The sequence below is a fragment of the Glaciimonas sp. Gout2 genome (genome assembly GCF_035018905.1).
GTDB lineage: Bacteria > Pseudomonadota > Gammaproteobacteria > Burkholderiales > Burkholderiaceae_D > Glaciimonas.
In genome coordinates this window covers 1-57,671 of sequence record NZ_JASJXA010000002.1, presented here as the reverse complement: position 1 = coordinate 57,671, position 57,671 = coordinate 1, and the positions used below count along the sequence as shown (strand labels likewise).

General features: G+C 51.0%; 57 protein-coding genes and 1 tRNA gene (1 of these 58 running past the window's edge). 18 read left to right on the top strand and 40 right to left on the bottom strand.

Annotated features, from left to right (window positions below; all coding sequences use genetic code 11):
* The 16 genes from QN379_RS02760 to QN379_RS02685 form a co-directional block, all read left to right on the top strand.
* A protein-coding gene (locus QN379_RS02760) for an MATE family efflux transporter (RefSeq protein ID WP_416348518.1) crosses the window boundary here: on the top strand, positions 1-1,158 show its 3' portion. Its footprint begins 240 nt before the window's first position; the window shows 1,158 of its 1,398 coding nt (coding positions 241-1,398); the start codon falls outside the window, past its left edge; its stop codon occupies positions 1,156-1,158.
* Positions 1,159-1,276: 118 nt separating this feature from the next.
* Positions 1,277-1,361, top strand: a tRNA-Leu gene (locus QN379_RS02755).
* A gap of 163 nt (positions 1,362-1,524) precedes the next feature.
* A complete protein-coding gene (locus QN379_RS02750) occupies positions 1,525-2,757 on the top strand; it encodes a tyrosine-type recombinase/integrase (RefSeq protein ID WP_323505938.1) in 1,233 nt (410 codons plus the stop codon).
* 106 nt (positions 2,758-2,863) lie between these two features.
* The gene (locus QN379_RS02745) at positions 2,864-3,814 is read left to right on the top strand and encodes a hypothetical protein (protein ID WP_323505937.1); all 951 of its coding nucleotides are present in this window, start codon (positions 2,864-2,866) and stop codon (positions 3,812-3,814) included.
* A gap of 133 nt (positions 3,815-3,947) precedes the next feature.
* Entirely contained in the window at positions 3,948-4,211 is a 264-nt protein-coding gene (locus QN379_RS02740; RefSeq protein ID WP_323505936.1) for a hypothetical protein, read from the top strand.
* Complete coding sequence (locus QN379_RS02735; RefSeq protein WP_323505935.1) at positions 4,208-4,897, top strand: Rha family transcriptional regulator; 690 nt, start codon at positions 4,208-4,210, stop codon at positions 4,895-4,897. Before QN379_RS02740 ends, QN379_RS02735 begins: the two co-directional genes overlap by 4 nt.
* Positions 4,894-5,187, top strand: coding sequence for a helix-turn-helix domain-containing protein (locus QN379_RS02730; RefSeq protein ID WP_323505934.1), 294 nt, complete (start codon positions 4,894-4,896; stop codon positions 5,185-5,187). The genes QN379_RS02735 and QN379_RS02730 overlap by 4 nt, the downstream gene beginning before the upstream one ends.
* A complete protein-coding gene (locus QN379_RS02725) occupies positions 5,184-5,636 on the top strand; it encodes a hypothetical protein (RefSeq protein WP_323505933.1) in 453 nt (150 codons plus the stop codon). Before QN379_RS02730 ends, QN379_RS02725 begins: the two co-directional genes overlap by 4 nt.
* Positions 5,633-5,839, top strand: a complete 207-nt coding sequence (locus QN379_RS02720) for a hypothetical protein (RefSeq protein ID WP_323505932.1) — start codon at positions 5,633-5,635, stop codon at positions 5,837-5,839. Before QN379_RS02725 ends, QN379_RS02720 begins: the two co-directional genes overlap by 4 nt.
* Positions 5,839-6,240, top strand: a complete 402-nt coding sequence (locus QN379_RS02715; protein ID WP_323505931.1) for a hypothetical protein — start codon at positions 5,839-5,841, stop codon at positions 6,238-6,240. The genes QN379_RS02720 and QN379_RS02715 overlap by 1 nt, the downstream gene beginning before the upstream one ends.
* The gene (locus QN379_RS02710; protein ID WP_323505930.1) at positions 6,237-6,455 is read left to right on the top strand and encodes a hypothetical protein; all 219 of its coding nucleotides are present in this window, start codon (positions 6,237-6,239) and stop codon (positions 6,453-6,455) included. The genes QN379_RS02715 and QN379_RS02710 overlap by 4 nt, the downstream gene beginning before the upstream one ends.
* A complete protein-coding gene (locus QN379_RS02705) occupies positions 6,452-6,646 on the top strand; it encodes a hypothetical protein (RefSeq protein WP_323505929.1) in 195 nt (64 codons plus the stop codon). The genes QN379_RS02710 and QN379_RS02705 overlap by 4 nt, the downstream gene beginning before the upstream one ends.
* Positions 6,643-9,306: a DUF927 domain-containing protein gene (locus QN379_RS02700; RefSeq protein ID WP_323505928.1), complete on the top strand. Its 2,664-nt coding sequence runs from the start codon at positions 6,643-6,645 to the stop codon at positions 9,304-9,306. Before QN379_RS02705 ends, QN379_RS02700 begins: the two co-directional genes overlap by 4 nt.
* 38 nt (positions 9,307-9,344) lie before the next feature.
* Positions 9,345-9,869 (top strand): hypothetical protein, encoded by a 525-nt coding sequence (locus tag QN379_RS02695; protein ID WP_323505927.1) that lies wholly within the window; start codon positions 9,345-9,347, stop codon positions 9,867-9,869.
* Complete coding sequence (locus tag QN379_RS02690; RefSeq protein ID WP_323505926.1) at positions 9,866-10,204, top strand: hypothetical protein; 339 nt, start codon at positions 9,866-9,868, stop codon at positions 10,202-10,204. The genes QN379_RS02695 and QN379_RS02690 overlap by 4 nt, the downstream gene beginning before the upstream one ends.
* Before the next feature lie 152 nt (positions 10,205-10,356).
* A complete protein-coding gene (locus QN379_RS02685; RefSeq protein ID WP_323505925.1) occupies positions 10,357-10,731 on the top strand; it encodes a hypothetical protein in 375 nt (124 codons plus the stop codon).
* 780 nt (positions 10,732-11,511) lie between these two features.
* Here QN379_RS02685 and QN379_RS02680 read toward each other — a convergent pair.
* Positions 11,512-12,081, bottom strand: coding sequence for a recombinase family protein (locus QN379_RS02680; protein ID WP_323505924.1), 570 nt, complete (start codon positions 12,079-12,081; stop codon positions 11,512-11,514).
* 270 nt (positions 12,082-12,351) lie between these two features.
* Between QN379_RS02680 and QN379_RS02675 the strand changes: the two genes are divergently transcribed.
* A complete protein-coding gene (locus QN379_RS02675; protein WP_323505923.1) occupies positions 12,352-13,737 on the top strand; it encodes an eCIS core domain-containing protein in 1,386 nt (461 codons plus the stop codon).
* Between the two features lie 717 nt (positions 13,738-14,454).
* Here QN379_RS02675 and QN379_RS02670 read toward each other — a convergent pair.
* The 37 genes from QN379_RS02670 to QN379_RS02490 all read right to left on the bottom strand — a co-directional run bounded on the left by QN379_RS02670 (position 14,455) and on the right by QN379_RS02490 (position 55,330).
* Positions 14,455-14,775: a hypothetical protein gene (locus tag QN379_RS02670; RefSeq protein WP_322232893.1), complete on the bottom strand. Its 321-nt coding sequence runs from the start codon at positions 14,773-14,775 to the stop codon at positions 14,455-14,457.
* Between the two features lie 74 nt (positions 14,776-14,849).
* Positions 14,850-15,230, bottom strand: coding sequence for an Hsp20/alpha crystallin family protein (locus QN379_RS02665; RefSeq protein WP_322232895.1), 381 nt, complete (start codon positions 15,228-15,230; stop codon positions 14,850-14,852).
* Positions 15,231-15,258: 28 nt separating this feature from the next.
* The gene (locus QN379_RS02660) at positions 15,259-15,723 is read right to left on the bottom strand and encodes an Hsp20/alpha crystallin family protein (protein WP_323505922.1); all 465 of its coding nucleotides are present in this window, start codon (positions 15,721-15,723) and stop codon (positions 15,259-15,261) included.
* A 989-nt stretch (positions 15,724-16,712) separates the two neighbouring features.
* Entirely contained in the window at positions 16,713-16,964 is a 252-nt protein-coding gene (locus QN379_RS02655; RefSeq protein WP_323505921.1) for a hypothetical protein, read from the bottom strand.
* Positions 16,965-17,100: 136 nt separating this feature from the next.
* Positions 17,101-17,457: a hypothetical protein gene (locus QN379_RS02650; protein ID WP_322232901.1), complete on the bottom strand. Its 357-nt coding sequence runs from the start codon at positions 17,455-17,457 to the stop codon at positions 17,101-17,103.
* A gap of 797 nt (positions 17,458-18,254) precedes the next feature.
* Positions 18,255-19,469 carry a CoA transferase gene (locus tag QN379_RS02645; protein WP_323505920.1) on the bottom strand — a complete coding sequence of 405 codons (1,215 nt, stop codon included), beginning with the start codon at positions 19,467-19,469 and terminating at the stop codon, positions 18,255-18,257.
* A 3-nt stretch (positions 19,470-19,472) separates the two neighbouring features.
* A complete protein-coding gene (locus QN379_RS02640; RefSeq protein ID WP_322232905.1) occupies positions 19,473-20,348 on the bottom strand; it encodes a cyclase family protein in 876 nt (291 codons plus the stop codon).
* A 53-nt stretch (positions 20,349-20,401) separates the two neighbouring features.
* Positions 20,402-21,502: a flavin reductase gene (locus tag QN379_RS02635; RefSeq protein ID WP_323505919.1), complete on the bottom strand. Its 1,101-nt coding sequence runs from the start codon at positions 21,500-21,502 to the stop codon at positions 20,402-20,404.
* The gene (locus QN379_RS02630) at positions 21,495-22,574 is read right to left on the bottom strand and encodes a branched-chain amino acid ABC transporter permease (RefSeq protein WP_416348517.1); all 1,080 of its coding nucleotides are present in this window, start codon (positions 22,572-22,574) and stop codon (positions 21,495-21,497) included. Before QN379_RS02630 ends, QN379_RS02635 begins: the two co-directional genes overlap by 8 nt.
* The gene (locus QN379_RS02625; RefSeq protein ID WP_323505918.1) at positions 22,574-23,461 is read right to left on the bottom strand and encodes a branched-chain amino acid ABC transporter permease; all 888 of its coding nucleotides are present in this window, start codon (positions 23,459-23,461) and stop codon (positions 22,574-22,576) included. Before QN379_RS02625 ends, QN379_RS02630 begins: the two co-directional genes overlap by 1 nt.
* 3 nt (positions 23,462-23,464) lie before the next feature.
* Positions 23,465-24,190 carry an ABC transporter ATP-binding protein gene (locus tag QN379_RS02620; protein ID WP_322232911.1) on the bottom strand — a complete coding sequence of 242 codons (726 nt, stop codon included), beginning with the start codon at positions 24,188-24,190 and terminating at the stop codon, positions 23,465-23,467.
* On the bottom strand, positions 24,183-24,935 hold the full coding sequence (locus QN379_RS02615) for an ABC transporter ATP-binding protein (protein WP_323505917.1): 753 nt from the start codon (positions 24,933-24,935) through the stop codon (positions 24,183-24,185). The genes QN379_RS02620 and QN379_RS02615 overlap by 8 nt, the downstream gene beginning before the upstream one ends.
* A gap of 13 nt (positions 24,936-24,948) precedes the next feature.
* Positions 24,949-26,256 carry an NtaA/DmoA family FMN-dependent monooxygenase gene (locus QN379_RS02610; protein WP_322232916.1) on the bottom strand — a complete coding sequence of 436 codons (1,308 nt, stop codon included), beginning with the start codon at positions 26,254-26,256 and terminating at the stop codon, positions 24,949-24,951.
* Positions 26,257-26,324: 68 nt separating this feature from the next.
* Positions 26,325-26,837 (bottom strand): 2,4'-dihydroxyacetophenone dioxygenase family protein, encoded by a 513-nt coding sequence (locus tag QN379_RS02605; protein WP_322232918.1) that lies wholly within the window; start codon positions 26,835-26,837, stop codon positions 26,325-26,327.
* On the bottom strand, positions 26,837-28,075 hold the full coding sequence (locus QN379_RS02600) for an ABC transporter substrate-binding protein (protein WP_323505916.1): 1,239 nt from the start codon (positions 28,073-28,075) through the stop codon (positions 26,837-26,839). Before QN379_RS02600 ends, QN379_RS02605 begins: the two co-directional genes overlap by 1 nt.
* A gap of 568 nt (positions 28,076-28,643) precedes the next feature.
* Entirely contained in the window at positions 28,644-29,831 is a 1,188-nt protein-coding gene (locus QN379_RS02595; RefSeq protein ID WP_322232921.1) for a porin, read from the bottom strand.
* A gap of 511 nt (positions 29,832-30,342) precedes the next feature.
* Entirely contained in the window at positions 30,343-31,062 is a 720-nt protein-coding gene (locus QN379_RS02590; RefSeq protein WP_322232924.1) for an ABC transporter ATP-binding protein, read from the bottom strand.
* The gene (locus tag QN379_RS02585; RefSeq protein ID WP_322232927.1) at positions 31,059-31,805 is read right to left on the bottom strand and encodes an ABC transporter ATP-binding protein; all 747 of its coding nucleotides are present in this window, start codon (positions 31,803-31,805) and stop codon (positions 31,059-31,061) included. The genes QN379_RS02590 and QN379_RS02585 overlap by 4 nt, the downstream gene beginning before the upstream one ends.
* A gap of 8 nt (positions 31,806-31,813) precedes the next feature.
* Positions 31,814-32,929, bottom strand: coding sequence for a branched-chain amino acid ABC transporter permease (locus tag QN379_RS02580; protein ID WP_322232929.1), 1,116 nt, complete (start codon positions 32,927-32,929; stop codon positions 31,814-31,816).
* Positions 32,916-33,806, bottom strand: coding sequence for a branched-chain amino acid ABC transporter permease (locus QN379_RS02575; protein ID WP_322232931.1), 891 nt, complete (start codon positions 33,804-33,806; stop codon positions 32,916-32,918). Before QN379_RS02575 ends, QN379_RS02580 begins: the two co-directional genes overlap by 14 nt.
* A 71-nt stretch (positions 33,807-33,877) precedes the next feature.
* Positions 33,878-35,113 carry an ABC transporter substrate-binding protein gene (locus tag QN379_RS02570; RefSeq protein ID WP_322232933.1) on the bottom strand — a complete coding sequence of 412 codons (1,236 nt, stop codon included), beginning with the start codon at positions 35,111-35,113 and terminating at the stop codon, positions 33,878-33,880.
* A gap of 91 nt (positions 35,114-35,204) precedes the next feature.
* Positions 35,205-36,158, bottom strand: coding sequence for a glutathione S-transferase family protein (locus tag QN379_RS02565; protein WP_323505915.1), 954 nt, complete (start codon positions 36,156-36,158; stop codon positions 35,205-35,207).
* 75 nt (positions 36,159-36,233) lie between these two features.
* On the bottom strand, positions 36,234-36,956 hold the full coding sequence (locus tag QN379_RS02560; protein WP_323505914.1) for an ABC transporter ATP-binding protein: 723 nt from the start codon (positions 36,954-36,956) through the stop codon (positions 36,234-36,236).
* On the bottom strand, positions 36,950-38,857 hold the full coding sequence (locus QN379_RS02555) for a branched-chain amino acid ABC transporter ATP-binding protein/permease (RefSeq protein ID WP_323505913.1): 1,908 nt from the start codon (positions 38,855-38,857) through the stop codon (positions 36,950-36,952). Before QN379_RS02555 ends, QN379_RS02560 begins: the two co-directional genes overlap by 7 nt.
* Positions 38,809-39,729: a branched-chain amino acid ABC transporter permease gene (locus QN379_RS02550; RefSeq protein ID WP_322232942.1), complete on the bottom strand. Its 921-nt coding sequence runs from the start codon at positions 39,727-39,729 to the stop codon at positions 38,809-38,811. Before QN379_RS02550 ends, QN379_RS02555 begins: the two co-directional genes overlap by 49 nt.
* Positions 39,730-39,771: 42 nt before the next feature.
* Positions 39,772-40,968 (bottom strand): ABC transporter substrate-binding protein, encoded by a 1,197-nt coding sequence (locus QN379_RS02545; RefSeq protein ID WP_323505912.1) that lies wholly within the window; start codon positions 40,966-40,968, stop codon positions 39,772-39,774.
* A gap of 121 nt (positions 40,969-41,089) precedes the next feature.
* A complete protein-coding gene (locus tag QN379_RS02540) occupies positions 41,090-42,757 on the bottom strand; it encodes an NAD(P)/FAD-dependent oxidoreductase (protein WP_323505911.1) in 1,668 nt (555 codons plus the stop codon).
* 161 nt (positions 42,758-42,918) lie between these two features.
* A complete protein-coding gene (locus QN379_RS02535) occupies positions 42,919-43,950 on the bottom strand; it encodes an amidohydrolase family protein (protein ID WP_322232948.1) in 1,032 nt (343 codons plus the stop codon).
* A gap of 107 nt (positions 43,951-44,057) precedes the next feature.
* Complete coding sequence (locus QN379_RS02530) at positions 44,058-44,954, bottom strand: TauD/TfdA family dioxygenase (RefSeq protein ID WP_322232950.1); 897 nt, start codon at positions 44,952-44,954, stop codon at positions 44,058-44,060.
* 117 nt (positions 44,955-45,071) lie between these two features.
* Positions 45,072-46,019, bottom strand: a complete 948-nt coding sequence (locus QN379_RS02525; protein ID WP_323505910.1) for a cupin domain-containing protein — start codon at positions 46,017-46,019, stop codon at positions 45,072-45,074.
* A gap of 192 nt (positions 46,020-46,211) precedes the next feature.
* Entirely contained in the window at positions 46,212-47,105 is an 894-nt protein-coding gene (locus QN379_RS02520; protein ID WP_323505909.1) for a LysR family transcriptional regulator, read from the bottom strand.
* 88 nt (positions 47,106-47,193) lie between these two features.
* Positions 47,194-48,831: a class I adenylate-forming enzyme family protein gene (locus tag QN379_RS02515; protein WP_323505908.1), complete on the bottom strand. Its 1,638-nt coding sequence runs from the start codon at positions 48,829-48,831 to the stop codon at positions 47,194-47,196.
* 619 nt (positions 48,832-49,450) lie between these two features.
* Positions 49,451-50,290: an AraC family transcriptional regulator gene (locus QN379_RS02510; protein ID WP_322232958.1), complete on the bottom strand. Its 840-nt coding sequence runs from the start codon at positions 50,288-50,290 to the stop codon at positions 49,451-49,453.
* Between the two features lie 275 nt (positions 50,291-50,565).
* Entirely contained in the window at positions 50,566-52,119 is a 1,554-nt protein-coding gene (locus QN379_RS02505; RefSeq protein WP_323505907.1) for a tripartite tricarboxylate transporter permease, read from the bottom strand.
* A gap of 3 nt (positions 52,120-52,122) precedes the next feature.
* On the bottom strand, positions 52,123-52,593 hold the full coding sequence (locus QN379_RS02500; protein ID WP_323505906.1) for a tripartite tricarboxylate transporter TctB family protein: 471 nt from the start codon (positions 52,591-52,593) through the stop codon (positions 52,123-52,125).
* 683 nt (positions 52,594-53,276) lie between these two features.
* Positions 53,277-54,443, bottom strand: a complete 1,167-nt coding sequence (locus QN379_RS02495; protein ID WP_323505905.1) for an acyl-CoA dehydrogenase family protein — start codon at positions 54,441-54,443, stop codon at positions 53,277-53,279.
* A 122-nt stretch (positions 54,444-54,565) separates the two neighbouring features.
* Positions 54,566-55,330, bottom strand: coding sequence for a crotonase/enoyl-CoA hydratase family protein (locus tag QN379_RS02490; protein ID WP_322232966.1), 765 nt, complete (start codon positions 55,328-55,330; stop codon positions 54,566-54,568).
* A gap of 280 nt (positions 55,331-55,610) precedes the next feature.
* Here QN379_RS02490 and QN379_RS02485 point away from each other — a divergent pair, with 280 nt between their 5' ends.
* Entirely contained in the window at positions 55,611-56,717 is a 1,107-nt protein-coding gene (locus QN379_RS02485; RefSeq protein ID WP_322232968.1) for a CoA transferase, read from the top strand.
* A gap of 160 nt (positions 56,718-56,877) precedes the next feature.
* Here the strand turns inward: QN379_RS02485 and QN379_RS02480 are convergent, their stop codons facing one another.
* Together QN379_RS02480 and QN379_RS02475 are read right to left on the bottom strand one after the other, a co-directional pair.
* Positions 56,878-57,240 (bottom strand): DUF86 domain-containing protein, encoded by a 363-nt coding sequence (locus QN379_RS02480; protein WP_322232970.1) that lies wholly within the window; start codon positions 57,238-57,240, stop codon positions 56,878-56,880.
* The gene (locus tag QN379_RS02475) at positions 57,237-57,527 is read right to left on the bottom strand and encodes a nucleotidyltransferase family protein (protein ID WP_322232972.1); all 291 of its coding nucleotides are present in this window, start codon (positions 57,525-57,527) and stop codon (positions 57,237-57,239) included. Before QN379_RS02475 ends, QN379_RS02480 begins: the two co-directional genes overlap by 4 nt.
* Positions 57,528-57,671 lie beyond the last annotated feature (144 nt).

Genomic DNA, 57,671 nt, shown 5'->3' with positions numbered 1-57,671 from the left:
ATTATCGGTCAGTTATATGGTGGACAACGGATGGCGGAAATCGGCTATCAAGTCAAACAAGGTACATGGCTCGCCCTCTTCTTGTCGTTGCTCGGCTGCGTCGTACTACTATTTCCACAGCCTTTTTTATCAATCGCCCATGCGTCACCTTTGCTCAGTGAAAAAGCCACGCTATATCTACAAATTCTTGCGTTAGCGCTACCTGCAACACTCGGCTTTAATGTCTATTCAGCGCTCAACACTGCCGTTGCCAGACCCAAGATGGTGATGGCAATCAAACTCATCGGGGTCCTACTAAAATTTCCTCTGAACGCGTTGTTCATATTCGGTGGTTTTGGCATTCCTGCACTCGGCGGCCCGGGCTGCGCCATTGCTACGACTCTCATTGCATGGCTGATGCTATTGATTGGCTGGATGATCCTGCGCCACAATAGTTTTTACACACCATTTGCTCTGTTCCACAGCGGTTTTGTCAAACCACACTGGCGTGCACAACGTGCCTTATTAAAACTAGGCATCCCGACCGGCTTGAGCTATTTCATTGAAGTGACAGCGTTTACCTTCATGGCGATTTTTATCGCAAGACTGGGAGAGACCGCGATCGCAGGACATCAAATCACTGCCAACTTCGCCACGGTGCTTTACATGCTGCCGTTATCCATTGCAATTGCTACAGGAATCCTGGTAGCACAAGCGATCGGCGCAAAGGAGCTCGATCACGCGCAACGGATAGGCTATTCCGGGATTCGTCTGGCAGCGCTCTGTTCGGCAAGTCTGGGCCTCATCATCTGGTTGCTACGCGAGACAATTATTCGCGCCTACACACCCAACGAAACCATCATCGCAGCCGCCATGCCGCTATTTATATTCATTGGCTTCTATCAATTATTCGATGCGATACAGTGCAGTACCGCTTTTGTTTTACGCGCCTATAAAGTCGCCATTATTCCGACGATTATTTACGCGTTTTCGCTGTGGGGAGTTGGCTTGGTATCCGGCTACATTTTGGGCCTGAATCCGTTCGGCATAAGTCCTCCCGCCTTGCATGGCGCATCGGGATTCTGGATGGGAAACAGCGCAAGCATTGCCTTGGTCGCCGTAAGCCTGCTGTTTTATTTACACACAGTGCAGCGCCGTGCCAAACAGCAACGGCTTTAATTTCACGCAGCAAAATGGCGAAAAATATCGCGTTAATCATTTATCCGATAAAAAACCTATTTGATTGCTCAAAGCTATTGATCTGACGCACCAAATAAGTCATAATGCTGCACGCGTTGCCGAGATGGCGGAATAGGTAGACGCACGGGACTCAAAATCCCGCGCTGTAAGGCGTGCCGGTTCGATTCCGGCTCTCGGCACCAGAAGCATTACAAACGTTGGCTAAGTTTGACAATAAACCCCTAAGAAATCAAACACTTAGGGGTTTTTTGTTGCCTGTTGCGCCCATCGTTGCCCATTGACACCCACCTTTTTTGCATCCATCCTTACATCCATGGGAAAACCCCAAAAACCGATGGATGCAAAATGCCAAAACTCGCCAGCCCACTCACCGACCTGCAGGTAAAAAGTGCAAAGCCCAGGGACAAGCCCTATACGCTGGCCGATGGTGGCGGCATGTATCTGGAAATTGCACCGACCGGTTCAAAGACATGGCGCATGGCTTACCGGCAGCCCAATGGCAAAAATACCCGCCTTACATTCGGCGCATATCCAGCAGTATCACTGACGAACGCCCGCAAAAAGCGCGAGGCAGCCAGAGAGCAGCGAGCCGCTGGCACCGACCCGGCACAGCTCAAACGTGACGACAAACAAGCAACAGCGGCAGCGGCGGCAAATACATTTGAACGAGTGGCATGGGCTTGGCTGGGAAAAACGGCGGCCACCCGAGCGGAAACGACGCAGGACAAAGTAACGAGTTGGTTAAAAAAGGACGTTTTCCCCTACATCGGAGAAATGCCGGTATCGACAATCAAGCCGATCGATGTTTTGAGCACCATCCAAAAGATGGAAGCGCGAGGCGCAATCGATTCCGCGCACAGCGTCAGGCGGCTATGTGGGCAAATATTGCGCCATGCCGTGGCAAGTGGCCTGACGGAACGTGACGTAACCGTAGACTTGAAAGGTGCATTGTCGGTTGCACCCCAGGTTCACTATGCGGCGATCACTGAACCGCAGCAAGCCGGTGAACTGATGCGCTCGATACATACTTACACCGGCCATCCTTACGCCGTCGCTGCCCTGAAACTATCCCCGCTTCTATTCGTGCGCCCTGGTGAACTGAGATCAGCCGAATGGATCGAGATCGACCTGGACGCAGCAGAATGGCGTATTCCTGCCAGCAAAATGAAAATGAAGGTAGATCATCTGGTGCCGTTATCCGTGCAGGCCGTGGAGATATTGCGCGGCGTTCATTTAATGACAGGCGGGAGTAAATTCGTTTTTCCAAGTATCCGCACCGGTGCCAGGTGCATGAGCGAAAACACGATCACCGCAGCACTGCGCAGCATGGGGTACAGCAAAGAAGTGATGACCGCCCACGGTTTCCGGGCAATGGCACGCACCATCATGGATGAAGTCATGGGTGAACGGGTTGACCTGATCGAACACCAGCTTGCGCACGCCGTAAAAGACCCGAATGGCCGCGCCTACAATCGCACAGCCCATCTGCCAGCACGTAGAAAGATGATGCAGCGATGGTCTGACTATTTAGGCGGCCTGAGAGACAGCGATAACGCAATCCCGTTCAAGGCCGCATAGATTCACCAGTTTAGCCATGCCTACCGCGACGGCGGGAAAACAGATAGTTACCCCTTATATTTGCTGGCATGGCTTCCGAGTTTGGAAAAGGGGGAAGGGAGCAGTAATGAGTTTTTTTGCTTATCTTGATCAGCAAAATAAAAATGGAGTATCCAAACCATTTAATAGTCTACGAGACATTAGGTGGCGAGCAGAAAGAATTCTAAAGTATAAAAACCGCACACCTGAGGAGTTGGAATCGGCAGCTCAAGCAATTCAAGACTGCATTTCCGAATTTAAAAACGAGAAAATAGCAGAAGAAATAGAGCGCCATATTACGCGTCTGCATAACGAAGGTGGGTGGGAGCTTGGCTACTTACCAGATTATGAAAATGATCGACAACCTGGCATGGATGAAATTAGGAAATTACTGGAAAATTGGCCATATTGGGCTAAAGACAGACCGGATGTTCCTGATGAAGAAAATATATACGACTTGTACGCTTTGGGAGATATTATGTCTTCAGGCTTTCACTTCGACGATATAGCGGGCTTCTCAGAAGCATCAGAAGCCGAGTGTTATGCAGTTCTGGCACTTATGAGACTTGATGATGCATTGAGCTTAGTATCTGTTCCAGAAAAGAAAAACGAAAATGGGACAGTAATTCATTCCGGCGTATTTCCTTGGAAGGGCCAAAGCGTAATTGACGCAGGAAATCTTATCGTTGAGGCGATGGAAATAGTCTGTTGTGCTGAAAACCAACTTTCCTATGACCATCTGACAAAGCTTCGTGAGGAGCAACGGCAAAAAATGGACGCTGAACGGGAAGCCATCAAGGCTGCGAAAATTAATTTTTCAGTGATTGGCAGGGATGGTGGAATTAAGCGCAATGCACCAATGGCGAAACTTCGGACATGGGCGGTTGACCTATACAGGCAAGGGGATTGGAGTTCAGCAAATAAAGCTGCGCATGAGCTTAAATCACGGGTGGTTGAGTATGGCCGAACCATCAATGCCAACCTTGCAGAACAAAATGCACAACGCACTATCGCTGAATGGTTTAGAAAATCCGTCTAGCCGCTACACAGACACGTTAAGCGGCTAAGGTGTGCCGTCTGGCCGCTTAACGTTCTAGCCACCTGGTCCCATAAAACCTAACCTTTGCATCAATCCGCTGAATCACGGCGGCAACATGCAAAGTTAGGCAATCATGGTCATCAAAACAGTTTCACCCGCACCACCAGCAGTAACCCTGGCAGATACCCTGCCCCTATCCCTCCCGCTCGATGGCATGAGCCGCTGGAATCAGATAGCCCAGTTCTCCCCCGTGTGTCGGGAAAAGTACCGGCAATTGATGAAAGCTGGCAAGGCACCGCAAGCAATCAAATTTTCCCTTCGTTGCACCGCCTACAGTAACCGCGAGCTACACCGCTTCTTTGCTGACCCGCTGAACTATAGCGTGGAGGTTAAATGACCGCCCGTATCGCCAGGCTTCCGGCAATGGTGAGTGCGTCAGCTCAGGCCACAATCGTGCATCTGTATCAAGGCAAGCCAGTTACTGACTCGCTGGTAATCGCCCGAGAGTTCGGACGTCGGCACGATAATGTCTTGCAACATCTGGATGACTTGAAAGGAGACGGCACGGTTAGCCACCTTGAATCTAAGGAGGCCTTTTACTCTGATGCGCAGGGAAAGAAGCGCCGAATGATCGAATTGACCGAACGCGGTGCACTGATCGCCATGCCGTTTATCGGAGGCAGAAACTCCCGCATCGGCCAGGTTCGACTTGTTGATGCATTCCTGGCGATGCGTGACGAGATGTCCAAACAGACCGGCGACTGGTCACAGTCACGGAAAAAGGTATCGACCGGTTACCAGATGATGAGTATGGCTTTACAGGAAACCAGAGAAGACGACGGAAAGTATACAAGTGCCTTCCATTATGCCAACGAGGCCAAGCTGGTGAACTGGGTAATGTTCGGGCGCTTTGAATCTGTTGACCGTGACCAGATGGAAAAAGTGGATCTCGGTTGCATGGAAAAGATCGAGGCACGTAATGCCATATGGATAGCCCGAGGCCGCACATATAACGAGCGTAAAGCAACGTTACCGGCCTACTTGGATTCATTACGCGCTAAGCGTTCGAGGATTACCCAATGACCGCCCGCATCAAGAAGCTGGCCGCCATCTTGCACCTACACCCTGGCACATCATGCGAACCGCAGCGCATCCGCTTACTGACCGCGTTGCAGCAGCTTGGTAGTGTGACGACCGATGAGGCACGGCGTTATCTGGATAGCTATTGTCCACCGGCCCGCATCATGGAATTGCGAGCCGCTGGTCATCGCATCACCACCGTGATGGAATCATTGGAAACCGAATGTGGAGCGCATCACATCGCCGGTCGTTATGTTTTGCACAGTAAGACTATGCAGGTAACTAAATCATGATGTACACTCAAAGTGTCCCCGAAAAAGAGGGGGCCGGGCTTGAGAACCCGAATTACCTACAGCGCACAAACGGCGCAATGCCGTTTTTTTACGTGCGTGTACCTTTGTTGCGCCTTCACTGGGCGGCATTGATGGGAGGCTTCGGCCTGCCGGTTGCTGTAGGTACCGGTTTCTCAACCTGTCTTTGTCGCCCACCCCGCTTGAGAACGGGGAGCGGCTTTATCGCTACCTATGGAAGTCACAACATGCTCAGCCGTACCACCACGCCCACCCAATCCCGTTCACAAATAATCCAAGGCCTGACTCGGCAATCGACGGCAATCGCATCGATGCTATTTGCGTTTGAGATGCTGAACGCGACCAACCAGAAAAACGCTTTGGCGCAATGCCATGAGCTTGCCACCGATGTTTCTATCGACCTGTCTGCACTGATTGGCGGTGCAGCATGAGCACCACCACTAAAGCACTGAAAGATAATTTTTCTACTGGTGGCTCTTTATTGATCCTCATAGGTGGAATGGAAGCAGTCAGCCGAATGATTGCTGAAGCGTCGGTAAACGGGGATTTAGATCATGCAGTCTGTTGTGATGCGGCGTATCTATTGGCAGAACTGGCCTCTGTTGCACGTAGCATCGTTGAGGACGCACAATAATGGCTAAGACCACCACCCCAATGCAAGCGCCGGTTATGCCTAAATCTAATCCGCATTTCCGCAATATTGGTCGTGCGCCGTATGAGCTGGGCTTTCTGCTTAAAAATATTGATGATGCCGTTTCATCTTACGCGCCAATAACCGCCGATGCGGCATTGCAAGCTGAAGCAATCGCTAACCATGCGGACAATGCAGCCGAAGCTATATCGCGTGGATTAGAGGCCATTGGTGAAGTCCTATCTATCGCAGCCTGTAATGAGAGTATGAGTATTGACGGCGGGACGATTTCGGCAATTGGTGAAATTATTAGACACCTGACAGTCGAGTCCCAACTGATGCGCGACATTGGTGAGTTGATGACCGACGCGGTAGCTGCGCATCAAAAAAGGAGCGCGCAATGACTAAGACACTCACCCCTTCGCTGTCAGTCGAAGCCATAGTTGAGCCGCTTGAGGCCCTCACACAGCAAAAAACTAATCTATTGCATTTGTTCAAAAAAATGAATATTGCTGACAGGGCATTTGTAGTTAAATTTGTTGCGGCCTCAGTTAAGGAAAAAGCACGCGTGCCGCGTCATCTGACCTTGGTTGTCAGCGCTAAAGTAGGGGTTAAATGATGCCTACTCTCATACAGACAACATGGGCCGTTCGCTTTGGCGGCGCTTCGATTCCCTTTGCTACGCAGGCCGAGGCACGGCGTTTCATCAAGACCAACCAGAAGGATATTGCAGACCGGCGCGGCGGAACGTTCAAAGCTGTCATCGTTCGTATTTCAACGCCGGACACCAAAAAGGAGGCCATCCATTGAACGCCACTATCGATAACGCGGTAGACCAATTCCGCAACGCGATTGAAGCAGATGGCCTGCAACCCGATGAAGTCATTGCAGACGGTTTGATGCATCGTTGCCCCGGCAGGGACGAGAAGCCAAGCGGCACCAGTGGATGGTATGTATTTAAGGGTGGCGATGCGGGAACTGGCTTTTTCGGTGGCGCATATGGCGATTGGAGATCCGGTGAGACGCAAACGTGGTGCAGTAAATCACGTGACTCACTAACCCCAATTGAACGCATTGAGCTATCCAATCAACTGTCAGAAGCCAGGGCTGCGGCAGAGATAGAACGCATCAAACGGACGGCTGACGCGGCGGCAAAATGCCAAGCCATTTGGGATAGCGCCCGACCTGCTACCGACGATAATCCATACTGCCAACGCAAGGGAATCAAGCCTTATGGTTTGAAAGAGTTCAAGGATAAGCGGACCTTGATTATTCCTGCCCGCGATGGCAACGGCGTTATCAGTACATTGCAATTTATTGATGCGGACGGCGGTAAGAAGTTTAAAAGCGGTGGCACTAAAGCCGGTCGTTATTACAGCTTTGGCGGTGTGCCTATTGATACGCTGTTGATCGCTGAAGGGTTTGCTACCGCAGCCAGTTTGCACGCAGTCACGGGCCATCCGGTAGCGGTAGCGTTCGATGCTGGCAATCTGGAAGCGGTAGCGAAAACCTTGCGCGGTAAATTACCGCTAATCCGGATCATCGTGTGTGCCGATAACGACCGTTTCAAGGATACGGAAAATATCGGTCTCACCAAGGCAACCAAAGCAGCGCAAGCCGTATCGGGCGCGCTGGCGGTACCGGTGTTTCAAGGCGACGACGTAACGCACACGGATTTTAACGACCTACACCAGGCCGAGGGCAACGCAGCGGTGCAAGCGATCATTGACCACGCCGTTGCAGTGGACGCCCCGGCTGATGCACCCAAGGCAGACGCAAGAAAGGAGATGAAAAGAAAAACCGGTTTACCGTATGGATTCACCATTTCTAATACCGGCGTTTATCACGCGAACGAGGACACAGGAAAATCGATCCGCGTATGTGCCCAAATGTACGTCAAGGCCATGATTCGGGACAGGTCGTCCGAGAACTGGGGCCGCGTCATTGAGTTCAAAGACGCAGACGGCGTGCAACATCAATGGGCCATTCCGATGGAGATGCTATCGGGTGATGGTGCAGACGTGCGCCGCGAGTTATCCCGTTTGGGGCTGGAAATCGGATCGGGCTTCGGTGCCAGAAACAAGTTGCTCGAATATCTGACCGAGAGCAATCCGAAGGACCGGGCGCGGTGCGTGCAGCAAACTGGGTGGTTCAACAATGTGTTTGTCATGCCTGACCGGACGATAGGCGACAGTAACGAGATCGTTCTGTATCAGTCGGACAATAAAACGCCTTGCCAGTACGTCCAAAGCGGCACGCTCGATGAGTGGCGCGATAACGTCGGGCGTCTGTGTATCGGCAATAGCCGGTTGCTCTTCGCGGTTTCCGCGGCGTTTGCCGGAATGATTTTGCGCCTTGCAGAACAAGATTCCGGTGGAGTTCATTTTGTCGGCAGTAGTTCAACCGGTAAAAGTACAGCGCAACTGGTTGCCGCTTCGGTCTATGGAAGTCCCTCATTTAAACAAAGCTGGCGCGCAACTGGCAACGCCTTGGAGGGTACTTGCGCCCTACATAACGATGCGGCGCTGATCTTGGACGAGATGGCCGAGGTTGAGCCTAAGGAAGTTGGGAGCATTGTTTATATGATCGGCAACGGTACCGGCAAGGGCCGCGCCGGTCGCACAGGGGAAGCCAGGCAGCGTAAAACGTGGCGCTTGATGATCCTTAGTTCTGGCGAGATTGGCCTGTCACAGCACATGCTGGATGGCGGCAAAGTGACGAAGGCGGGCCAAGAAGTCCGCATGATCGACATTGCCGCGGACGCTGGTATCGGGCATGGCCTATTTGAAGAGTTGCACGGCTATGAGGGCGGGGCCAAATTGTCCGATGCCATCAAGGGGATGACAAACGCTTATTACGGGACCCCTGCCATTGCTTTCTTGGAGCATCTGACACGCGACTTGGAGAGTTTCCCATTGGAGCTAAAAAAAGCCATGGCCAGCTTTGTTCGTGCCCACCTACCCGCTGATGCGGGCGGCCAGGCGGAACGCGTCTGTAGTCGGTTCGCCATTATTGCCATTGCTGGCGAATATGCGACCGGTGCAGGTATTACCGGCTGGCAGCAAGGCGATGGCGTCGCAGCGGCGGGACTATTGTTTAAGTCGTGGCTCGATGGACGCGGCGGTGGTGGCAATCTGGAAAAGAACACCATCCTATCCAGTGTGAAGGCTTTCTTTGAGTCCCACGGTGAATCACGTTTCTCCGATACCAGAGATACATCCGGGCGCGTCACCAGCAACCGGGCCGGGTTTCGCACCACGGTAGACGGAGGGCAAGAATACTGGGTGCTGACTGAAGCATACAAACGGGATGTATGTTCCGGCTTTGACATGAAAACCGTCAATAAGGTTTTAATTGAGGCTGGATGGCTCGAACCGGATGGGCCAACCCGGGCAGCACAAAGCAAGCGATTGCCGGACATGGGTAAAACCCGGTGCTACGTTTTCACCTCAAAAATGTGGGAGGCATAATCATGTGGAACGATGCTTTTCAAACGAATTGTTGGAACATGCAAAAAAGTGTGGTTCCAGCGGTTCCACTGGTTCCACCCTTCGGAGAGCCAAGCCCAGAGCCATTCTTAGTGGAACCAAAACGTAAAACGACCGAAAACCGTTTTGGTTCCACTGGTTCCAGCATGGGCAAAGTGGAACCAGTGGAACCAAACCATAAAACGTTACTTTTTAACTTTGGTTCCACCAAGAACCAAGCTGGTGGCTATTCCGCAGGGGGTGGAACCGCTGGAACCAGTGGAACCGCACAAAAACAGCATCAGCAACAAATACACAGGGAATTAACGGAAAGTGCTTTAACGCAATTCCAGTTCGATCGCGTGCAAGCCGAAATTGATGCAGGCTATCCGGCTGACGAATTGCACCGAGTCAACAATTTGGCGTGGCACTTTATGCAAACCGATGGAATGCGCTTTGACGAGGCGATCCATAAAGCGGCGGCAATAGTTGTATCCGGCCAGATCGCAGCATGTGAAGCGGCCTACATTGATGTGATGGACTTATTTAAAAGGTTGACCCAATGATGACAAAAAGCGCACCACCGATGTTCACCGACAATGGCAACGGGTTTGATATGACTCAGGCAGGCGTATTGCTGATCCTTGGCGATATGTTCTACGGTAATGACCCCGAGCTAACAGGAGCGGCCAGAACGCGCACCGGTGAATTTGTCGCGGACATTCTCCAAGCAGCGGCAACGGGCGGGTTCAAGCAGGCAGATATTTTCATCACCATGCTGACCCGCAAGCAGCGATCAGCCCGATTAGGTGAAATGGCACAGGCGGCAAGTGACGCAGCCGGAGAACAGGCATACAGTGAGGCTATGGAACGATTCAGGAGGAAAGACGTAGACGGCTGACTTCGACTCTATCCGCATAGGGTGCCTCAATCTAGGGCACCCTTTTTAGTTAGCCTGATGGCGGTTAGTGCCGATGCTATCGTAATTGATTACGGGACCATGCCGCACGCGAGGGCAAACATAATATTTCAGACCGTCAGATAGGGCAGAACATGGGGCGAACTTCATTACTTACAGATGCTCAGTGGCATGAAATAACCCGGCGTTTGCTTAATTTTGAGTCATGCCGGGCACTGGGCCGCGAGTTCGGCATATCGGAGGCAGCGATCAGAAAGCGATGCAGCGAGCGCAATAAAGAAATCAGGATCGTCGCCAATATGCTGTTGGAAGCCGATAAAGCGTTTAAAGCCCTGCCCATGGCGGCTCAGGTTGCTATTTATAAGCGGGTGGCAGAGTTGAAGCGAATCGCCCAGACGAGGCCCAACGATGGTCAGGCGCTGGTTGCCAAGCGGGAGGTTGCCACTCAGGTTGCGACAGGAAAGGCGGTTACTAAACAGCCGGGTACCATCTTGGTTACCACGGTATGAGGGAAAAATAACGCCGCACATAGCGCGCAGTAACTTCGCAGGTAAAGCCGCATAAATGCCGAACGTTGCGCAACGTTTAATTTCCCTTTCCTCATAGGAGCAATGGGGTAAATAGGTGGCTTAACTTCGAAACGATAAAGCCGAATCAAGCGGCACTTTTGCGCGAATAGGTGCGCACCCTGGCGCGCATTTGACGCACATACTGACGAATGACGAAGTGCATCAGAATCAATGGTTCGCGGCGAGCTTCGCGCTATAACGCGGAATCAAGCGTGCACGCAATTTTCGAGACCGTCAGTTTGGGAAATGTTCGGACCATCGCCTGATCTGTAACAGATCGCCTGTAACAGCCGGTGTAACAGCAAAACTGGGGTACGCAGCAGACAGGTGACACCGGAATAGCGGTATCCAAACGCGTGGTATCCACTCTGGTATCCACGGTATTGCCGGTTCTGCGAAACACTACCCCAAATGGGCAATATACGTCTGAGAACAGATAAATAACTGGGACTTTTAACGGTTTTCTTTGGTACCGGCTCGAAATAGTGATGCCCCCAAGTCTATGAACTGGGCTATTTCCTCCGGACTAACTTTGCCAGATACCGAGGATAAGTGTTTGGCGAAAGCTATGATTAAGGTAGCGCGAGATCGACTAGGGCGATCCCTACCCATTTGTGCAAGGAGGTTAAGAATCACCTGATCGATCTGAGTAATCGTATTTTCCATACCATGAGTGTACTGATTAACAATTTATTTCCCCATCAGGGTTTACCTCTTAATTCACAATCCACCAGTCACCCGCATGATGCTGGCCCGGGATATGCCGTAGGTTCGAGCCAGGGCACTGATCGATGATCCAGCCTTATGCAGACTGACAATCTCAGCCCGTTGCGCATCAGTCGTTTTAGATGGCCGCCCCAATACCTTGCCTTCAGCTTTGGCGCGTGCAAGACCGGATTGTGTGCGCTCAACCAACAGATCACGTTCCATCTCAGCAACGGCGGCCAACATGGTCAGCATGAGCTTACCCGCCGTTGAAGTCAGATCGAGTTTGCCGAGTTGCAGGACGATGACCATGATCTTACGTTTGGCGAGTGCCTTGATCGTTGCACCAACGTCCTGAGCATCACGGCCCAGGCGATCCAGTTTTGAGACCACCAGCGTTTCCCCATCGCGTATTTGACTGAGCAACGCTTTGAACTGGGGGCGCTGGCTGGCCGACACCTTGCCGCTGCCGCCTTCGTCCGCAAACCAGTAATCAACCTTATAGCCAGCCTTTTCAATATCCAGCGTCTGATTGGCAGTCGTCTGGTCTTTCGTGCTGACACGGCTATAAGCAAAGATTGACATGTTGCGTCCTTAAAGTGGGTTGTCCGTAGTCGTCTATGGTCATACGAGGGCGTCTAAAGGCGTTCATTAAGGGTGTGAATATATATGAACATGTTCAAAATGTAAAATACTATTATTTGAACACTCAAAAACGGGCTGTTTTACACCTGTTCATATACGGTCGTTTTTGAACAGGAAGCTCATGCATTCGCAAAGCCAACGATTAGTTGCATTTCATCAGCGACTCCGGCTAATATCAAAGTATCAATATCGCCACGAGAATGAGACCAGATGAAAGCTCCACTGCAAGCACCTGTGCAAGAAGATCAGATACGACAATCTGATACGGCCCAGCGTGCACCTACCATGCAGACAACGCGGGACGGTGGCTTTGTAGACAATCGACCGGTAGCAGTAGCGCAGCGCGAACTGCAAGAAATGATCAACAACAGCCCCCGCGTGTTGCAGCAGAAGGCATTTGCCGACATGATCAACAACAGTCCGTGCGTGGTGCAACAAAAAGCGCAAATGAACGCCATCCAGAATAGCCCTCGGATGGTGGCGCAGCGTCAGAAAATGGATGCGCTATTTGGTGGCACGGTCCAACGGGAGGAGGATCAAGCATCGCACGACAGCCCAGAACCCGCGCAAGCACTGGAATCGCCAGTACAGGCAAAATCATTTTCTGACGCGCCAGCCCAATTAACCCAAGCGCCAGCCGTAAAACCCAACAATACCGGTCTTCCCGATCAGCTTAAATCCGGCATCGAATCGATGTCCGGCATGTCGATGGATCACGTCAAGGTGCATTACAACTCATCACAACCGGCACAGTTGAATGCTCGTGCGTATGCGCAGGGTAGTGATATTCATCTTGGACCAGGACAGGAGCAGCATTTGCCGCATGAGGCGTGGCACGTGGTGCAGCAGGCGCAAGGCCGGGTCCGGCCAACGATACAAATGCGGCGCGACCTGCCAATTAACGACGATGTGGCGCTGGAACACGAAGCCGATGTGATGGGAGCGCGCGCATTAGGCGCTGCAGCGCCAGCGGACCATGATCAGGCTATGACCCAGACGGCGACTGAAAGGAAGCCCCACGGCGCGGGGCTAATCCAGCGCCGCCTGACTTTTTCCGGGCGAGCAGAGCTGATACGGAACGCGCTTAACCTTCTCAATGGAGCTTATCGAGTTGGCCTTCCTCCAAGTCAGGACGCGCAACTAAATTTGAATATCGTGGGCGAAGATGCGTATGGTCAACCGAAATTTTCTATCGTGGAAGCGGCACAGCCTGACCGCGATGGCATCGGCTCTTATTTGATAGGGAAGATCATTCAGGAAGGGGACGTCAATATTTTTTTTGGCGAGAAAACCAACGACGCGAGGCCAAGCAACGCGGAACAGGCTCACTTGGGCAACGCCAGCGCCGGTGAAATCCTTCTCAGGGAAGGCGCTACGGCCATTGAATTGGTCCACGAGCTGATCCACACCTATCACTTCCAGTTCGACCCGTGGAACGCGGTCCAGAAAGAGCAGCAAGTGGATAACGGCGCAGGTGCCGGGACCGTGTCCGCTGAGGAGGCCAGTACCGTCGGACTTGGCCAATGGGCAGACTTCGTGCTGACGGAGAATGCGTTTCGGGCCAAAATGAACCTACCGCTGCGCACGGAGTATTAGGCAAATTCTTCGTCAAAGGCGTTTGCCGGTAGCTTAATGCCGCCCGTAAGCAAAGGCGAGAGCCTCGAAAAGCAGCGGAAATTTTCTGATTAAAAGAGGCACAAAGGCTTTAGCAAATATTTTTGCATCCATATTTGCATCCATAATTGAAATAAATAATCAATAGAGCCATAGCCCATAAGGGTTTGTGTTGTTTTTGCGGTTCCGGCTCTCGCACCAAGAAACATAGTAATAGGTCAGCATAAAGCGTCGCAAACCAAGTAAACACTGGTTCTGCGACGTTTTTGCATTCCGGCCTAAAATCTTAAAATATTCCTAAAAATTGTTTTTTACTTTAATCTCTTACGAAAATATCATGTAAAGATTGCGGATGACTAGCGTCACCCTGGAGCAAACCATGCATGAAATTTATAACGTTCAGGCCTATAAATCGCCCATGTGCCTTCGCAATCTACATTCATTACCTGACGCCGTGGTGCAGCACTTTCAGCCGCAATTTCTAGGTATCCCAAGATCGTTGATCAGGCGCTTTCATGAATATTCTTGATCAAACTTTAAATAAGATTGATCGAGCGTGCTGCAAATGGCCATTAGTGGGAATGATCCAGATACCGCAAAGTCGAGATGCGTACTAGGTCGCAGATCAAGCCAGTGTCCAAAATGCATGTTTGTTTAGCCCTGCATCTCAATCGGAATTCTCTTACGCTTTCCGTCATGTTACTCACTCGGGAACTTTGGCTGCCTCATCAGCATCGCATCTTCCACTCCGCTCACTTCCTGGATTTTCTTCAATAGTCGCCGGCATGTGCGCATTTCCCTTGAGTTTGCTAGCTCTGTTGCAGTATTAAGGGAACGCTCAATTTCGATCATGCGTAGTAAGTTGCTATTGAGTTGATGCGTTAATTCGAATGACTCCAGCGCCAATTCTTCCAACTCAAGAAGCTGATCTGACTTACTTTCAAATAAGTGCCGATAATGAATATGGCGCAGTTTTCGTTTGATTGTTTTAACTATCTCTGGGAGTAATAAGGTGCGCATTTCGCTCCTCCCCGATGTACCCCCGACACGAAGGTCAGGGGCAAATAAGTTAATCACATACAACCATTAGATCGCTACAAAATGTTCACTTCGATTCTTCGCGGTTTGGCTTGTTCGAGCTTCGGCATGTGAAGCGTCAGGACTCCGTCATTAATGGATGCAGCAATTTGCGCCGCATCCAGTTCGCGGCTTAAAGTAAAAGTGCGCTTGTAATGTGCCGCCCGAATTTCGGCATAGACTGGCGCTACAGTTTCCCCCTCTCCTAAAGTTAAGGCGCCCTCAATGATTAGCAGGTCCGCATCTACTCGAATCGCTAGGTTTTCTTTGGTGACGCCTGGCAAGTCGGCTGTGAGCGTGATGCCATTTTCATCCTCGATTACATCAACGAGCGGAAATAAGGATTTTTCATCGTTGATATTGGACTTGTACTGCGCTAGTTCTTGTTTGGTATCCATGTCGAATCCTCCTCTCGATAACAATCGGTTAAATAACGTTATGCACTTCGATGCGGCGGGGTTTCGTAGATTCTCGCTTCGCAATGACGACACGCAGCACCCCATTTTTGTACGTAGCATTGACATTCTCGGCGTCTACATCTTCTGGCAGGCTAATGACGCGTTTAAATGCGCCATTGAAACGCTCACGAGCATATATGCTCAGTTTTTCCTGCCGGTCCGCGGGCACCGCGCTTTTGCGTTCACCTGCGATGATGAGCAGCCCTTTATCGACGGTGAGTTCTAGTTTAGAGGTATCAATCCCGGGTGCTAATGCGTAGATTTCTATGGCGTCATCAGTAGTGCACATATTGATGGACGGAAACGTGCCACGACGTACCGCACGAATACTGGAAGGCGAATCTACCACCCCAAAAAATTGCTCAAACTGGCGTTGAATATCGCCAAGCTCAGAAAATAAATTATTGGGAAATTGCATAGAAGACGAGAACATGATGCATCCACTCCTTTCCATTTATCAGAAAATAAATACGAAAGATTCGCTTACGACTATCGCGGAACTCTCGACCGATTGGCAAATTATCCGCTACTACGCGGATAATTCCTCCACCGCTTCCAATATAGGATCCACCTAAACGCGTTTCAAGACCCCCTATTTCAAATATGTAGCTGTTTGGACACTTGTCCATTTAAGCTTTTTATTTAAAAATTTCGCTCGCTTCTAAAGACGGCCATACCTTCGCCGGTAGCGGTTTTTTGCGCCTTATGATCATTGGTAAAGGGCTGTTGAAAAAACGAGAGGAATGAGACGATAGTTAATTACTGTCTCCCAACCTGAAGGTGCAAGGAATTTTTTAATCAATAACAAAGTTTTATAGATTTACTATAAGGTAAGCCTCATATTTGCATCCGTTTCGGGTGCGGTTCCCTTGGGCAAGTTGCAAAATGGCAAATAACAATAGTATGTATAGGCCTTGATTCGAACTAACATTAGCCCTCGTCAATTTGTGTTAAAGGTTGAGCATGAAACTCTCAACTCGAGTAAGGCCCATTAGTTACCTCAAGAATCACACCAAAGCAATTATTAGGGCCATTGTGGGAAATCCTGAGCCTGTGTCACCCAAAATGGCGAAGGGAAGCTGACCATCCTGTCCGTGAAAAATTTTGAAGAACAATAAGAAACGCATGCGTATGCTTGCATTGAGCAAAGTCATCCCTGTTTTTGTTCAAAGCCAGAAATACTTCAACACACAAACGCATCAACGGCCTAGCGAATGTCAATCCGATAGGCCGTCGTTTTTTTTAAACGCAGTTCTTTGGGTCTGCGTAATCAGCAACGCATCACAGTAATATTGTCCGACAGTCGCCTCACTTACTGAATGAAAGTTTGGCCCCTAAGATTGGAAGCAAACCATGCATAGACGGCGCATCGCCAAACAATACTGCGCCTAAAACTTTGCTGACCAGATAAAAATACCTGAATCAATGCTTAGTATCGGGTTTATCCATACCATCTTTGTCCATACCCTCTTTATCCATCGTGCTTTTATGCATCTTTTTCTTCATTGTCTTCTTTTTCGTAGTTGGATTGGCCATTGAACCGTTGTCCATCGCGCCGCTCGAGGATGCATCTGTCCCCATACTGCTATTTGGCATTGCAGGTGCGTTTTGAGCCATCGCTGCGCCTGAACCGAAAGCCATCAATACTGCAAGACTCATAAGATATTTCTTCATTTTTCGCTCCAATATAAAAACGCACACTACGAGGTGCAAACCGTCGGAGAATCATTAATATTGTGTTTCACCGAAAAAAGTAGACTCCTTGCTCAGCACCGCACACCGCGTGGCGATAGAAAAGTCACTGAATAACTTAATGATCTTTGCCGCTGAATAATTTGGAAATTAAGTAACCGGCAGCCAAGGCCATACCAACCGCTACAACCGGACTGGTGCGGACATATTGGCGTCCAGTATCCGCAAATCGTTGATAGGCAGCACTCAGTTCGCGCGTGTGTTGCGTAAGCGACTCTGTGGCGTCGGTCAGTGCGCTGGATACTTGGTCGACACTCGTGTGTGCACCATTTGCCATGCGATCAATGGCTGGCCGCACTGTGTCGGAAGCCTTATCAATCGCACTGTGAAGGTCCGCACTCTTCTCTTTAACCATGCCATTAATACCGTCACCGGTTTGGTCTACAACCTTGGTAAGCTCTGGCGTTGTGTCCATGATCTTCTCCAATATTAAAAAAATAAGATGGCATAGGTCGCGTAATTAGTCGGCTCTTAAAAGCCCACGATGGCGTAATAAAAAACGTGTCGTCTTTTAGTGCCCTAGTAGCACTTTAAGAAGCACTGCAACAGGCGCTTTAATACTCAGCAGATACTTGTGTATTAGGTATGGCATCAGATGACTTTTTCTGTTGGCCCAAATTCGTGACAGGTTTCTGGCTCCTGTATAGGTTGATGTTTGCCAGATACACATCGGGTAAATGTCACATCAACTCTCGCATCGCTGCGCTCGCACACTGCCCCCATCTTTTGTTGCGGACGCGTGATGCAAAGCCCTCACTTCACTTACTGTGACAAATCATAATAGATTACCGGATGATCACTATCAGCTAAACACTGATACTTAAGTAGGAGTTCGATAAGGATGAGGTAGGAGATTTGGTGAAAATCGCGGTAACGTGCCGACATTCAAGAGCGGATTGTGCATTTGATGTCAGTAACGCGCCTTACTCACATACGAGACCAGCCATCGCGGAAAAAAATGGGACGATGAGTGACAAATTACATCGGTGATGACAATAGGTGCGGCGCCCTGCAAAGTAACCCTTTGCAAAGTATGCGAATGAAGCCGTAAAGCGATGTACGAGCAACTTTTTCAAATTTGACAATTAAGCATAAAAAGTAGAATAAAAACAAAAAAAGTCATGCTGATTTAAAAATCAGCATGACTTAATTTACCGTCGGTAACGCAGTTACTCAATACAAGTAAAATAAAAGCGCCAACACCGTCATTGACTACAAATTGGAAGAACAAACTCCGCCCGGGGCTAGCAAGCGTTTTGCGCTTTCTTCGTCGTATTCATATTCGCGCAAAATCTCCGCACTATGCTCACCCAATCCCGGTGGCAAGCGTGTGACATCCGGTGGCGAAGCGCTCATGCGTAAAGGATTGCGTCCGATCAACAATTTACCTTCAGTCGGATGCTCTTGCACACTCCAGAAATCGACACTCTTCAAATGAGGATCTTCACGCAGGTCTTCAATGCTGTTAACTGGGGAGAACGGAATATCTTCCGGCGTCAGCAGACGTAACCATTCGGCATTGGTTTTAAGGCCTATCTGACGCTCAATCTCATCCCATACTGCACGGAAATGTTGCTGACGCGAGGCGAACAGCGTAAAACGCGGATCGTCCATTATTTCCGGCGCACCTGCCAACTCAAAGAACCGCCGCCAGTGCGAATCCGAATACGGCAGCAAAGACAAATAGCCATCAAGCGTTTTATATGGTCGGCGGGCCGCAGCCACTACGGGCGCATATCCCATGTCACCGATTGGCGGCTCAAAAATATGCCCCCATTGGTGTTCGATCATATTGAACGAGGCCATGGTTTCAAACATCGGCACTTCCACTTCCTGACCTTCTCCAGTGCGCAGACGGTGCATCATCGCGAGCACGATCGCATAAGCCGCATGGACGCCACTAATTTTGTCAGCGACAATTGTCGGGATGTAACGTGGCTGTCCTGCGACTACCTCCTGCAACATTGCCAGACCTGACGCAGCCTGAATAATGTCATCATAAGCAGGACGTCCACCATACTCACCATCGTCGCCATAACCGGTAACGTGGCAATACACCAGACCCGGATGGGTTTTGGCGAGCGTGGCGTAATCAAGCCCAAGGCGAGCGGCTGCCGGTGTGCGCATTGAGTGCAACAGCACATCCGTTTTGGCTAATAAGCGATGCAGGATTTCGCGCCCTTCCGGACGCTTCAAATCGACCACAATACTGCGCTTGCTACGATTACTTGTCAGAAAAAATGCGCCCATGCGCGGCGAACGGCGCGGTCCGATTGAGCGGGTTAAATCGCCTTCCGGTGGCTCAAGCTTGATCACATCGGCACCCATATCGCCGAGATACTGTCCCGCCACAGGGCCAAATACCATCGATGCTATTTCAAGTACGCGGATACCGTCAAGTGGCCGCTTTTTGGTAGAATTTTTCATGGTCTACAGCACCGCAACGGGAGCGAGAGGACTACCGGTAGCGCCAACAATCGGCAGCGCGCTGGCAACGAATAAGAACGCAAAACGACCGCTGGCAACCAGTGGATCAAGCATTAGGCCTTCCAACAGCGGCACGCCAAAATCGCGGATCAGTAATTGATGTACCGGAAATACTGTTCCCTTTGCAAACGGCAACACTTCTACCGCGAAGTTATCCGCACCCACCACTGCAACCTCGCGCTCAGCCAACCAGCGTCCAGCTTCGACGTCAATACCCGGCTCAACGTCAAAGGAGACATTCTTCACGCCTTTTTGCGATTCCAGCCAACCTGTGCGCAGTAATACTGCATCGCCCTGCTCTATCTGAAGACCGGCCAAAGCGGCAGCGGCTTCGAGGTCGGCGCGGCTGATCACCTCGCCCGGAACCAATACGCGTCCTTTTAAACGGACCAGATCAAGCAACACACCGCGCGTGACGATAGGTGGCATCTTTTCGACGCCTAATTTAGAAGCGCCGGTAGTGCTGCGAATAGTGTCGCTGGAAAAACCGTTATATAGTTCATCGTCATACCACGCGTGGCACAACGCATCCACGTGAGTACCGATATGCAATGGCATGATGACTGAGTCTTCAGCAAACTGGAAGCCTTCAGGACGCCCCGCGCCCGCAGCATAATCACCACCATCACGGCCCATAAAATGTTGCAAACCACAACGATGAGCAGGCACCGGCGTCTTTGACGATAGCAATTGTGCAAGACGTAATACTTCACCTGTCTGCACCAATCCGGTGGCGCGGCGCACCTGATCCGGTCCGATAAAATTCAGCGCGCCACGTTCGTCGTCGTCGCCCCAGCGCTTCCATGTATTTTCAATCATCGTATTCTTTCTTCAAGTGAGGGTGGTTGGCGCAACGCGCCACTACAAATTCATTAAGGCCGGTAACCCAAGCGTACCGACAAGCGCCGTGCCGCATCGCTCAAACGCGCTACCGCCGGATCATCCGGAGTAAAACACACTGCTGCGCCCATCATCGTCAGCGCCAGCACAATCGATCCCGAAGCATCGAATACGGGCGCACTGACAGCGTTCACGCCCAGATCATTGATATCGATCATGATCGCATCATCTATCGCCCCCAGCCGGCGTTCGCGCACCAACGCCAAGTGTTCTTCCACCGCTGCACGGGTGTTAAATGGCGAATCGGGAATATGTTGTACCGCGGCGATTTCTGCGTCCAGATAGCGTGCCGTCAACTGTGGCGCTGAAAAGGCAGCAAACACTTTGCCGGTAGCAGAACCCAGTAACGGTAACACCATCCCGCAACGCAAGCGCACATCAAGCGGTTGGCGTGCTTCTACCCACCAGATGAGGGTCGGGCCAAGGTTGCCCCAGACGCCTAAACCGACAGTTTTATCTGTTTCACGATTCAACTCTTCCAGACAAGGCCGCGCTAACTGAACAGCGTTCAATGTGGCGACGTTACCGGAGCCCAAGTCAGCGTTGGGCGCATGCGGATGTACGACCATGTATTTGCCCGCGCCAAAAGCCAGCGGCTTGCGCGAGGTCCCGAGAATGCGATCAACACGGCCTAGAAAAAGCAAGTGGTCGCCGCCCGGATACGTGGCTTCAGTGCTGCATTCAAGATATGCCGAGCAACCATCAATGAGCGGCAAGCCATCGATGCCCGGCGTGATAGCGATCCCCTCAAAACGACCAGGGCCGGATTTAGCGAAGCGATTAGAGACATCGACTTGCTCTTCCGATAATATATTGACGACAAACCGTTTCGTTTTGCTATACACAGGAAAACTGGTCGCATTGGTACGCACGCTCCAGACGATAAGCGGTGGATCGAGCGAGACCGAATTGAACGAATTGACCGTCATGCCGATTGGTGCACCGTCCTCATCAAGCGCCGTGATTACCGTCACGCCAGTGACAAAGGCTCCAAGGCAACGGCGCAACTCGGCTGGATCAATGGGTGACACTTGCGGCGACACTTGCGGCGATGCTAACAAAGAATCACTCATGGAGGCTGGTATCTTTCAATGGAATAGAGGGTTCGGAAAGCGCACGGCGAAAGCCGGCTTTGACCACATTTGCAACCAAAGGGTCGCTTCCCACCAAAGGCAAACGTGCGATCTCGAATCGGTCGGCAACCCAACCACACAAGCCACGCCGGAAGGACATGACGCAAACAATAAAGATCGCGCCCTGAATCATTGTGACCCATGATCCAAAACCGGCAAGGTAAGTGCTAATCACCACTAACACGAAAGCCCCGATAATCGGACCAAACAGCGTACCTACGCCGCCAACCAACGTCATCAGAATCACATCGCCAGATACTGACCAGTTAACATCGTTGAGTGTCGCAAGCTGAAACACCAGCGTCTTGGTCGCACCGGCTAGTCCAGCCAGCGCAGCCGACAAGACAAACACCAGCAACTTAATCCGCTCAACCCGATAACCCAACGAAATAGCCCGCGGTTCATTTTCACGAATTGCCTTGAGTACCTGACCGAATGGCGAATGCACGACGCGATAAATCAGCGCGAAGCCACCGATACAGATCGCCAGCACGGTGTAATACATCGCCAAGGGTTGGTTGAGGTTAATGACGCCAAAAAGATGACCGCGCGGGATCGCCTGAATGCCATCTTCGCCACCAGTAAAACCACCAGCCTGTAAATAGAAGAAATACAGCATTTGGGCCAACGCTAACGTCACCATCGCGAAATAAATACCTTGACGTCGAATCGACAGCCAGCCGAACACCACACCTAGTACCGTCGCAGCCAGTGTGCCAAGCACAATCCCAACCTCCGGATTAATGCCCCAATACTTCATTGTGTAGCCGGTTACGTAGGCCGCAGTACCAAAAAACGAAGCATGCCCGAAGGACAGCAAGCCGCCATAACCGAACAGCAAATTGAACGCTGCAGCAAGCAACGCAAAACACAAGGCCTTCATCATAAAGACCGGATAGAGCCCGATAAAAGGACTCACCAGCGCAAGCAGCAACATCAAAGCGGCGATGATCAGTGGCGCATTTTTTTGTGCAAGATCGGATTGCATCAACGCTTTTACATTCGACACCATCATGCAGTCCTCCCAAACAACCCGGCAGGCTTGATCAGCAATACCAGCGCCATAATTACGAAGATCACCGTACTGGAAGCCTGTGGATAAAATACCTTGGTCAAACCTTCCGCCAAACCGAGCGCAAAGCCGCTGAAAATCGCCCCGCCGATTGAACCCATGCCACCGATCACGACGACTGCAAACACCACAATAATAGTGCTGGTTCCCATCATCGGGCTGACCTGATAAATAGGTGCGGCCAACACGCCACCCAATGCAGCCAAACCCACACCAAAACCGTAGGTCAGCATCATCATGCGCGGCACGCGCACGCCAAAGGCTTGAACCAATGATGGGTTTTCAGTGGCCGCGCGCAAGTAAGACCCTAGTTTGGTTTTCTCAATCATCAGCCAGGTAGCACCACATACCACGATAGAAAAGATGAAGACCCAGGCGCGATAAGTAGGTAAATACATAAAGCCTAAATGATGCCCGCCCTGCAACAGCGCGGGAGTGGCATACGGCAACCCGGCCGCTCCGAATAGTTGGCGAAAAGCACCCTCGATCAACAGCGCTGCACCGAAAGTGAGTAACAAACCATACACATGGTCAAGTTGTTGAATATGGCGTAACAAATAGCGCTCAATCAGCATTCCGCTCGCACCGACGATAAGTGGCGTCAACACCAGCGCCATCCAATAATTTAGCCCGAGAAAGTTGAGTAACAACCACGCACAAAACGCACCCATCATATATTGCGCACCATGCGCGAAATTGATGATGTTCAGCAAGCCAAAGATAACCGCCAGACCAAGGCTGAGCATGGCATAGAAGGCACCGTTGATAGCACCGATCATTAATTGCCCAGACAGTGCCTGCACGGAAACACCAAAGAATTCTGTCATAATTTACATACTCAAATAATTGTGAATGTTGGCCACCGTCGTCGGATCAGCGATCTCGGCTGCAGCAATATGATCAACTACACGACCATCTTCAATCACGTAAAATCGTTCTGACACACTGGCGGCGAAATTGAAATTTTGCTCGACCAGAACGATGGTGTAACCCCGCTCTTTAAGCTTCTGAATTGCATGACCGATTTGTTCGATGATGACCGGTGCCAGACCTTCAGTTGGTTCGTCCAGTAATAGCAAATCTGCGCCCGTGCGCAAGATGCGTGCAATGGCCAGCATTTGTTGTTCGCCGCCGGACAATTTGGTTCCTTGACTGGCGCTACGCTCGGCCAGATTAGGAAACAATTGGTGGATTTCCGCCAGCGTCATACCACCCGCCTTAATGATCGGTGGCAGCATCAGATTTTCTTGCACCGTCAAGCCAGCAAAAATGCCGCGCTCTTCCGGACAATAGCCGATACCCAGACGCGCAATCTGATCCGGCGATGCGGCAATTAATTCGCTACCGGAAAATGTAATCGCGCCTTCACGTCGCCGCATCAATCCCATGATCGAACGCAGCGTACTGGTCTTGCCAGCGCCGTTGCGTCCAAGCAAAGTAACGGTTTCGCCGCGTTGCACAGTCAGGTTAATGCCATGCAAGGCTTGCGATTCGCCGTACCAGGCACGCAGATTATCAATGGCCAGTAAATCCGGTTGAGGAGATAAATCAGGCATGCGCTGATCCCATGTAAGCACTACGCACCAGCGGATTCGCAGACACGACGGCATACGGGCCTTCGGCCAATATTTTGCCGCGCGCCAGCACTGTAATGGTGTCCGACAAATCGGCCACTACTTTTAAATTGTGTTCCACCATCAAGACCGTACGACCAACCGCAACCTTGCGAATCAGACTGGCGATGCGCGCGATATCCTCATGACCTAGTCCAGCCATTGGTTCATCCAGCAACATCACTTCTGGATCGAGCGCCAACGTGGTCGCTAATTCGAGCGCACGCTTACGGCCATATGACAGATCGGCTGCTCGCACATCACGCCATCGCGTTAAACCCACCGCCTCAAGCAACTCGTCGGCACGCTCATACAATGCCGCAAGTGTCTTGTCAGAACGCCAGAATTGGTAGCTAACTTGCAGCGGGCGCTGTAACGCAATCCGTACATTGTCACGCAAACTAAAAGCCGGGAAAGTGGAAGAAATCTGAAACGAGCGCACCATGCCGCTCTGCGCTACCAAGGCCGGGTCGCGTCGGGTGATCTCTTCACCTTTGAAAAATATTTGTCCACCACTAGCGGGCAAAAAACGTGTCAGTAAATTGAAGACCGTAGATTTACCCGCACCATTAGGACCGATCAGCGCATGGATAGATCCCTTGCGCACTTTCAAATCGACTCCACCAACCGCGATAAAGCCGCGGAAGTCCTTGGTCAAGCCACGTGTTTCGATGATCGTATCAGTCACTTTACCCGCCCCATCAAGCCATCAAATTGTCACGGAAGCTGTCGCCTTCATAAGCAGTGCGGAACACGCCACGGCTTTGCAGGATTGGCACGACCTGATCAACAAAATCTTCAACGCTATCTGGATTGGTCGTCGGACTCAGGTTAAAGCCGTAGCAACCGGTTTCGCGCCAGGTACGCTCCATTTCATCAGCCACTTGTTCCGGCGTACCGATCACTTGAGGAATGGCCACCGACAAGGCCCAGGTTGTTGCTGCCTGACGCAATGTCACCGCCTTGCCATCCGCACCGGTCACCGTCGCCGCCATCAATCCGCGTGAAGCCTGGGTTTCCATTTCCGCCAATGGACGATCTGGATCAAGCTGACTCAGATCGATACCGAACACGCCCGAGAGACGCGCAAGAATGGCATCCAGCGGAATCCGCTCAGCCAATTCTTCAGCACGTTGACGCGCTTCAAGTTCGGTACTGCGCACGATCGGTTGCAGGCCAAATAACACCTTGCATTCTTTACCCTTGCCTTGCTCCGCAGCGGCAGCGCTCAATTGCAGCATGCTCTTTTTCATCCCTGCGATATGCGATTGAATCGCAAAAATCACTTCAGCGTGTTCCATCGCAAACTGCAAACCACGTCCCGATGAACCAGCCTGAAACAACAATGGCCGACCGTATGACGATGGCAACGTCGGCGCAACCGCTTTGCAATTTAGAAAACGACCTTGAAAATCAACGACATTGATTTGTTCGGGATCAGCAAACTTGCCAGTAACGTGGTTCTTCAATATCGCTGCATCGGGAACGCTATCCCACAAGCGGTAGCAAATTTCCATAAATTCGTCGGCTTGGTCATAACGCTCGTCATGACCCAATGCGCCAAGACCATTAGCCTGATGTTCTGCTGCGCTGAAACCGGATACGATGTTCCAGCCAACGCGACCACGACTCAAATAATTCAAAGTCGAAATGCGTCGGGTCGCCAGATAAGGCGTCGTACCAGTGGTCGACAACGTCACACCAATACCGAGGTGTTTAGTCGCCGCAGCCATCACCGCTACCAAAGGCATCGGATCATGATTGGGCCATGATGCACCGTATTCTACTGATGGCTTGACGCTACTTTTATAGACCGCATGTGTGGCTGGGCTATCGGCAAAAAACACGCCATCAAAACAACCGCGCTCAAGCGTCTGGGCCAGATTCTGCCAATAGGCAAAATCTTGCAAGCCATCTAACTGCCCATCCTTCGGATCGGTCCAACTAAGCAGAGTATGCGTACTGGCGCTGTGTATCAGCATTTGCATCAAGTGCATTTTCGAAGACATTGGACTTCATCCTTGGAACAAAAAATAAATAGGCTAGTCAGCAAACGACAGAGCTGAGCAGAGTAAAGCTATCGAATCAGCGATTGCAGATAATCATCGCCCAGACCGACTTCACGACAATACTTGGCGTACCGATCGAGGCGCAAAAACACATCATCGTAGTCAGTCGCATTACCTTCTTCATCCAGATACACGAGCGGGCCATGAACGTGAAACAACGCGGTCATCTTGCCAGCTTCCGGATCAATATAAAGAGTATGGATGTGACCCGGTGGCTCATAAACAAAACTACCGGCACGTGCAACCCAGTCGTACTCGCGATAGCCCCACGCGCCATCAAGCGTCCAACCGGTTACTGGCGAAGCATGACGGTGGCGCTGAATAGTGCCCTGACCTTCAGCCTTCAGAATACTGATCCAACCACCATTCGAGACATCAAACAGGATCGGACGAACCTTGCCCAATTTACCTAGGGGATACCATTTGTTATCGTCAATCATGACGTCCGGCGAAAACATTTCCGGACGTGTAAAAGGTGATTCTGGAATATTAATTGGTTTGTTACTTTTAATATCACTCATCAGATACTCCCTGGTTTAACGAGTGGGCAACCACCCGCCGACATTGGACGCCAAGCCTGATCCGGGCCGAGCTTACGTTTGATCTTGTACAAATCCCACTCGCCTTTGCTCTCTTCCGGAGATTTGACTTCGAATAGATACACATCACTGACCACGCGGCCGTCAGCACGAATGCGCGCATTGGTCAGCACGTCATCACTGATCGGTAATTGTTTCATACGCTCAACTACGACACGGCCAGAACGTTTGGCTTCTGCAGCGCCCACATCGGCAACTGCTTTCAAATAATGTGTCACAGCGGAATAAGCGCCAGCCTGGCCCATGTTCGGCGGTATGCCTTTAGTATTAGGCGTTATACGTTTAGAGAAAGCACGCGACTTGTCGCTCAAATCCCAATAAAACGATTCCGTCAGGACCAGACCTTTGGTGACTGGCAAACCCAGTGCTTTAATATCTTGCAAATAAATGATCAACGCAGCCATCCGCTGACCACCTTTGGTCAGTCCAAATTCGTTTGCTTGCTTGAGGCAGTTGAGCAAGTCATTACCGGCCAACGCCAACGCCACAACTTTTGCGCCGGAAGCTTGTGCCTGCAACAGGGCGGACGCAAAATCGGTCGTACCAACTGGCACCGCGACTTCGCCCACCACTTTGCCGCCTTTAGCGATGACTACGGCAGCGGTATCGTCGCGTAAGGCTTTGCCAAATACATAGTCGGCACGGATGAAAAACCAACTTTCTCCAGCGCCCTTTTCGATCATTCCGTTACCCATGCTGGTCGCCAGCATCGCCGTATCGAAAGTCCAATGGGTCATATTCGGGGTGCAATTGACGCCGCTGAGAGAAGCGGAGCCGACGTTATTGGCAAGCATCACTTTGTCACGCTCACGCACTAAATTATTGACGGCTAAAGCGATTGCGGAATTATTAAACTCCATCAGTGCATCAACGCCCTGATCAAGCCACTGGCGCGCAATGGCAGCGCCAATATCAGGTTTATTCTGGTGATCCGCTGTAAGGATTTCGACATTCAAACCACGGCTTCCCGCGATTTCAGCAATCGCCTGACGCGCACAAGCGATTGAACCGACGCCACCAAGATAACTATAAGGACCAGATGCATCTTGCAACATGCCGATACGAATCAAAGGTTTAGACTGTGCTCTTGCGATCATTGGCGCTAAAGAAACTGCTGAAAGCGCTGATAGTCCAGCTATCACGGTACGACGATTCACCATCTTTAATCTCCCTGGTTTACCACCCTGTTCCGGTATCCAAACCGCATAATTTTCGAGCGATTCCTGATGCCTTACAGGCTGATATATACTTAATAGAATTGTTATCTACCCGATGGTATAGCATTTTTACTGACGTCGCAACTTTTTTGATAAGCGTTTGAATGATGATTATTCATGCTGTAAATCAGCCATAAATCACGTGCGCCAAGCCCACACTTAAGCACACGGAAGCGAGACCATTTCAGGCAAAACAGAGATATAAAATTGAGTGAAGCAAGGAAAGAAATACAGACAACGACTAGGGAAACATCACGTCGAAAAATTGAAACAAAAAAATCAGACCAACAAAAACAAATGGCCCCGCTCAAGCTGAGAAGGGCCATCGGATATGACATATTCCAAATAATTCTGAAACAAGCCAAAAAAGGTTTTAAATAAACCCACCAACTCAAGACTTACGCAAAATCGTCCCAGCAAGGCGTGCCAACGAAGACAGTACGATAGTACCGGCCACATTGGTGGCTAGGAAAGCACAACGCCGCTGGGGCGGTTTTTCGTAGGTCCGGCGTTAGAAGGAGTGGCGCATGCCGATAGCCGCTGCTCTGATGGTCGAACCGTAAGGTACGACGCCAGCAGTAGCAGAGGTGATCGTAGACACCAATGGACCGTTTGCAGTCGCGCTATTCTTAGTCTGACCATAGTTAGCGTACAAAACAGTGGTTTTCGAGAACGGATACTCATAAGTCAAACCGAGTACAGTACCGTGACCGTCTGGTGTGCCATTTTTATAGATGTAATCGATTCTGTCGATAGAAGGAATGAAAGTACCTGTACCGACCGGAATACGTGCGCCGATCCAGTATGAATGCTGACGACTCCAGGTATAGGCGTAAGCTGCCGCACCGGGCGCACCAACGGTCGCAGCCGGGCTCAAATTAGCAAAATTGCTTGGTCCGATGAATTGATAAGCGCCAAGAAATACCTTAGCAAAATCGAAGGTATAAGAACCACCGGCGATTTGCTCACTCACCCACTCAGGCTTAGCAGTTGCAAGAATACTATCTTGCGCCTGACGCAGACGGGTAGCCGACAAACTCAATGACAACGGACCATTGTCGTATGTCACGCTAGGGTTGATCAATTGGCCTGTATTGCGCGTATTTTCATCACCAGCTGCCAACATCAACTTAAATGTCAGACCGGAAGTTTTAAATGTTCCCAACAAAGAGTTGTTTACACGGGAAGTCGACTGCCATGTTCCACTAGTTGCGGTCGCACCAATAGTCGGATAGATAGCATGGTTGGTTGCCGTTGTCGCGTTACCAAAGTACAGACCATACGATGGATCGATCGCAGCAAAGATGACGTCGATCGGCGCATATTGACGACCTGCAGACAGAGTCCAGTTAGAACCAGCCAAACCAACCCATGATTGACGACCAAACAACACACCACCCTGCTGACTAGCACCGGTATCCGCACCAAAACCAGCCTCAAGCACGAAGTTAGCGCTCAGCCCGCCACCAAGATCTTCGGTACCACGGAAACCCAAACGACTCGCTGGACCAACGCCAGAATCTTCACGCAGGATATGCGCTGAATTTACACCGACTGAACCGCCCGGTTTTGTCGTGCCGCCGATTGTACTCACCGATACAATCGCTGCATCTACGTTACCGTAAATGGTCACGCTGGAATCGGCTTGTGCTACGCCGAAAGGTGCCAATATGGCGATTGCAGCAACTAATTTTTTCATTTGTGATGTCCCGTGATCATTTCGTTTTTATATTTAACAGTGCTATCTCTTGAAGACCACACTCAATTCGATGATTTCATACTCACTTATGAGCTTCTTGCGTAAACTAGCTAAAGCGGAAAAAAGAGGATCAACTTTGCCTAATGTGTAGTTTTTTTGAGCTAGGTTGGCACGCTTAATTTAATGCAGGAAACTGTTATTTCAATTAGCAGTTGAGCCCCAGTTTAATTATTTTTTTAATCACTTTTCCGTCCGATAAACTTGTCTCAGTTTGGATGCAGTTCAGTTGGGATCTTTTTGGGTGGTGTTAGTAAATAATGCTAATTCGACTTATTTCTGGCGATCCCGGCATTGATGCAAAATGCACCGTACCGGGCCCCAGACTCTCCATTCACTAATCACGTACAGGCGACGTGAAATCAGAAAAAATTTGTTGCGCTTCTACGAGCGTTGTTTTAAATCACACCAGTTGTCAACTACAGGCCGCTTTTAGCCAAACTTCTAGTCAACCTTACAGTCCCATATACGAGCGCTGGATATCAGGGTCTTGTAACAAGTCCTTACCACTCGCAATCTTGAGGATACGACCGTGCTCAATGATGCAACCGCGCTGACACATGCGTAGTGCATTGCCGACATTCTGCTCCACCAACAACACAGAAATCCCTTTTGTTGCCACCAGTTGGCTGACAATCTCAAAAACTTTATCAACCATGATCGGCGCAAGCCCGAGTGAAGGCTCATCCAACATCAGCAGTTTCGGCAATGCCATCATCGCGCGGGCGACTGCACACATCTGGCGTTCGCCACCGGAGAGGCGGCCAGCAAGTTGGGTGCGGCGTTCAGCCAGCAAAGGAAACAACGTCATGACCTCGTCCAGCGACTGCGCCATGCGCGCCCGCGCCTTTGGATGGTAAGCGCCAAGTTGTAGATTCTCCAGCACGCTCATGAAGGGAAACAAACGACCGCCTTCAGGCACCATGACCAGACCACGTTCCGCTGCTGCATGGGCGGGCAGGTTAGTGATATCTTGCCCATCAAACATAACCCGGCCGGAATGCGCTTTCAAATGACCGGTAATCGTGAGTAGCAAAGTCGTCTTGCCAGCGCCATTGGCACCAACGACAGAAACAAATTCACCCTGTCCGACATCCAGCGTCATGCCATGTAACACCGGCAGTTCCGAATATCCGGAACATAGCGCTTCGACCTGAAGAATAGCGTTGGTCATTGTTGATCTCCCAGATACGCTTTAATAACTTCGGGTGAACTGAGAATCTGCTCGGCGCTGCCTTCTGCGATCATCCGTCCGCGGTCTAATACCACCACCCGATCCGAGAACGCACGCACCACTTTCAGGTTGTGTTCGATGATCAAAAAAGTCAGTCCATTCGCATGCAAATCCTGCAGCAATTCGATGACTTGACCGACTTCACTTTGATTCAGACCTGCCATGACTTCATCGAGCAGCACCAGTTCCGGTTCAAGCGCCAGCGCTCGCGCCACTTCCAGTCTGCGTCGCTCACTCAGTGTCAGGTCGCCCGCGCGTCGCAATGCATGGCGCGCCAATCCGACGCGCTGCAACACTTCCATCGCTTTGTCGCGCGCAGTCGTCAACCGCGAATGCCGCATGAATGCGCCGATCATCACGTTTTCCAACGCACTCAACGTAATCAGTGGCTTGGCGATCTGAAAGGTACGGCCGATGCCACGTTGCGCACGGGCATGCGGGGCCAGACGGTTAATCGACTCACCGCGCAGGCATACTTCACCTTGACTGGGCGATAACTGACCGGAGAGCAAATTAAAGAAGGTCGTTTTACCGGCACCATTGGGACCGATAATGCTGATAATCTCGCCTTTTTTGACCGACAACGTGACGTTATCGACCGCCCGTAAGCCAAGAAATTGTTTGCTGACGCCAGAGACTGAGAGCAAGGCCGTTGCTGTATTCTGCGATTGTATTTGAGACATTGTTTGCGTCATTTTTTTGCCATCCACAGGTTTTGCAGCTTGCGCCACAAGTCACTCAATGCGCCAACCAGACCGCGCTTCATGAACAAGGCTGCCAACACCATCAAAAATCCCAGGATCGCCAGATTGATACCGGGAAGCGCGCTTGCCAGTTCAGCACGTAAAAAATTCTCGAACGGAATAATCAACGCCGCGCCCAGTAACGGGCCAGCAATGGTACCGATGCCGCCAATCAAGGTTATCAATGCAAATTTGACACCTACATCAGTCATCGTGAACAACGTCGGTGGATCGATATAGCGCAGGTACATTGCAAACAAAGTACCGCCAATCGAAGTCAGTCCAGCGCTCAATGCCATGCCGCGCAACTTGACGCTGAGCACGTTGATGCCAGCTGCACGTGCAGCGTCTTCATCCTCGCGCACCGCCAGCAGGTAATAACCAAGGCGACTACGACGCAACACCACGGTCACACCGATTACCACAGCGGCGAAGATAAACATCAGCAAACAGTACTGCCAGCGTTCGACAAAAATCATATTCGCAAAACCTGGCTTAAATGGGATCAAAATGCCACTTGGTCCATTGGTCAGTGAGTCGAAGTGATTAGCGATTACGAACGCGACCTCATTAAACGCCATGGTTGCGATGGCGAAAAATGGTCCACGCAAACGGAATGTCGGCCATGAAATCAGCACCGCGATGAGCGCCGCAAACACGGCCGCGGGAATCATGCTCAGCCACGGCGACACGTCAAATAGCGTGTAAAACCTTGCCGTGACATACGCGCCAATGCCGAAAAATACACCGTGACCGAGTGAGAATTGTCCCGCAAAACCGCCGATAATATTCCATGCCGCCGCCAGCCCACCCATTAAATAAGTGAACGCGATAATGTTGAGCCAGTAAGCATCATGCACCAACAATATAAACGGCAAGAATGCCACTGCCATGCCGCCCGCATATTTCAATAACGTTTGCCGTCTTGTATCGATCCCGCTTTCGCGGTGCAAAGCGCCGTAATGTTCCAACTCAGATTCTGCCTGAGGCTGCACATTAGGCTGCACCTGCGGTTGGACCAAAGGCACCTGTTTATCCAGCGTACTTGTTTCATTGTTGTTCACGGAATCCCACTTCTTCCGCGCCAACCTGACCGAAAAGGCCTGACGGACGCAAGATTAAAACGATAAGAAAAATGATGAACCAGATCGCACTTTTCAATGATGGATCGATGTAGTAGCCAGCAAACGCTTCAACGATACCAACGATCAGGCCGCCGATATACGCGCCCCAGACACTGCCCAACCCACCAAGAACCACCACAGCAAAAGCGGCAAGAATAAAATTGCTACCGACTGTTGGCGTGATCGAATAAATTGGTGTGAGTAGCACGCCAGCCAGGCCAGCGAGGCCAGCGCCGAGACCGAAGGTGTACAAGAAAGTACGTTCGACGTTGATCCCCATCACCCGTGCCGAGCGCTTGTCCTGCGTCACCGCCCGAATCGATTTACCCGCCATTGTGCGCGACAGAAAGAGATGCAAACCGATCGTAATGAGCGTGGTCGCTATAAAAGTCACCAGCCGGACGACGCTGATTTTCATATCACCGACCGTCAATACCGACGCGCCAACCTGACCGCCAATACTGACTGCCTCGCCTCGCGACACTGCCAGCATGATGTTCTGAAACATCATCAACAGACCGAAAGTGGCAAAAATTTGCATGTTCGACTCATTATGCAGCGGTTGAATCACCAGTCGCTGAATCGCCATTCCGATCAGGCCGACCAATGGTGCAACGATCAATGCGGCCAGGTAAGGGTTCAGACCCAGATAGGTGTACGCATAGTAACTGCCGTACATACCAAACATCACCAGTTCGCCTTGCGCAAAATTAACGATTCGCACCACGCCAAAAATCAGGTTCAATCCAATACTGACCAGGCCGTAAATGCCTCCCAGCAGAATGCCAAACACCAGCACATTTAAAATTTGATCCATTGCCTACTTTCCTTAAGTAGAATGCCGCCAATTAAAGCGTGGGCGGCATCCACGATAAACAATGCCTGATATTAGTTACGTGCCAGGGGTTTAAGTGTGGCGCCAGTTGGGGAGGCATTTTCTGGAAACACTGTCACCATCTTGCCGGCCTGCCACTGCGCTGTGACGGGAAGTGCGCGCACGTTTTGGAAATTTTTATCAAATTTGAGGCCATAACCGGTTGCGTACGTACCGTTCGGTTTATCCATTGCGGCAGCGGCGGCACGGACTTTTGCGACGTCCAGACTGTTAGCGGCGCGAATCGTATCGAACAGCATTTGCATACCGACATACGCAGTCATACTTTGCGATGCAATCGGGTCAGTTTTATATTTGGCGCGATATGCTGCAAGAAAACCTTTTGCACCAGGACCGTATTTTTCAGAAATATCGGTACGCGGATAGCTGACCACCAGCACGCCTTCAACAGATCCTGCGCCTAACGATTGCAAAGTCTCCGGGGTGTCACCCACGCCAACCAACATAATCGCGCCAGGCTTAAAGCCTTGATCACGTGCTGTACGCAACAATAAATTGCCATCCGGCACGTAACCTGTCTGGATCAGCACGTCTGGATTGGCTTGCTTGGCACGCAGGACCGTGTCGTTCAAGTCAATTGAACGCATTGAATGTGCGCCAACGCCGACGACCTTTGCGCCGAGGGCTTCCAATAAACGTTTCTGGGTCTGGGCAATCGACGTACCGTAGAGCGAGTCTTCATGCTCGATCCAGATCTTGACGTCTTTCAGGTTCTTTTTAAGTGCAGGCGCTATCAATTCGCGCACAGCGGTCACCGACAGGAGTGCAAAATCGCCGCCATTAGGACTCATACGGATATAGTTTGGCAGGCCACGATCGGTTAGATTTTGTGCCAGTGCGCCGGTTTCCCAATACAGCTTGTTATAGCGTGATGCTGCATCGCTGGCCGCGTTGGAGACAGGGCTGGTGTAGGTGCCGACAAATAGGTCGACCTTATCTTTAGCGACCAATTGCTCAACGGTCGCAATGCCTTGTTGTGGTGTGGAAGCATCACCGCGCACGATATCGATCTTGCGTCCGAGAACACCACCGGCGGCGTTGGCCTGATCCACGGCGAGCTCATAACCGCGGGTAACCTCAACACCGTACAGTGCGAGTGGACCACTGAAAGGATTGATCGCACCAATTTTAATGGGATCTGCGGCCATTGCCAACTGTGGCAACAAGGTCGCGCCAACCAATAACGCGATACCAACAACCGGCTTTAATACAGATTTAAATGCACTCATACTTGTCTCCTGGTGAAAATGAATTATTTTTTTATACGATGTAAAGTCCACGCCGTCTTTCAGCAAACGCTTCAGGCAAGCAGGATAGCGACTACGTCAAACTAGTTACCCTATTGAGAACGTAACCAATTCTTGGAAAATGTACGTGCACAAATCCTGCACGTACGTCATGGCGGCGTAAGGTGAAATGGGACCGCGTCGCCGCGACCAGTTCGCCCTCCGTCGCTTCTGGCCCGAAACTCTCTGCCGTGATTGACACGCGGCTGCCAAGCGGAATACCATGCTCGTCTTGAAAAACGTTGTCGGGTAAATGGCTACGACCCTGACCAATCGGCAGTGGCTCAGCGTTAGCGGCAATGGCAACCGCATCGGAAGAATCAATCTGCTGGATCTGTCCATGACCAAAAGCCTGCATACGCTCCATCCAGGAAAGTATTGCTGGCACGCTACGCAGCATTTCCTCTACCACTGGGGTGAATTGGCGACTAAACCACAATGAGTGATATACCGAAAAATCGGCGATGCATGGCGCCTGGCCTAGCAAATAGGGTTGGCCGCTTAGCATATCCGATACACGCTCCAGATAGTCTTTGCAGGCCGCGGCGGCATCGGGGCCGCGCAGTCTGAGCATCGGGCCTTTCATCGTTTCCCGGTCCAGGCTAAACAAGCTGGCCGTATCGGGTGGTGCGCCAGCAAACATATGTGCGGTATTTCTTGGTGGTGCCAGAACGCTCCAGAACAGCGTGGTATCTGCCCACTGCGCCAAAGTGCGCGCCACACCGTTGCCATGTGAAGGATATAAGGCCGGACTCGGTTGCACTTGCTCTAGCACTTCACAGATCAGCGCACTGTCACAATAAATATCAGCACCGATTTGCAGGAAAGGTGTTTTACGATAACCGCCGGTCAGCGCGACGACATCAGGTTTAGGCATGACGCCCGGAACAATGACCGACTTCCAGGCAAGTTTTTTATAACCTAATGCCAGGCGAATTTTCTCTGAAAATGGAGATATTAAAAAGTGATGCAGAATCAGGTCAGCCATGGTTTAACTCCCTTGGATTTGGTAATCCATTTAACTACAACTATAAAACGACAAGGCGTCAGGCTTGCCAACCATTCAGTGCATTCCGAGATAGGCGGCCCGCACATTTGGGTCATGCATCAGATCAGCGCCCTTACCGGATTGTGTGATGCTGCCGTTTTCCAGGACATATGCGTAATCGGCAATCCCAAGCGCCTGATTCGCCATTTGCTCGACGAGAAAAATCGTTAATCCTTCTTCTCGTAAAGCGCATATCGTCGCAAAAATTTCCTGAATCATGAGCGGTGCCAAGCCGAGCGAGGGCTCATCGAGCAACAGCAGTTTTGGCTCACTCATCAAAGCTCGGGTGATCGCCAGCATTTGCTGTTCGCCGCCGGAGAGCGTGCCCGCAGGCTGGTGTTGGCGGCTTCCAAGAATCGGAAATCGTTCGTACGCACGCAGGATGTCGCGCTCGATAGCAACCGGATCGCGGCGTCTCAGATACGCTCCCAGTATCAGATTGTCGCGTACGCTCTGATCGGGAAAAATGCCACGGCCTTCCGGCGACAATGCAATTCCCAAGCCTGCACGGCGATGAGATGGCAAGCGCGTAATATCCCGTGCCATGCCGCCATCCATAAAGCGGATTGAACCGCTGGTCGGGATCTCCCACCCCGCGATACTTTTTAGCAAAGAACTTTTACCTGCACCGTTAGCACCAATAATTGCGACCACCGCGCCTGCTGGTACTTCCAGCGAAATTTTGCGCAGCGCTGAAATCGGCCCGTAAGAAACATCAATTTCGTCAAGTATTAGCATGTCACTTCCTCGGCTTTAGCAGTGAGCGCGGTCGCATCAACTGGCGCGCCCAGATACGATGCGATGACCCGTGCGTCAGCGCGTACTGCAGCTGGCAAGCCTTCGGCAATTTTGCTACCGTGATCAAGCACAATGACGTGATCGGAAATTTTCATCACCAGATCCATGTGATGTTCAACCATGACGATGCTGATTCCAAGTTTGGCGATACTGACAATCAGATCCCCTAGTTCAGCACATTCCTGAGGATTTAACCCGGCGGCGGGTTCGTCAAGCAAGAGCAATAGCGGTTCGGTTGCGAGGGCACGCGCCAATTCCACACGACGTTGCAGGCCATAAGCAAGACTACCGGCGGGCCGCAACGCCAATGACGTCAGACCAAAAAAATCCAGCACTGACGCGGTATGTTCGCGGGCTTGATGCTCCTCAGCGCGAGAGGACGGCAGTCCCAACAAGGCACTGAAGAAACCGTTTTGCATGCGACAATGACGGCCAATAAGGATATTTTCCTGGACCGACAGCGCGCCAAACAAACGCAGGTTTTGGAACGTGCGCGCAATGCCCTGCCGACAAATAGCATGGCTGCTAAGCTGACCGATATCTTTGCCAAGAAACGCGATTCTTCCCGAACTGGCTGGAATGACGCCGCTAAGCATGTTAATCGTGGTGGTTTTGCCAGCGCCGTTAGGACCAATCAGCGCATGAATTTTTCCTGACCGCAGAGAAAACGATACATCCTGAACCGGATGAATGCCACCGAATGATTTGGCAAGATGGTGAACCTCCAGCAGTTCAGGCTTCGTTCCGCCCGCGTGTATTGCAGGAATCTCTTTTGCCAGTACGGACAGTGCTGCGCGAGCGCCGCTCAATTCTGGCGACACTTCCGGCGCGGATGAGCGCGAGCGCACTAAGCGCGCACTTACCTTTTTGAGCAAACCAGCGACACCTTCCGGCATCACATACAGTGCAAACAGCAACAGCGCGCCATAGCCGAAATGCTGCACCGATGGCCAGCGAGCCAGATAAGCATCAATCAGCGTCAAAGTTATCGCGCCAATCAACGGTCCATACAGAGAACCGGCTCCGCCGAACAACACTAGCAATAAGATAAAAATCGACAGATTAAAACTGATGTAGTCGGAGTTAATATACTGGCCATGTTGGGCCACCAATCCACCGGCTACCCCGCAGCACACCCCAGCTATGACAAACGCCAACACCTTGTAACGATACACATTAACGCCCGCACAAGCGGCGGCAATTTCATCAGCCTGAATCGCCAGCCAGGCTCTGCCAAAGCGTCCAGTTAACAGATTACGCAATAGTAAATACGTAATCACCCCAAACACCACCACCAGCCATACCCACTGCAAACCTGACAATGGCGCGCCCGACAACGTCAGCGGCTTGACGCCGTAAATGCCTTGCGCACCGCCAAAAACTTCGGTCCATCCGGCAACCAGCTTCTCTACCACGATGCCAAAAGCCAGTGTCACCATCGCCAGGTAAGGACCACGCACGCGCAGCGAAGGCCATGCGATTAACGCACCGCATAAGCCGGACAACACTGCGGCACCCAACAGTGCGCATACAGGACTCCAGTCGAAACGTGTACTCAAGATCGCTGCGCCATAAGCGCCAGCCGCAAACAATCCAGCCTGTCCTAGCGATTTTTGTCCCGCAAATCCAACCAGCACATTCATTCCTGCGGCGCAGAGAAAATACACGCCCATCATAAACAGCAGGCCCAACTGATAATCGTTGTCAGCCAACAAGCTAACGATAACAATCGCACCGACAACGGCAATGAGACCTAGCATCCCTTTGCGATCCATTTTGTGATGCGCGCGCATCAGACTTTTTCCACCGGACGCAGACCCATCAGACCGTAAGGACGACATGCCAATACCACGATCACTAGTAGGAATACCACCACCTCACGCCATTGCGCCTGCCACAAATTGACCATCGATTCCACTACTCCCAGCGCGAAGCCACCCAGCACGCAGCCGCGTGGGTTCGACAATCCGCCGATGATGGCAGCTGAAAAACCTTTGAGTGCAATGGCCAGACCGATAAATAGCGAAGCTGAGGTAATCGGCGCGATAAGGAATCCACCCAATCCGGCGAGACCGGAACTAAGCACGTAAGCGCCGATCATCATCGCCGATGCATTGATACCCATGGCCCCGGCGACGCGCGGATCATGCGCCACAGCACGCATCGCCTTACCCGTCATGGTGCTACGCATTACCCAATCGAATACCAGCATGATGCCGATACTCACGCCGAGCGTGAGTATTTCCTGCGGACGCACACCGATACCGAACAAGTGCAGTACCTTGTCGCCCACCGGAGATGGAACAAATACTTGTGATGGTCCCCACAACGCGAGACCGCCGCTGGTCAGGATGATGCCGAAGCCGATGGTACTCATGACCCACGACATTCCGCCCTTGCCAGCAAACGGCCGTACCGCCAACAGATACAATAACAAGCCAGTACCACCGACGATGACCATCACTGCGATCGCCGCGAGAACCTGATGCCAGACGACGAGCGGGACGTCGGACAATGAGGCATTCATCGGTTTTCCGGTCAGAAACCAGAGCGCCGATAAACCGATAAAAGCGCCAAAGGAAATAAAATCGCCCTGAGCAAAGTTCAGCGTTTTGGTCGTGGTAAAGGTGATGCTGAAGCTCAATGCGAACAACGCATAAGCTCCGCCGACCGCAAGACCGCTGATAATCGCTTGAATCACTGTGATCAGCATGGCGAAATAAACCTTTCAGGAAAGTTAGCGTTGACGTCGATCTTATTTTTTATAATCGACAGCCATCAATGACTTGATCACTGGATCGGAGTAAGCCACTAATTTTCCGTCTTGCCATTTCACCCAGCGATAGTCCGAGGAGCTGAGCGCTTCGCGATTGGTTGCCGAGAATGGTTTGGCATAGGTCTTCATCACGCCATCGACATTGTTCTGCAAATTTTCCAGTGCGTTGCGCACCTTTGCACCGTCAGTACTATTGGCTTGCTTGATCGCCGCCGATAGCAGCAGAACCGCATCATAGGCATGACCGGCGATACCGAACGGGCTCGACGGCATCTTTGGCGCAATACGCTCAAACAGTTTTTGTTGGCGTGGGGTGCGGTCATCGGTCAGCGTTTGTAGGAAAGTTGGACGCATTGCGGCGCCGCCAGCTATCTCGTTAAAGGAAGGTTGCTGGATGCCCCACGACATCAGCGTCGTTGGCGTATAACCTATCTTTTCCATGCTACGCATCAGTTGGGCGGAAGGAACAGCCTGCGCCCACACGATCAAGGTGTCGACTCCCGCGGCTTTGCATTTATTTAATTGCGACGTCATGTCGGTATCCGCCACAGCAAATTTTTCGCTGCAACCGGGTACGATTTGATGTAACTGTCCGACCTCTTCAATATCCTTCAAGCCGCCCTGACCGAAACCCGTGGTCTCGACCATGTAGCCGATCTTTTTACTCGTCGGATTTTTGCTGGCGTAGGCCATTAGTGCTGCGATGGAATCACGGTCAACCATGGAGACGCGAAACATATAGTTATCCACCCCTTTGCTCATCGGAAAGGTAATCGCAGTCGCTGATCCAATCGCGCCAATAACGGGAATTTTCTTTTGATTGGCAATATGCTTCCAGGCCAACGCATTGCCTGAATTGGTCGGCCCGATCACGGCGACGACCTTCTCGGCGTCGATCAGTTCGGACATGTTTTGCATCGACTTTTGTGGCTGCGAAAGATCATCCCGCGTGACCAGACTCAGCTTGCGCCCTAAAACACCACCACTGGCATTGATGTCTTCGATTGCAGCTTGAATACCGAATACCGCGGCCTTCCCGCTAAGTGCCGATGGCGATGCCGACAGATCGCCGTTAAAACCGATCTTAATGTCCTCGGCATGCACCGCTACAGTGTTTGCCGCGAACAATGCTGCCAGCGCCAATCCCTGTCGAATTTTTTTCTGTGTAATTGTCATATTGTGTCCCCTCCGGTTGGTTGCACCTGTGCCGTAGTTAATCTGCGGTCTACTGGTGTGCTGGGTGCTGCTGGGTCTTGCTGGTGTTGTCTGCTTCTAATTACTCTGATTGCTACAATATTTAAGAAAGAGTGCTTAGATGAAAGCCCTCATATCCGCGTTCTGCGACCTCATTACATTTTTTGCGGTAGGGCACCACACCGCCAACATACGGCATGAACACGCGTGGCTTGCCGGGTACGTTGGCACCGACGTACCATGAATTAGCTAGCGGAAACAAAGTCTTGTCGGCGACTTCGTTGACATGCGCCACCCACAGCTCTTCTGCCACGCGATCAGCCTCAATCGTTTTATGTCCATGTTCACCCATCCATGACAGACAATCGGCGATCCACTCAACATGCTGCTCGATGGCAAAAATCATATTCGACAGCACCGAAGGGCTGCCCGGGCCGGTAATGGTGAACAGGTTAGGAAAACCCGCCATCATCAAGCCCAAATAAGTGCGCGGGCCATTTTCCCATTTGCTGGCCAGGGTTTCCCCGGCACGACCAACGATATCGATCTTCGATAGTGCACCGGTCATGGCGTCATAGCCGGTTGCAAAGACAATGCTATCGAGCGGGTAATGTGTGTCCGTCGTCTGCAAGCCGCTAGCCGTAATGGAAGTGATCGGCGCGGCACGCAGATCGACCAATGTGACGCTATCGCGGTTATAGGTGCTGTAGTAGTTGGTGTCGACGCAAATCCGTTTAGCACCAATTGGGTAACCTTTTGGCGTCAGCAAATCGGCCACTTTAGGATCATCTACGATAGCGCCGATCTGGCTTCTGACGAATTCCGCAGCGCTATCGTTGGACCTGATATCAAGCATCAGGTCGTTGAACGAGTGCATAAAATTGACACCACCCGCTTGCCAACGGCGTGAATATTCGACCTGTTGTTCAGCGCTGCTAACCTCGTGCGCTTTATGCGGACTTTTTTCGTACAAGGTTCCGGAGCTGGTGTCCTCACGGGCCTGCTGACGCAAACCGGCGTAGTTATCCTTCCATTTCCGCTGAGCCGCGTCTGTCATAGGAACATTGCGCGCTGGCACGCTGAAGTTCGGCGTGCGCTGAAATGCAAACAATTGCGCCGCCTGTTGCGCGATGACAGGAATACACTGAATTCCCGAAGATCCGGTACCGATTACGCCGACGCGCTGGCCACTAAAATCGACAGGCTCGTGCGGCCAGTTACCGGTGTGATAGACATTTCCTTCGAAGGCATCGATACCAACAATATCCGGCATGCGGGTCGACGACAGGCAACCGGTTGCCATGATGCAGAAACGTGCAAAAATGTGCTCACCATGCTCGGTACTGACATCCCATAAACCTTGTTCTTCGTTGTAATGTGCAGCGCTAACGCTGGTCTGGAATGTAATATCCTTGCGCAAATCGAAACGCTCAGCGACATGCGACGCATAAGCCAATATTTCAGGCTGCGCTGCGAATCGTTCAGTCCATTCATACTCCTGCTGCAACTCTTCGGAAAACGAGTAGGAATACTGCATGCTCTCGACATCACAACGCGCACCGGGATAGCGGTTCCAATACCAAACGCCACCGACGTCATCGCCTTTTTCAAATGCACGCACCTTCAATCCCAATGCGCGCAAACGGTGCAGCATGTACAAGCCGCCGAAGCCTGCACCAATCACAACGGCATCCACCACTTCGCCACTGGCACTGGACAAAGGAGTAGTTTTCGCCTGCGCGTTACTAAACGGTTCGACAGCATCTGGCATTATGTCTCCTCAGCCCTACGGCCCTAATATTTATTTTTATAGTATTGACTTACCCCAAAATGCCCCAGCGGCGTTGTGCTCTCCTTGCCGTAGTAGCGCACTGTCTCCGTCGGCACGCCTTCCTGGGACAATTTTGGGTAAGTCCTAATCATCAAAGCAACTTAACGTCCCAACCGATAAAAGTTGCTCGCCGTATCGTGGAACAATGACGCTTTTTCCGTTGCTGATGCACCGGAGGCTATGCGCTTGAATGCGTTCCATAGAACGGGATAGCTACACATACCTTTATCGACCGGAAAATTACTTTCAAACATGCAGCGATCTGCACCGAAGTGTTCGATACAAGCTTCGATGTACGGGCGCCATGCAGTCGACAACTCGCCGGACGATGGTGGAATCGGTTCTTTATGAAATTCAAATCCGATGACCGCCATTGCCAAACCACCCAACTTGACGTGCACATTAGGACACGTCGCTAACGTTTTCATTGAAGCTAACCAGTGCGTAAATACGGTGTCACGTTTACCAACATAGGGACCCACACCAAGTGGACCGCCGGTATGATTCAACACAATCGGGGTCTCGGGAAAAGCCCGCGCCAATGCCGTCAGTTCATCAATTTGCGTGTGATAAAGCCACGCATCAAACGTCATATTAAACGCCTGCAAACGACCAAAACCGGTACGGAATGTCGGGTCAGAAAATAGGTGCTCTTGTGGACGCCCCAACAAACTGGCGGAAAATGCCTCATGCCGTGCCGAGATATGGCGGATACCGCGGAAGCGGCCATGGCCTGCGTCGATGTGTGCCGCTAACAAGGCATCAACTTTGTCTCCCAAAAGCAAATTGCCAGCACCGACAATACCGGCGCAAATGCGGGTTTTTTCATCGCGGCGTTCGCACTCTTCAGCAACTGCCGTGACGAATGTCGTTTCTCCAACCGAACGCAATTCTTCCGGTCCATCGGTACGATATGCATATCCACACTGAGAAAAAACAGTCGCTACAACGTTGTGACCGGAATTGGTATCAGCTAAAATTTCGTCAAGGAAATAGCCGCCTTCGCGCTCCCACAAATGATGGTGCGGATCGATGATCGGCAAATCCGGTTCGATGATTTCTTCCTGCAAACGGAGCAACCAGGCTGGATCAAGTGAAATGTGCTGTAAAACCGGAATGGACGTATTTGACATGGGAAAGCTTTCAGTTAGCGTTAAAAACAAGCACGATTTGCCATCTTCAGTCCAGAGCCGCACATAAACCAATACGCTTGAATCTTGACTGAAATATCTACCGCGATTTAGGCCGCAACCACCGCTGCTTCGCCCACGATTGTGGTGCGATGCATGACGCGACGTTCGTCAGCGTCGAACTTGGTCACCTGATGCATGGTGCAACGGTTGTCCCACAACACGACATCGTCGGTTTCCCAACGATGCGAGTAAACAAATTGCGGCTGGCCCGAGAACGCGGTCAGTTCGGCAATCAGTTTGCGTCCTTCTTCAGAAGACATGCCTTCGACTTCCTCGTTATAGATCGGGCTGATGTAAAGCGATTTACGGCCAGTTCCTGGGTGAATCCGCACCAGTGGTTGCCATACCGGCGGCATCGCAGCGCGCTCTTCGTCTGTCAGTGGACGCAAGGAATTCTGTTTTTGCAAAAATTCAAAGTCATGCAAAGCGCGACGGCCTTCAATTGCCTTCTTCAGTGATTCTGGCAGCGCTTCATAGACCGCATACATATTGGTGAATTGGGTTTCTCCTCCACTACGGCTGACTTCGATCCCGTGCAGCAGAGATCCGGTGCAGGGTATCGCACGGTAGCTACTGTCGGTGTGCCAAAATTGCGCCAATGACACCTGACGCGCTGTTGGGTGCGACAGTGGCATCAATACATTATTTTCATCAACGTTGGAGACACGGAAAATTTCGCGTACGCTTTTTGAGCGAATGATGTCCTGGTGAAATATTTCGGGCTCACCGAAATTGCGCGTAAATTCAACATGTTCCTGATCAGTAATATGCTGATTCGGAAAAACTAACACCAGATGATCCATCCAGATATCGTTCAACAGACGCATGGTTTCCTGATCCAGCTTCTGACGCATATCGACACCAAGTACTTCGGCGCCAAGCGTGGTGCCCAACGGGCGTACCGTAAGTGACGCGTTGGACGTATTTTTGACGTAAGACGACATAAAGATATCTCCAGATCCACAAAAGGAATGTTTAGTTTTAGGTGTAATTTAGGTGTAGCAAAAGGCGGCACAAACGTGCCGCCATGGTGGACTGCTGCCGCGCTCAAAGGAGGCCAATCAGTCGGCGAAAGAAAAGCCCATCGCCCGGGTGTAATAGTAGATGCCGCCATCCTGGATAATCAGGAACATGGCGCGCTTGTCACCCTCGTTGTGATGCGAGTGAACTGACACCGCTGGCGTCACGGTCGTGGCCCATTGCGACCAATCCTTACGCTTGCCATCGACAATCGAATAGCAGCCTTCGCCCTGAATAATCAGTGCCATCGCCATCGCATTGTGTCGATGCGGACGCTGTGCATCGCCAGGCTGAAGAGAGTTCATCGCCACGGTCAGCGTTGGCAACACATTGCGAATTGCCAGTTGCGACGTAGACGATAAAATCAACGCAGAGCCGGGAATGTCTTTGCCACGCCCTACCGCGTATAACAGATCGATTTGTTTAGTAATTTCATCGGCGGGATAGTGAACGACGCAGGTTGGAGATTTGCCTTGCTCAGGCGCGCGCAGATGCTCGAACGCGAGTTGCGGTTCGTTCGTGACGATCCACAATACGGCATCGGTGCCGTGCGCGTGATAACGATGCACGCCGCCACCGGGAAGCACGAACACATCGCCAGTGCTCCATTCGATTTGCTCGGATTCGCAATCGGTCGTGCCGGTGCCCGTGATGACATAGACGATGATTCCGCTGGCAATAAATTCGGTGCTTAAGGTCTCACCTGCTTTGATCTTGGCGTAACGCGCCAACGACAAAGGTGTCGTTGCCGGAACCGCGCTTTCCAGCTGCGCCGAGACGTCACAAGCGATCAGGCCAGTTGGCGTGTCGGGATGCAAAGCCTTTGCTGGCTCATCAATAAAGCTTTGATCAGGTACCGCGGGCAGTTTGACGTCAAAGGCGTTACCAGTATTGAAATACCGGGCCGATGCTTGTGCCTTAGTTTTCGGTGCAGCCGCTAGCTGAACGGGTAAATCCGCAATTGTCGTAGGACGCGTTGCTTCAGTCATGGTGATCTCCTAGTGTTCTGTTGCCGTTGGTCCTCCCTCGCGGGTAAGCGCCAAACGATCTTTATGTGTATTACGTTACGCCGCTCACCCCGCAGGGTCAAACGAGAAATTCTTGTCGATACCGATCACTGCAAACACCACTTAACAACATTGTTGCGTGGCTTTAGGGCACACCTTCTATACCGATTGGACCTATTCAATCACCGACGGCAATCGGCACACCTCAGTCACAATAGCTGCAAAATCCGCAATAGCTGGATCGAGACTATCAACACGGGTAGCCACGAAAAAGGTAATGGAAGGGATCGGTGGCTGCGTTTTCAACACACATAACGTCCCGTTCTCAACATCATCCTTGATCAACTCTTGCGGCATCATGCAGATGCATACGCCGCCGCGCGCGACATACAACATGGTCGACATATTATTGCAAAAACTGATCGAACCCGGCATCACACCGTCATCCGCGAACCAGCTTTGCATCTGGGAAAATAAGCGCGCTTCCCGACTGAGCGAAATGATCGGCAATGCAGCGATCTCGCGCGGACTCACCACTTTCAAGTCGCCTATCAGAGCGGGAGCACCGACCCATACCACCTTCATTGCACCAATTGGCATCGCATTGATCTCGGGCGCATGGATCGGCCCACCGACAATGGCAACATCGATTGCCCCACGCCCCAGTTTCTGTAACAAACTTGCGTTCAAATCGATATCGACCTCAACCGCCAGCCCGGGATAGCGCAACTTCAATGCATTGATCATCGCCACCAATGAACGTGCGGCGATCACTTCCCCAAGACCAATCTTAACCACGCCGCTGGTGATCTCCGGTTTGCCAGCAGCAAGCCGTAACTGAGACGCATCGATCACCACTTTTTCGGCATGAACCAAAAGCTCACGCCCTTTTAGCGTTAGCTGAACATGCCGCCCGATACGATCAAATAAGACTACGTCCAACTCCATTTCGAGTTCTCGGATGCGTGAAGATACACTCGCCTGAGATGTGTACAGACGCTCGGCCGCGGCACTGAAAGTGCCGAGCCGGGAAATCCAGCAAAAGGTCTCAAGCTGCTGAATATTCATTGTGTTCTTCTTACCTCCACATTTAGTCTGTTGGTTCGTAAGTGGGCTAGTCGGTGGTTGCTTACATCTTTCCTTGGCCAATTACCCCTTATTTACTGGGAGCAATCAACGCAGTCGCCATCGCCTTCAACTCCCTGCGCAAGACCTTGCCGGTCGCAGTGACTGGCAGCGCCTCACAAATTTCGATACGATTAGGTACTTTGTAACTGGAAGCAATTGCACGGCAATGGGCCTGCAATTCTTCACAACTCACTTCCATACCCGGCACTGGCACAATAAAAGCCACAATCATTTCGCCGCGGTCGGCGTCCGGTGCACCGGTTACGCCAGCCAGCGCAACAGCGCCGTGCTGCTGCAATAACTCTTCAATTTCGGCGGGCGCGACGTTGATGCCTGCACGCTTAATCATTTCGGTATTCCGACCAACAAATTGCAAACAACCATCGACGGTCAATTGCCCCAGATCACCCGTTGGAAAATAGCCATCCGATGTAAAGGCCGAGTCGTTTAGTTCGATGCTAGTGCCGGTATATCCCGGCGTTACATTGCCGAATACCTCAATCATGCCGACTTCACCTTGCGCCATTTGTTCGCCAGTATCCGCGTCAACAATACGTACCGTCACACCAGGCAGCGGCTGTCCCTGCATTTGTTTGCGTTGCTCCAGCGGCCAATGATGCCAGGTGACGCAACAGTTTCCGTAGCTTTCAGTTTGTCCGTAGACGTTGCAGATTTCGTGCGCGCCGAGGATTTCGGCTGCATTGACGACATCCTGCGCGCTGCCGATCGTGAGGCCGGTACGCAGACTACGCGTGCGGTCCTGATGAAATGACGGATGCGTGACAATACTTGTCGTCATTGCTGGCAAGGTATAGATCGCCGTACAAGCATGCCGCTCGATCAATTCGATAGCGCCAGCCGGTTCAAAGCGCGTCTGCAATACCAGCGCGGCACCGTGCGTGAAGGTGGCGCACATCGCATTTGCTGATCCATACGACCAAAACAACGGCAATGCCAGCAGCACTTTGTCGTAAGGAGAATACCCTTGCCGTTCACCGATGTTGAAGGCGTTTTCAAGCATGGCGCACTGCGTCAATCGCACTGCTTTCGGATAAGAAGTTGAGCCTGATGTGTAAAGAATCATCGCATCATCGCCGTTATGACCGCCGGCACCGGGCACCTGAGATTCGTCGAGCGGCGGATGGCGGCTGACGAAAGCCTCATAATCGATAGCGCCAATCAGGGGCACGCCACCGGAGTTACTGCCGCCAATGGCAACAACGGCATCCATCTTTGGATAGCGCGCCGAACGCCATTGACCAGACCCGACGGTGCCCAACTCAGGTATCAATGCGATCAGGTCAGCGGCATAATCCTGTTCCCCAAACTGTTCCAGAGTGAACAATACTTTGACGTCTGAGTCTGCCAATAAAAAATCGAGTTCCGCACGTTTCGACCAGGTACTGAAAGGCACGGCGACTGCACCAATAGCCGCCGAAGCGATACACACTTCGATCCATTCCGGACGGTTATTGACCAAAATGCCGATACGATCACCGCGACCTACGCCAGCAGCACGCATTCCCGCGGCGACGCGGCGAATTCGTAGTTCCAGCTCGGGATAAGTAACACGCTGATCTCCTGCAATGATGGCAGGCCGATCGGTATACCGCTCAGCCATTTCACACACAAGGTCAAATAAATTTCTACTGTAAGGTGCACGCATAGTTCGCTCAAGTCTTTTCAATGGTTATAACAACTGCGAGTACCTATAAAGTATTTCGCAAGGGAATATAAAAAATGACTAAGCAAAATCATGCAACCAGCGTCAAGCGCCAGGCAGATTCCGAGCGGCAGATAATGCGGTGATGTCGTGCATTCACGCTGATAGTCGTTACGCCCGATTACGTATAACCGGTCGTTACAGCTATCAATATCTTGTGTTAATTATTCGCGCAAACTTTCACATCGCTGCGTTGATCAAAAGGCTCTCGGAAGAGTGTTGATAAACGCTTTTTTCTGTCTCCGGTCGTATCAGCATATTGCTGTCGACTCTTTGTCATTTTTTTATACCCAACAGTAGAGCGCCCACGTATTGCAGTCAAACGAGAAAATCTTGTAGATATTTATTAGGATTTACGAAAAATCGCCCCAGCGGCGTTGTGCTCTCCTTGCCGCCAACGTGGCCCGGTACTAGCGTACTGCCTGCGTCGGCACGCCTTGCTGGGACGGTTTTTCGTAAATCCTAATGATGCAACTGGTTTGCAACCCCTCCGCCGCAGACAAGATGCTTGGGCGGCAAAGAAAGCACAACGCCGCTGGGGCGATTTTGCGTAAGTCCTTTTCTAAGTAGCGTTGGGGGGCGGGATAGCCTGTCCATACATGTTGATTTTGTGGCAGTTCTTAAATAACAGTGTTGGCGTCATGCCAAAAACCTGACGCACTGAATGGCTAAAATGGGTAGAGTCCGGATAGCCGGTATTGAGTGCCAGATAAACCAGATTAGTCGAATCCATCAAGCGATAAAGCAAACTACGTCCCCGTTTCCATGACCGAAAACTACGGAAAGGCACACCCACAGTCTCCCTGAACAAATGCAAAAACCGCGATACCGAAAGTCCTGCATCACGCGCACTATCGATTGCCGATGCCTGACCGCAAGGATTAAGTTTAATAGAGGCAACTAACGATGCAATCCGTGATTCGAAAGTACGCGGACGCGTCAGCAGTTGTCCGAAAAAAAACATATCAAAGTCTTCAGTCTGCGGATCGATAATATCTCCCAGACTGTTAATTTTTGCATACGCCTCACGCATCTGCCGCACCACTGCGTCGTCGTTTCGTTGACCGGAAACTGCTTTCAAATAACTCGGCAGAAGACTCACATCAACTGTTTCTGGTTCTATATGTATCACCGCGACCAGACGGTTATCACATTCAATTCGGTGCGGCGTGTAGGCTTGCACAATCGCGAGGTCGGTGCTTAACCAATCACCTCCGTCGATACTAATCCGTATTGGCTCAGCCAGCGATACATACATAATAATGCTGCCCATCACGCGGGTAGTGCGCTGACCGATCAATCCAGCATAAAACACCCTGTCAGAATTAATCCATATGTGACGTTGGCGCTGCGGACGTTTGCCTGCGTCTGTGTTAACTGGTAATGCATCATTTTGTTTCATTGCAATATCCACCAATATTGAGTATCGGGCGCTAGGCCCCGCATGTTGCAATTACTTTGTTATGTCGCCCTTGCCCCATGAAATGGTGGAAGGCAAACCTGATGTCACGCTATTCATGTTCCGGTAACAGCCAGTTCTAATTCAAAGGGCGCAATGCGGTAGGGCGAACCAAAATATCCGATAAGCTGCATGCGGTATCAACACCCCATGCAGCAGACCCTTCGCAATCCAACACTATTTGTTCTGCAACAACCGGGACAGAAGTCCCGGCGCTATCAACCTTCCTCTACCACCGGAATCACTGGATGCAATACAGATTGCAATTTCGCCGATTTTTTTCGATGCTTGGCACGAATCGCAAAATACACCTGAATCAGGATCAGGAAAGCACACACTCCCAAGAACGCACCACTAATTGGCCGCTGCACGAACACCATCATGTCACCACGAGAAAGCAACAAGGCACGACGGAAGTTTTCCTCTACCATGGGTCCAAGCACATAGCCGAGCAAGATCGGCGCGACTGAAAAATCCAGAGCAACGAAGATAGCCCCGATCAGACCGAATACCAGCACCTCACCAATTTCAAACAAACTATTGTTGGTACTGTAGACGCCTACCGCGATAAAGAATAAGGCGGCTGGATACAGATAGCGATAAGGCACCTGAAGCAGTTTTACCCAAATACCGATGAGTGGCACATTCAATATAACGAGTAATACATTACCGATCCAGAAGCTAGCGATAAGACCCCAGAAAAGGTCAGCATGTTCAGTGATCAGTTGCGGTCCAGGCTGGATTCCCTGAATCAGTAATGCGCCCAAAATAAGCGCCATCACGGCATCGCCTGGAATACCGAGACTCATCGTCGGAATAAAATCAACCTGGGTTTTTGAGTGTGAAGCAGCTTCCGGGCTGGCGACACCTTCAATTGCACCATGACCGAAACGTTCAGGTGTTTTGGATATTTTGCGCTCAAATGCATACGCAATAAATGTCGTGATAGTCGGTCCGGTTCCGGGCATTGCACCGAATAAAGTTCCAATCAAGGTGCCTCGCACCATCGGAAAGAATGACTGTTTCAGCTCAGCCTTGCTAGGCCGCATATCGCGCAAGCGCATTTTGACGCCTTTAGCAACAACCTCCATGCGGTTCACGCTGCGCAAAAATTCAGTCACACCAAATAAACCCAGTGCCAAAGCAACCAACTCAACTTTGTCGGAAAGTTCGATCAAGCCCATAGTAAAGCGGGCGGTTCCAGTGTTCACATCGGTTCCGACTAATCCGATCATCAAGCCGACCAGCGTCATCGCCACCCCTTTTAAGGGCGATCCTTTTGACATGGTGCCACCGCAAATCAGACCCAACAACATGATCGAAAATATTTCCGTTGGGCCAAACTTGAAGGCGACACTCACCAACAAAGGCGATGCAAAAATCATCACAACAATACCAAATGATGCGGCAAAAAATGATGAAATCATGGTAATGCCGAGCGCGGTTCCACCCTTGCCCTGTTTGGTTAGCGGATAACCGTCAAGACAGGTAACAGCATGCGGAGGATGGCAAGGCAGGTTAAGTAATATCGCACCAATTGCCCCGCCATATTGCGAGCCATAAAAAATGCCGGCGAGCATTAAAATTGCAGGAATCGGATGTAAAGTGTAGGTCAACGGAAGCAGCATGGAGATCGCCGAAAGTGCACCCATGCCAGGCAATACACCGATCAGATTACCAATTAATACACCAACAAACGACCACATCAGATTGTGTGGCTGAAGCGCAACGCCGAAGCCTTGCCACAAATCCATTAAAGACTGTCCGATCATGACTCAACCCCACTGAAACAAAGGAAACTGCATTTTAAGCGCCCACCAAAACACGACTACGCACACTGCCACCATTGCTAACGATAATAGGCATGCGCTCTTCAGTGAATTTTTCCGATCTCCCATTGCGGAGATGAAAACAATCGCAAACGTCGCTGGCAACAATCCACCATAGCGACCCAGGACCACAAAAGCGACGATGGAAAGAGCGATGCAGATCCAGCCACGCCATTCGGGCCGCAAATGTTTTTCTTCCTCTGCCGAAACGCTACTTTTAGCGGTAAGCGCAATTGCTGCACCTACCAACATCAGCATCGTTCCCAGCGCCACGGGAAAAAATCCTGGTCCCATTTTGCTTAACGTGCCAATGTTATATGTGCGCCCCTGTACCACAGCGCCCAAACCCAACAACATCATCAAACCGCCGCCGTAATAATCTTTATTATATTTATTGATTAAATTGCGCATTGTCATCCTCCTATTGCTACATTAAATTTTTATTTCTTGCGCGACATATCGAACCGATATCCGTCAAACCTGCACTTTCCGACGAAAAGTTCATTGTCTTAAGAGCACTCTACAAACCGCAATGAACACGCTTGCCACCCACAACCAAGGTCGACTGAAAAGCAAGGCCGCACAGCTGTGCGGTGAGCATCGACAATGCAAGATTGATTCGCGTAATGCGTTTTAGAGATCACTCTAAGCTTGCGCTGGTATTTTTATGGGCGAAGACTGCCTTCTGCCTGACTCCAACTAGCCTAATTTATTATTATACTATTTGGTATTGTAATGTACTTTTAGGTACAAATTAAAACTTTAGAATATGATGTATTGCTGCAACAGACTGCAGTGCAGATAAGTCAACGAACATTCCTTTTTAGGAATATAGCAACCCTCAAGCTTTAACTTTAAGGTGCCTTTCGATGCACCGCCTAGGGCTGAAAAAGGCTCGGAGCCGCCTTGATGCAGATAAATCAAGGTCGGATAGAAGCGAGGGTAAATGGGAAGGTCTCATTGCAAGAGCTTCCTTTGAGCGAATGTTAGCGAGACAAAATTAGAAAAATGTATAGCAATTTCTATACATTTTTCCTCAACGATTACTTAGTCTTTTCAGTTTTTTTTAAAACTAACTAACCAACCAATGCAAATTGACGCTATGCAGCAACCGGTTTTCGGACCTTTGGCAGTATTGCATTACCAATGATTTGCTTCATTACCTCGGCAGTACCACCACCCAAACGGCACATACGGGCATCGGCAAACGCACGTGCGATTGGGTATTCCCACATGTAGCCCCAACCACCGAAGAACTGCAAGCACTGATCCATTACCTTACCTTGCAGTTCAGTAGTCACCAATTTCGCAACTGCAGCATCGGTCGAGTCCAGCGCGCCCTTCAGATGCAACTCGATACAACGGTCAACAAATACCCGTTGCGCTAATACTTCAGCATGCAATTCAGCCAACTTGAATCGCGTATTCTGGAAGTCCCCAAGCGTCTGGCCGAACATCTGGCGCTCGGTGACGTACGCTTTGGTCCATTCCAATGCCGCTTCAGAACTCGACACGCCACGGATTGCCTGAACCAGACGCTCTTGCGCAAGTTGTGTCATCAGCAGTACAAATCCCCCGCCTTCATCACCAAGCAAGTTGCTCACAGGCACACGCACATCGGCGAAAAATAACTCGGATGTATCTTGTGCTTTGCAGCCTAACTTTTCAAGCTTGCGCCCACGTGTAAAGCCCGGCGAATTGGTCTCAACCAAAATCAGACTGACGCCCTTGCCGCGCGCCTTTGGATCGGTCTTACAAGCTAATACCAATAGATCGGCGCTATGACCGTTAGTGATAAAAACCTTCTGTCCATTGATCACGTATTCGTCACCGTCACGCAACGCCTGCGTGCGCATGGCCTGCACGTCGCTACCGCCAGATGGCTCGCTCATGCCTAGCGCTACTACCACTTCGCCGGTCGCCATTTTCGGCAACCACTTTTGTTTCTGTTCTTCCGTACCGAAATCCACCAGATACGGAGCGATGATGTCTGATTGCAGATAAAAAGTCGGGCCAGTTGCGCCTACACGGGCCATTTCCTCTATCAGGATCGCACTGTGTAAGAAATCGCCACCCATGCCGCCGTATTCTTCCGGAACATTGCAACAGAGCAAACCTAACTCACCCGCCTTAAGCCACAGTTCACGCGGCACTTGACCGGCTTTTTCCCAGTCGGCATGAAAAGGGACAATATGTTCAGCGATAAAGCGCCGCACGGTGTCGCGGAAGAGTTCGTAATCGGCTGTAAAAATGGTACGTGGAATCATGGCACACTCAAGGTTATAGGTTTGCGGCGCACGCCCAAGAGTAGACTGTCGCCATGGTATGTAGACTTAGGTTTGAATTATTATCGTTGAAGTCTTATTTTTAACTTAGCTACTAACAGCGTTCAAGTACCTGTCCACTTAGGCGCGCGCTTTTCGGCGAACGCCAATGCGCCTTCACGTGCATCGTTGGAGCGCAACACCGGGCCGGTAATAGCATCCTGGCGTGCAAACATCTCGTTAATTGGCCAATCACGCTGTTCAACAATCACGCGCTTACTTGCCGCGACTGACATCGGCGCGTTCGCCAGAATCAGACGCGCCAGACGCTTGGCTTCGGCCAGCGCACCACCAGGTTCCACCAATGCATTGATCAGTCCATAACGTTCCAGCCGCTCGGCCGATATCATTTCGCCGGTAAGCGCGATTTCCATCGCAATACGCTGCGGGATCAAGCGCGGCAAACGCAACAATCCTCCCGCCGCGGCAGCCAGTCCGCGCTTGACTTCGGACAGGCCAAACATTGCCGTGCGCGATGCCACCAAAAGATCGCAAGCTAACGCCGATTCGAATCCACCAGCCAACGCATAACCTTCAACAGCAGCAATCACAGGCTTAACCGGAGGCGTCACGGTCATACCCAGGATGCCTCTTCCCTCAACCCGCGTGACTTCACCGCGTGCAAATGCCTTGAGATCCATCCCAGAGCAGAAATGACCACCCGCGCCAGTGAGAATGGCCAAATGCAAGTCATCGCGCCGATCCATCTCATCCATTGCCTCACACACGCCGAAAGAAACCGCACGATTGGCTGCATTTCTCGCCTGTGGTCGGTTGATTGTGATGATCACCAGACCATCTTCATGTTCGACCAATACTTCATCTGCCATGGGTTACATCCTTCATTGTGCGTTCGGTACTACCGATAATTTCTATGCCTCCAGTGCGAGGGGCTCCGGCCAGCATTGCTTATCATACTAAACGGTACTATTCAATACGGTCAAGTATATACTTTACGGCATGATCAGTCGATTTCAAAAAAACCACGCATTTCTGATGTTTATGCGTTTCGGCCAACAATTCGTTAATCAGAAATACACATACTATTTAGTATTTGTTTTATACTCTTCGGTATTGAAGCATCAACTATCGCTTATTAGGCAATCTCTTATGGCAGCACTTCCATTAGCCGGCATTCGCATCCTTAGTCTGGCCGAACAATATCCCGGCCCCTTCGCGACGATGCTATTAGCTGACCTCGGCGCGGATGTGATTCTGATTGAACGACCAGATGGCGGTGATCCGTCACGTCGCTTCCCCGGGCTATTCTCCTCACTGAATCGCAACAAACGCTCAGTGACGCTGGATCTTAAATCTTCGTCAGGCAAAGAACAGTTCTTGCAACTGGTCGATACGGCGGACGTCGTCATCGAGGGATTTCGCCCTGGTGTCATGGCACGCTTAAAGTTGGACGCTGACACATTGCGCACGCGCAAACCTTCGCTCGTATTTACCTCAATTTCGTCGTTTGGCCAAAATGGCCCGATGGCAGGCGTCGCCGGACATGACATCAGCATCCAGGGTTCGGTCGGCATGCTGGACGTACCGCAAGGCCAGGAGGCTAACGCCACGCTACCCGTGTTGCCACTGGCCGACATCTCTTCGGCGATGTTCGCTGCATTAGGTGTTGTGACCGCACTGTTCGCACGATCCCAGTCCGGCAAAGGCGCCCAAATCGATGTCTCCATGTTCGATTCATTAGTCTGCTGGATGACGCCGTTTTTGGTCCCTGTGATGAACCAGCAACCGATCCGCCCGCTGCCCCCCGAAGATCCGGGTTATGGATTGTTTGGCACTGCCGACGGACGCCAGATCACGTTGAGTATTGCAGGCGAAGATCACATGTGGCGGGCGCTTTGCGAGTTGATCGGGCTCGACGAATTTGCGGGTCTGCCGGAGCTAGAACGGAATGCACGCAACCAGGAAATCGATCCACATTTGCGCAATGCAATTGCTGGCCGCAGTTTCGACTGGCTATGTCAAAACCTGGAAGCGGAACGTATCGCTTTCGGTCCGGTGTTAAAGGCAGAAGACGTGGTACAAGATGCCCATGTCAACGCACGCCGCATGGTGGTTGAAATAGAAGGGCAGTATAAAAATGCGCAGAAAAAAGAACGTTTCATTCGGCAACCACTGATTTTAGACGGACAAATCGGCACCATCGCCCGTCCTGCTCCGGGGCTAGGTCAGCATAATAGCGAAATATTAGGGGGATAAAAGTGGGCGCAATATCGGGGAGGATATTGCGCGATTGCAAGCAGACCGAATAAACAGAATAGTAGTCCTGGATTGTCGTCAACAATCCTTGCAGAACATTCATTAGTTTAATAACTTCTATTCAACTGCCGGGTTAAAGTTAGGGACATGTAAGCGCCTGTCACTTTATCTTTATCAGAGCCTGCTCAATTTGGGCCAGGAGTAAATACAAATTACGATGTATCGTATTCCATACTATTTCAAAATCGACTTTGTGATAGCCATGCGCCAAGGCATTGCGCATTTCGTAGGCAAATCCCCAGGGAATTTCACTGTGCTGAGCCGCGAATTCTGGATGCTTCTTTATAATGTTTTTACAAGCCTCTCCAACGATTTCAAAATTACGAACAACCGCATCCTGAGTTTTCTCATCGTCAAGAAATTGCATTTCTGTCATGCCGGTTTTATACCATTCGATACGCTGAATTGCTTCAATAATGTGCCCTAAGTATTCAGCCACACGTGGTTGATCAGTCCTGCTCATACGGGAATTGCCTCCGCAAGCACTTGGGCCCTGAAGCTTTCCGGCAGCGCTTTGGGTGTAAGGACATCAACTGCAATGCCTAGTAACTGGCGCAGTTCGTAACGAATCGCACCGATATCCATCATCGTGGTTTCGCTGGTAGGATCAACCAGTAAATCGAGGTCACTCCCTTCTTCATCCTCGCCGTGTAAAACAGAACCAAACACACGCGGATTGGCCGTATGAAATCTACTTGTGATTTCGCGTACGGCAATACGGTTCTGCTCAAGAGCAGTAGAAGGCTTCATCTTGATCTTTCAAGGGATGTTCCACGTTAATACTAAAAAATATACTTATAAAAATGCTTATATTAGCTAGGGTGTGTTGACATTTATTTCAACCAAAGTGCCGAAGCCGCGAGCGCCACGAATGAAGCAAAGCGCGAAGCTAGT

Excerpts from the sequence above, each read along its gene's own strand:
- QN379_RS02750 (WP_323505938.1), top strand. The coding sequence starts at position 1,525 with ATGCCAAAACTCGCCAGCCCACTCACCGACCTGCAGGTAAAAAGTGCA.
- QN379_RS02745 (WP_323505937.1), top strand. The coding sequence starts at position 2,864 with ATGAGTTTTTTTGCTTATCTTGATCAGCAAAATAAAAATGGAGTATCC.
- QN379_RS02740 (WP_323505936.1), top strand. The coding sequence starts at position 3,948 with ATGGTCATCAAAACAGTTTCACCCGCACCACCAGCAGTAACCCTGGCA.
- QN379_RS02735 (WP_323505935.1), top strand. The coding sequence starts at position 4,208 with ATGACCGCCCGTATCGCCAGGCTTCCGGCAATGGTGAGTGCGTCAGCT.
- QN379_RS02730 (WP_323505934.1), top strand. The coding sequence starts at position 4,894 with ATGACCGCCCGCATCAAGAAGCTGGCCGCCATCTTGCACCTACACCCT.
- QN379_RS02725 (WP_323505933.1), top strand. The coding sequence starts at position 5,184 with ATGATGTACACTCAAAGTGTCCCCGAAAAAGAGGGGGCCGGGCTTGAG.
- QN379_RS02720 (WP_323505932.1), top strand. The coding sequence starts at position 5,633 with ATGAGCACCACCACTAAAGCACTGAAAGATAATTTTTCTACTGGTGGC.
- QN379_RS02715 (WP_323505931.1), top strand. The coding sequence starts at position 5,839 with ATGGCTAAGACCACCACCCCAATGCAAGCGCCGGTTATGCCTAAATCT.
- QN379_RS02710 (WP_323505930.1), top strand. The coding sequence starts at position 6,237 with ATGACTAAGACACTCACCCCTTCGCTGTCAGTCGAAGCCATAGTTGAG.
- QN379_RS02705 (WP_323505929.1), top strand. The coding sequence starts at position 6,452 with ATGATGCCTACTCTCATACAGACAACATGGGCCGTTCGCTTTGGCGGC.
- QN379_RS02695 (WP_323505927.1), top strand. The coding sequence starts at position 9,345 with ATGCAAAAAAGTGTGGTTCCAGCGGTTCCACTGGTTCCACCCTTCGGA.
- QN379_RS02690 (WP_323505926.1), top strand. The coding sequence starts at position 9,866 with ATGATGACAAAAAGCGCACCACCGATGTTCACCGACAATGGCAACGGG.
- QN379_RS02685 (WP_323505925.1), top strand. The coding sequence starts at position 10,357 with ATGGGGCGAACTTCATTACTTACAGATGCTCAGTGGCATGAAATAACC.
- QN379_RS02680 (WP_323505924.1), bottom strand. The coding sequence starts at position 12,081 with ATGTCAATCTTTGCTTATAGCCGTGTCAGCACGAAAGACCAGACGACT.
- QN379_RS02675 (WP_323505923.1), top strand. The coding sequence starts at position 12,352 with ATGAAAGCTCCACTGCAAGCACCTGTGCAAGAAGATCAGATACGACAA.
- QN379_RS02670 (WP_322232893.1), bottom strand. The coding sequence starts at position 14,775 with ATGCGCACCTTATTACTCCCAGAGATAGTTAAAACAATCAAACGAAAA.
- QN379_RS02665 (WP_322232895.1), bottom strand. The coding sequence starts at position 15,230 with ATGGATACCAAACAAGAACTAGCGCAGTACAAGTCCAATATCAACGAT.
- QN379_RS02660 (WP_323505922.1), bottom strand. The coding sequence starts at position 15,723 with ATGTTCTCGTCTTCTATGCAATTTCCCAATAATTTATTTTCTGAGCTT.
- QN379_RS02655 (WP_323505921.1), bottom strand. The coding sequence starts at position 16,964 with ATGAAGAAATATCTTATGAGTCTTGCAGTATTGATGGCTTTCGGTTCA.
- QN379_RS02650 (WP_322232901.1), bottom strand. The coding sequence starts at position 17,457 with ATGGACACAACGCCAGAGCTTACCAAGGTTGTAGACCAAACCGGTGAC.
- QN379_RS02645 (WP_323505920.1), bottom strand. The coding sequence starts at position 19,469 with ATGAAAAATTCTACCAAAAAGCGGCCACTTGACGGTATCCGCGTACTT.
- QN379_RS02640 (WP_322232905.1), bottom strand. The coding sequence starts at position 20,348 with ATGATTGAAAATACATGGAAGCGCTGGGGCGACGACGACGAACGTGGC.
- QN379_RS02635 (WP_323505919.1), bottom strand. The coding sequence starts at position 21,502 with ATGAGTGATTCTTTGTTAGCATCGCCGCAAGTGTCGCCGCAAGTGTCA.
- QN379_RS02630 (WP_416348517.1), bottom strand. The coding sequence starts at position 22,574 with ATGGTGTCGAATGTAAAAGCGTTGATGCAATCCGATCTTGCACAAAAA.
- QN379_RS02625 (WP_323505918.1), bottom strand. The coding sequence starts at position 23,461 with ATGACAGAATTCTTTGGTGTTTCCGTGCAGGCACTGTCTGGGCAATTA.
- QN379_RS02620 (WP_322232911.1), bottom strand. The coding sequence starts at position 24,190 with ATGCCTGATTTATCTCCTCAACCGGATTTACTGGCCATTGATAATCTG.
- QN379_RS02610 (WP_322232916.1), bottom strand. The coding sequence starts at position 26,256 with ATGTCTTCGAAAATGCACTTGATGCAAATGCTGATACACAGCGCCAGT.
- QN379_RS02605 (WP_322232918.1), bottom strand. The coding sequence starts at position 26,837 with ATGAGTGATATTAAAAGTAACAAACCAATTAATATTCCAGAATCACCT.
- QN379_RS02600 (WP_323505916.1), bottom strand. The coding sequence starts at position 28,075 with ATGGTGAATCGTCGTACCGTGATAGCTGGACTATCAGCGCTTTCAGCA.
- QN379_RS02595 (WP_322232921.1), bottom strand. The coding sequence starts at position 29,831 with ATGAAAAAATTAGTTGCTGCAATCGCCATATTGGCACCTTTCGGCGTA.
- QN379_RS02590 (WP_322232924.1), bottom strand. The coding sequence starts at position 31,062 with ATGACCAACGCTATTCTTCAGGTCGAAGCGCTATGTTCCGGATATTCG.
- QN379_RS02585 (WP_322232927.1), bottom strand. The coding sequence starts at position 31,805 with ATGTCTCAAATACAATCGCAGAATACAGCAACGGCCTTGCTCTCAGTC.
- QN379_RS02575 (WP_322232931.1), bottom strand. The coding sequence starts at position 33,806 with ATGGATCAAATTTTAAATGTGCTGGTGTTTGGCATTCTGCTGGGAGGC.
- QN379_RS02570 (WP_322232933.1), bottom strand. The coding sequence starts at position 35,113 with ATGAGTGCATTTAAATCTGTATTAAAGCCGGTTGTTGGTATCGCGTTA.
- QN379_RS02565 (WP_323505915.1), bottom strand. The coding sequence starts at position 36,158 with ATGGCTGACCTGATTCTGCATCACTTTTTAATATCTCCATTTTCAGAG.
- QN379_RS02560 (WP_323505914.1), bottom strand. The coding sequence starts at position 36,956 with ATGCTAATACTTGACGAAATTGATGTTTCTTACGGGCCGATTTCAGCG.
- QN379_RS02555 (WP_323505913.1), bottom strand. The coding sequence starts at position 38,857 with ATGTCGTCCTTACGGTCTGATGGGTCTGCGTCCGGTGGAAAAAGTCTG.
- QN379_RS02550 (WP_322232942.1), bottom strand. The coding sequence starts at position 39,729 with ATGCTGATCACAGTGATTCAAGCGATTATCAGCGGTCTTGCGGTCGGC.
- QN379_RS02545 (WP_323505912.1), bottom strand. The coding sequence starts at position 40,968 with ATGACAATTACACAGAAAAAAATTCGACAGGGATTGGCGCTGGCAGCA.
- QN379_RS02540 (WP_323505911.1), bottom strand. The coding sequence starts at position 42,757 with ATGCCAGATGCTGTCGAACCGTTTAGTAACGCGCAGGCGAAAACTACT.
- QN379_RS02535 (WP_322232948.1), bottom strand. The coding sequence starts at position 43,950 with ATGTCAAATACGTCCATTCCGGTTTTACAGCACATTTCACTTGATCCA.
- QN379_RS02530 (WP_322232950.1), bottom strand. The coding sequence starts at position 44,954 with ATGTCGTCTTACGTCAAAAATACGTCCAACGCGTCACTTACGGTACGC.
- QN379_RS02525 (WP_323505910.1), bottom strand. The coding sequence starts at position 46,019 with ATGACTGAAGCAACGCGTCCTACGACAATTGCGGATTTACCCGTTCAG.
- QN379_RS02520 (WP_323505909.1), bottom strand. The coding sequence starts at position 47,105 with ATGAATATTCAGCAGCTTGAGACCTTTTGCTGGATTTCCCGGCTCGGC.
- QN379_RS02515 (WP_323505908.1), bottom strand. The coding sequence starts at position 48,831 with ATGCGTGCACCTTACAGTAGAAATTTATTTGACCTTGTGTGTGAAATG.
- QN379_RS02510 (WP_322232958.1), bottom strand. The coding sequence starts at position 50,290 with ATGAAACAAAATGATGCATTACCAGTTAACACAGACGCAGGCAAACGT.
- QN379_RS02505 (WP_323505907.1), bottom strand. The coding sequence starts at position 52,119 with ATGATCGGACAGTCTTTAATGGATTTGTGGCAAGGCTTCGGCGTTGCG.
- QN379_RS02500 (WP_323505906.1), bottom strand. The coding sequence starts at position 52,593 with ATGACAATGCGCAATTTAATCAATAAATATAATAAAGATTATTACGGC.
- QN379_RS02495 (WP_323505905.1), bottom strand. The coding sequence starts at position 54,443 with ATGATTCCACGTACCATTTTTACAGCCGATTACGAACTCTTCCGCGAC.
- QN379_RS02490 (WP_322232966.1), bottom strand. The coding sequence starts at position 55,330 with ATGGCAGATGAAGTATTGGTCGAACATGAAGATGGTCTGGTGATCATC.
- QN379_RS02485 (WP_322232968.1), top strand. The coding sequence starts at position 55,611 with ATGGCAGCACTTCCATTAGCCGGCATTCGCATCCTTAGTCTGGCCGAA.
- QN379_RS02480 (WP_322232970.1), bottom strand. The coding sequence starts at position 57,240 with ATGAGCAGGACTGATCAACCACGTGTGGCTGAATACTTAGGGCACATT.
- QN379_RS02475 (WP_322232972.1), bottom strand. The coding sequence starts at position 57,527 with ATGAAGCCTTCTACTGCTCTTGAGCAGAACCGTATTGCCGTACGCGAA.